This window comes from Xanthomonas theicola (assembly GCF_014236795.1).
Classification (GTDB): domain Bacteria; phylum Pseudomonadota; class Gammaproteobacteria; order Xanthomonadales; family Xanthomonadaceae; genus Xanthomonas_A; species Xanthomonas_A theicola.
In genome coordinates this window covers 2,431,728-2,487,292 of the sequence record NZ_CP049017.1, presented here as the reverse complement: position 1 = coordinate 2,487,292, position 55,565 = coordinate 2,431,728, and the positions used below count along the sequence as shown (strand labels likewise).

54 protein-coding genes and 4 pseudogenes (2 of these 58 cut by a window edge) are annotated in these 55,565 nt (G+C 64.9%); 46 read left to right on the top strand and 12 right to left on the bottom strand.

The window, feature by feature from the left end; genetic code table 11:
* A protein-coding gene (locus tag G4Q83_RS11600; protein WP_158255046.1) for a hypothetical protein crosses the window boundary here: on the top strand, nucleotides 1–57 show its end. The gene continues 87 nt to the left of window position 1, outside the view; 57 of the gene's 144 nt are visible here — the last part of the coding sequence; its start codon lies off the left edge, out of view; it ends in the stop codon at nucleotides 55–57.
* Nucleotides 58–93: 36 nt separating this feature from the next.
* Here the strand turns inward: G4Q83_RS11600 and G4Q83_RS11595 are convergent, their stop codons facing one another.
* Nucleotides 94–468 (bottom strand): Mth938-like domain-containing protein, encoded by a 375-nt coding sequence (locus G4Q83_RS11595; RefSeq protein ID WP_128421018.1) that lies wholly within the window; start codon nucleotides 466–468, stop codon nucleotides 94–96.
* Nucleotides 469–486: 18 nt separating this feature from the next.
* Nucleotides 487–792, bottom strand: a complete 306-nt coding sequence (gene yhbY, locus G4Q83_RS11590; RefSeq protein WP_128421017.1) for a ribosome assembly RNA-binding protein YhbY — start codon at nucleotides 790–792, stop codon at nucleotides 487–489.
* A 67-nt stretch (nucleotides 793–859) separates the two neighbouring features.
* On the opposite strand from yhbY, the gene rlmE reads away from it, so the two are divergent.
* Both rlmE and ftsH read left to right on the top strand, forming a co-directional pair.
* Nucleotides 860–1,498 carry a 23S rRNA (uridine(2552)-2'-O)-methyltransferase RlmE gene (gene rlmE, locus G4Q83_RS11585; protein ID WP_128421034.1) on the top strand — a complete coding sequence of 213 codons (639 nt, stop codon included), beginning with the start codon at nucleotides 860–862 and terminating at the stop codon, nucleotides 1,496–1,498.
* A gap of 54 nt (nucleotides 1,499–1,552) precedes the next feature.
* Nucleotides 1,553–3,487: an ATP-dependent zinc metalloprotease FtsH gene (gene ftsH / locus G4Q83_RS11580; protein WP_170069185.1), complete on the top strand. Its 1,935-nt coding sequence runs from the start codon at nucleotides 1,553–1,555 to the stop codon at nucleotides 3,485–3,487.
* Here the strand turns inward: ftsH and G4Q83_RS24635 are convergent.
* The 4 genes and pseudogenes from G4Q83_RS24635 to xopAD all read right to left on the bottom strand — a co-directional run.
* Nucleotides 3,449–4,671: pseudogene (locus tag G4Q83_RS24635) on the bottom strand (IS701 family transposase); the annotation flags it as partial. The gene ftsH and the pseudogene G4Q83_RS24635 overlap by 39 nt on opposite strands.
* Before the next feature lie 18 nt (nucleotides 4,672–4,689).
* A pseudogene (locus tag G4Q83_RS11560) lies at nucleotides 4,690–5,006 on the bottom strand (transposase); the annotation flags it as partial.
* 80 nt (nucleotides 5,007–5,086) lie between these two features.
* Nucleotides 5,087–5,885: pseudogene (locus G4Q83_RS11555) on the bottom strand (IS5 family transposase).
* A 107-nt stretch (nucleotides 5,886–5,992) separates the two neighbouring features.
* Nucleotides 5,993–13,927, bottom strand: a complete 7,935-nt coding sequence (xopAD, locus tag G4Q83_RS11550) for a XopAD/skwp family type III secretion system effector (protein WP_185817429.1) — start codon at nucleotides 13,925–13,927, stop codon at nucleotides 5,993–5,995.
* A gap of 214 nt (nucleotides 13,928–14,141) precedes the next feature.
* On the opposite strand from xopAD, the gene G4Q83_RS11545 reads away from it, so the two are divergent.
* Nucleotides 14,142–15,125 carry an IS5 family transposase gene (locus G4Q83_RS11545; protein WP_185817191.1) on the top strand — a complete coding sequence of 328 codons (984 nt, stop codon included), beginning with the start codon at nucleotides 14,142–14,144 and terminating at the stop codon, nucleotides 15,123–15,125.
* Between the two features lie 190 nt (nucleotides 15,126–15,315).
* Here G4Q83_RS11545 and G4Q83_RS11540 read toward each other — a convergent pair whose 3' ends face one another.
* The gene (locus G4Q83_RS11540) at nucleotides 15,316–15,585 is read right to left on the bottom strand and encodes a hypothetical protein (RefSeq protein WP_128420678.1); all 270 of its coding nucleotides are present in this window, start codon (nucleotides 15,583–15,585) and stop codon (nucleotides 15,316–15,318) included.
* A gap of 209 nt (nucleotides 15,586–15,794) precedes the next feature.
* On the opposite strand from G4Q83_RS11540, the gene G4Q83_RS22605 reads away from it, so the two are divergent.
* From G4Q83_RS22605 to G4Q83_RS11400, 28 genes are all read left to right on the top strand, one after another.
* Nucleotides 15,795–15,995, top strand: coding sequence for a hypothetical protein (locus G4Q83_RS22605; RefSeq protein ID WP_211288309.1), 201 nt, complete (start codon nucleotides 15,795–15,797; stop codon nucleotides 15,993–15,995).
* Nucleotides 15,996–16,304: 309 nt separating this feature from the next.
* The gene (locus G4Q83_RS11530) at nucleotides 16,305–16,931 is read left to right on the top strand and encodes a helix-turn-helix domain-containing protein (protein ID WP_146095447.1); all 627 of its coding nucleotides are present in this window, start codon (nucleotides 16,305–16,307) and stop codon (nucleotides 16,929–16,931) included.
* A gap of 50 nt (nucleotides 16,932–16,981) precedes the next feature.
* Entirely contained in the window at nucleotides 16,982–18,670 is a 1,689-nt protein-coding gene (gene sctC / locus G4Q83_RS11525; protein ID WP_158255028.1) for a type III secretion system outer membrane ring subunit SctC, read from the top strand.
* A gap of 164 nt (nucleotides 18,671–18,834) precedes the next feature.
* Nucleotides 18,835–19,827, top strand: a complete 993-nt coding sequence (gene sctW / locus G4Q83_RS11520; RefSeq protein ID WP_158255029.1) for a type III secretion system gatekeeper subunit SctW — start codon at nucleotides 18,835–18,837, stop codon at nucleotides 19,825–19,827.
* Between the two features lie 8 nt (nucleotides 19,828–19,835).
* The gene (locus tag G4Q83_RS11515) at nucleotides 19,836–21,905 is read left to right on the top strand and encodes an EscV/YscV/HrcV family type III secretion system export apparatus protein (protein ID WP_128420682.1); all 2,070 of its coding nucleotides are present in this window, start codon (nucleotides 19,836–19,838) and stop codon (nucleotides 21,903–21,905) included.
* A gap of 20 nt (nucleotides 21,906–21,925) precedes the next feature.
* Nucleotides 21,926–22,333: an InvB/SpaK family type III secretion system chaperone gene (locus G4Q83_RS11510; RefSeq protein ID WP_128420683.1), complete on the top strand. Its 408-nt coding sequence runs from the start codon at nucleotides 21,926–21,928 to the stop codon at nucleotides 22,331–22,333.
* 17 nt (nucleotides 22,334–22,350) lie between these two features.
* Nucleotides 22,351–23,631, top strand: a complete 1,281-nt coding sequence (gene sctN / locus G4Q83_RS11505) for a type III secretion system ATPase SctN (protein WP_281401951.1) — start codon at nucleotides 22,351–22,353, stop codon at nucleotides 23,629–23,631.
* A 4-nt stretch (nucleotides 23,632–23,635) separates the two neighbouring features.
* On the top strand, nucleotides 23,636–24,070 hold the full coding sequence (locus G4Q83_RS11500) for a hypothetical protein (RefSeq protein WP_185817197.1): 435 nt from the start codon (nucleotides 23,636–23,638) through the stop codon (nucleotides 24,068–24,070).
* A complete protein-coding gene (locus tag G4Q83_RS11495; RefSeq protein WP_185817196.1) occupies nucleotides 24,058–25,374 on the top strand; it encodes a SpaN/EivJ family type III secretion system needle length determinant in 1,317 nt (438 codons plus the stop codon). The genes G4Q83_RS11500 and G4Q83_RS11495 overlap by 13 nt, the downstream gene beginning before the upstream one ends.
* Nucleotides 25,371–26,369 (top strand): type III secretion system cytoplasmic ring protein SctQ, encoded by a 999-nt coding sequence (sctQ, locus tag G4Q83_RS11490; protein ID WP_185817195.1) that lies wholly within the window; start codon nucleotides 25,371–25,373, stop codon nucleotides 26,367–26,369. The genes G4Q83_RS11495 and sctQ overlap by 4 nt, the downstream gene beginning before the upstream one ends.
* Nucleotides 26,335–27,039, top strand: coding sequence for an EscR/YscR/HrcR family type III secretion system export apparatus protein (locus tag G4Q83_RS11485; RefSeq protein WP_281401950.1), 705 nt, complete (start codon nucleotides 26,335–26,337; stop codon nucleotides 27,037–27,039). Before sctQ ends, G4Q83_RS11485 begins: the two co-directional genes overlap by 35 nt.
* Nucleotides 27,032–27,286, top strand: coding sequence for an EscS/YscS/HrcS family type III secretion system export apparatus protein (locus G4Q83_RS11480; RefSeq protein WP_128420688.1), 255 nt, complete (start codon nucleotides 27,032–27,034; stop codon nucleotides 27,284–27,286). Before G4Q83_RS11485 ends, G4Q83_RS11480 begins: the two co-directional genes overlap by 8 nt.
* A gap of 19 nt (nucleotides 27,287–27,305) precedes the next feature.
* Nucleotides 27,306–28,079, top strand: a complete 774-nt coding sequence (gene sctT / locus G4Q83_RS11475) for a type III secretion system export apparatus subunit SctT (RefSeq protein WP_211288310.1) — start codon at nucleotides 27,306–27,308, stop codon at nucleotides 28,077–28,079.
* 2 nt (nucleotides 28,080–28,081) lie between these two features.
* The gene (locus tag G4Q83_RS11470; RefSeq protein ID WP_128420689.1) at nucleotides 28,082–29,158 is read left to right on the top strand and encodes an EscU/YscU/HrcU family type III secretion system export apparatus switch protein; all 1,077 of its coding nucleotides are present in this window, start codon (nucleotides 28,082–28,084) and stop codon (nucleotides 29,156–29,158) included.
* 78 nt (nucleotides 29,159–29,236) lie between these two features.
* Complete coding sequence (gene sicA / locus G4Q83_RS11465) at nucleotides 29,237–29,740, top strand: type III secretion system translocator chaperone SicA (protein WP_128420690.1); 504 nt, start codon at nucleotides 29,237–29,239, stop codon at nucleotides 29,738–29,740.
* Between the two features lie 385 nt (nucleotides 29,741–30,125).
* Nucleotides 30,126–31,562, top strand: coding sequence for a type III secretion system translocon subunit SseC family protein (gene sctE / locus G4Q83_RS11460; protein WP_185817194.1), 1,437 nt, complete (start codon nucleotides 30,126–30,128; stop codon nucleotides 31,560–31,562).
* A 32-nt stretch (nucleotides 31,563–31,594) separates the two neighbouring features.
* Nucleotides 31,595–32,704: an IpaC/SipC family type III secretion system effector gene (locus G4Q83_RS11455; RefSeq protein ID WP_128420692.1), complete on the top strand. Its 1,110-nt coding sequence runs from the start codon at nucleotides 31,595–31,597 to the stop codon at nucleotides 32,702–32,704.
* 16 nt (nucleotides 32,705–32,720) lie between these two features.
* Complete coding sequence (locus tag G4Q83_RS11450) at nucleotides 32,721–33,728, top strand: IpaD/SipD/SspD family type III secretion system needle tip protein (protein ID WP_128420693.1); 1,008 nt, start codon at nucleotides 32,721–32,723, stop codon at nucleotides 33,726–33,728.
* 23 nt (nucleotides 33,729–33,751) lie between these two features.
* The gene (locus G4Q83_RS11445) at nucleotides 33,752–35,935 is read left to right on the top strand and encodes a hypothetical protein (RefSeq protein ID WP_158255031.1); all 2,184 of its coding nucleotides are present in this window, start codon (nucleotides 33,752–33,754) and stop codon (nucleotides 35,933–35,935) included.
* Between the two features lie 34 nt (nucleotides 35,936–35,969).
* Nucleotides 35,970–36,275, top strand: a complete 306-nt coding sequence (locus G4Q83_RS11440) for an acyl carrier protein (protein ID WP_158255032.1) — start codon at nucleotides 35,970–35,972, stop codon at nucleotides 36,273–36,275.
* 515 nt (nucleotides 36,276–36,790) lie between these two features.
* Entirely contained in the window at nucleotides 36,791–38,062 is a 1,272-nt protein-coding gene (locus tag G4Q83_RS11435) for a PrgH/EprH family type III secretion apparatus protein (RefSeq protein WP_128420696.1), read from the top strand.
* A 16-nt stretch (nucleotides 38,063–38,078) separates the two neighbouring features.
* Nucleotides 38,079–38,351: a hypothetical protein gene (locus G4Q83_RS11430; protein WP_128420697.1), complete on the top strand. Its 273-nt coding sequence runs from the start codon at nucleotides 38,079–38,081 to the stop codon at nucleotides 38,349–38,351.
* Nucleotides 38,348–38,656: a type III secretion system inner rod subunit SctI gene (gene sctI / locus G4Q83_RS11425; protein WP_128420698.1), complete on the top strand. Its 309-nt coding sequence runs from the start codon at nucleotides 38,348–38,350 to the stop codon at nucleotides 38,654–38,656. The genes G4Q83_RS11430 and sctI overlap by 4 nt, the downstream gene beginning before the upstream one ends.
* Nucleotides 38,653–39,438: an EscJ/YscJ/HrcJ family type III secretion inner membrane ring protein gene (locus tag G4Q83_RS11420; protein ID WP_128420699.1), complete on the top strand. Its 786-nt coding sequence runs from the start codon at nucleotides 38,653–38,655 to the stop codon at nucleotides 39,436–39,438. The genes sctI and G4Q83_RS11420 overlap by 4 nt, the downstream gene beginning before the upstream one ends.
* Nucleotides 39,422–40,045: a protein OrgA gene (locus tag G4Q83_RS11415; protein ID WP_128420700.1), complete on the top strand. Its 624-nt coding sequence runs from the start codon at nucleotides 39,422–39,424 to the stop codon at nucleotides 40,043–40,045. The genes G4Q83_RS11420 and G4Q83_RS11415 overlap by 17 nt, the downstream gene beginning before the upstream one ends.
* The gene (locus G4Q83_RS11410) at nucleotides 40,017–40,721 is read left to right on the top strand and encodes a hypothetical protein (protein WP_128420701.1); all 705 of its coding nucleotides are present in this window, start codon (nucleotides 40,017–40,019) and stop codon (nucleotides 40,719–40,721) included. The genes G4Q83_RS11415 and G4Q83_RS11410 overlap by 29 nt, the downstream gene beginning before the upstream one ends.
* A complete protein-coding gene (locus tag G4Q83_RS11405) occupies nucleotides 40,718–41,149 on the top strand; it encodes a hypothetical protein (RefSeq protein WP_128420702.1) in 432 nt (143 codons plus the stop codon). The genes G4Q83_RS11410 and G4Q83_RS11405 overlap by 4 nt, the downstream gene beginning before the upstream one ends.
* An 82-nt stretch (nucleotides 41,150–41,231) precedes the next feature.
* Nucleotides 41,232–41,408: a hypothetical protein gene (locus G4Q83_RS11400; RefSeq protein ID WP_158255033.1), complete on the top strand. Its 177-nt coding sequence runs from the start codon at nucleotides 41,232–41,234 to the stop codon at nucleotides 41,406–41,408.
* A gap of 232 nt (nucleotides 41,409–41,640) precedes the next feature.
* Here the strand turns inward: G4Q83_RS11400 and G4Q83_RS11395 are convergent, their stop codons facing one another.
* Nucleotides 41,641–42,624, bottom strand: coding sequence for an IS5 family transposase (locus tag G4Q83_RS11395; RefSeq protein WP_185817191.1), 984 nt, complete (start codon nucleotides 42,622–42,624; stop codon nucleotides 41,641–41,643).
* 586 nt (nucleotides 42,625–43,210) lie between these two features.
* Between G4Q83_RS11395 and G4Q83_RS11390 the strand changes: the two genes are divergently transcribed.
* The 3 genes from G4Q83_RS11390 (at nucleotide 43,211) to G4Q83_RS11380 (ending at nucleotide 45,675) form a co-directional block, all read left to right on the top strand.
* Nucleotides 43,211–43,879 carry a response regulator gene (locus G4Q83_RS11390; protein ID WP_128421937.1) on the top strand — a complete coding sequence of 223 codons (669 nt, stop codon included), beginning with the start codon at nucleotides 43,211–43,213 and terminating at the stop codon, nucleotides 43,877–43,879.
* Nucleotides 43,880–44,140: 261 nt separating this feature from the next.
* Nucleotides 44,141–44,845 carry a hypothetical protein gene (locus G4Q83_RS11385; RefSeq protein ID WP_128421938.1) on the top strand — a complete coding sequence of 235 codons (705 nt, stop codon included), beginning with the start codon at nucleotides 44,141–44,143 and terminating at the stop codon, nucleotides 44,843–44,845.
* Nucleotides 44,846–44,868: 23 nt separating this feature from the next.
* Nucleotides 44,869–45,675, top strand: a complete 807-nt coding sequence (locus G4Q83_RS11380) for an IS5 family transposase (protein ID WP_185817193.1) — start codon at nucleotides 44,869–44,871, stop codon at nucleotides 45,673–45,675.
* Here G4Q83_RS11380 and G4Q83_RS11375 read toward each other — a convergent pair.
* Complete coding sequence (locus tag G4Q83_RS11375; RefSeq protein ID WP_170069141.1) at nucleotides 45,663–46,127, bottom strand: hypothetical protein; 465 nt, start codon at nucleotides 46,125–46,127, stop codon at nucleotides 45,663–45,665. The genes G4Q83_RS11380 and G4Q83_RS11375 overlap by 13 nt on opposite strands.
* On the opposite strand from G4Q83_RS11375, the pseudogene G4Q83_RS11370 reads away from it, so the two are divergent.
* From G4Q83_RS11370 to G4Q83_RS11350, 5 genes and pseudogenes are all read left to right on the top strand, one after another.
* A pseudogene (locus tag G4Q83_RS11370) lies at nucleotides 46,123–46,798 on the top strand (S8 family serine peptidase); the annotation flags it as partial. The gene G4Q83_RS11375 and the pseudogene G4Q83_RS11370 sit on opposite strands and share 5 nt — an antisense overlap.
* Before the next feature lie 101 nt (nucleotides 46,799–46,899).
* Entirely contained in the window at nucleotides 46,900–47,505 is a 606-nt protein-coding gene (locus G4Q83_RS11365) for a hypothetical protein (RefSeq protein ID WP_128419464.1), read from the top strand.
* Between the two features lie 350 nt (nucleotides 47,506–47,855).
* On the top strand, nucleotides 47,856–48,083 hold the full coding sequence (locus G4Q83_RS11360) for a hypothetical protein (protein ID WP_128419465.1): 228 nt from the start codon (nucleotides 47,856–47,858) through the stop codon (nucleotides 48,081–48,083).
* Between the two features lie 119 nt (nucleotides 48,084–48,202).
* Nucleotides 48,203–48,646 (top strand): hypothetical protein, encoded by a 444-nt coding sequence (locus tag G4Q83_RS11355; RefSeq protein WP_128419466.1) that lies wholly within the window; start codon nucleotides 48,203–48,205, stop codon nucleotides 48,644–48,646.
* On the top strand, nucleotides 48,592–48,999 hold the full coding sequence (locus G4Q83_RS11350) for a hypothetical protein (protein WP_185817192.1): 408 nt from the start codon (nucleotides 48,592–48,594) through the stop codon (nucleotides 48,997–48,999). The genes G4Q83_RS11355 and G4Q83_RS11350 overlap by 55 nt, the downstream gene beginning before the upstream one ends.
* A gap of 206 nt (nucleotides 49,000–49,205) precedes the next feature.
* Here the strand turns inward: G4Q83_RS11350 and smpB are convergent, their stop codons facing one another.
* Nucleotides 49,206–49,712 carry an SsrA-binding protein SmpB gene (gene smpB / locus G4Q83_RS11345; RefSeq protein ID WP_128419468.1) on the bottom strand — a complete coding sequence of 169 codons (507 nt, stop codon included), beginning with the start codon at nucleotides 49,710–49,712 and terminating at the stop codon, nucleotides 49,206–49,208.
* Between the two features lie 60 nt (nucleotides 49,713–49,772).
* Here smpB and G4Q83_RS11340 point away from each other — a divergent pair, with 60 nt between their 5' ends.
* Both G4Q83_RS11340 and G4Q83_RS11335 read left to right on the top strand, forming a co-directional pair.
* On the top strand, nucleotides 49,773–50,204 hold the full coding sequence (locus G4Q83_RS11340; RefSeq protein ID WP_128419469.1) for a type II toxin-antitoxin system RatA family toxin: 432 nt from the start codon (nucleotides 49,773–49,775) through the stop codon (nucleotides 50,202–50,204).
* 5 nt (nucleotides 50,205–50,209) lie between these two features.
* Nucleotides 50,210–50,467: an RnfH family protein gene (locus G4Q83_RS11335; protein ID WP_185817428.1), complete on the top strand. Its 258-nt coding sequence runs from the start codon at nucleotides 50,210–50,212 to the stop codon at nucleotides 50,465–50,467.
* 21 nt (nucleotides 50,468–50,488) lie between these two features.
* Here the strand turns inward: G4Q83_RS11335 and G4Q83_RS11330 are convergent, their stop codons facing one another.
* Nucleotides 50,489–50,887: an outer membrane protein assembly factor BamE gene (locus tag G4Q83_RS11330; RefSeq protein ID WP_128419471.1), complete on the bottom strand. Its 399-nt coding sequence runs from the start codon at nucleotides 50,885–50,887 to the stop codon at nucleotides 50,489–50,491.
* Between the two features lie 104 nt (nucleotides 50,888–50,991).
* Here G4Q83_RS11330 and fur point away from each other — a divergent pair, with 104 nt between their 5' ends.
* On the top strand, nucleotides 50,992–51,414 hold the full coding sequence (fur, locus tag G4Q83_RS11325; RefSeq protein ID WP_170069142.1) for a ferric iron uptake transcriptional regulator: 423 nt from the start codon (nucleotides 50,992–50,994) through the stop codon (nucleotides 51,412–51,414).
* 309 nt (nucleotides 51,415–51,723) lie between these two features.
* Here the strand turns inward: fur and recN are convergent, their stop codons facing one another.
* Complete coding sequence (gene recN / locus G4Q83_RS11320) at nucleotides 51,724–53,391, bottom strand: DNA repair protein RecN (protein WP_128419473.1); 1,668 nt, start codon at nucleotides 53,389–53,391, stop codon at nucleotides 51,724–51,726.
* Between the two features lie 112 nt (nucleotides 53,392–53,503).
* Here recN and hrcA point away from each other — a divergent pair, with 112 nt between their 5' ends.
* The 3 genes from hrcA to dnaK all read left to right on the top strand — a co-directional run.
* The gene (hrcA, locus tag G4Q83_RS11315) at nucleotides 53,504–54,562 is read left to right on the top strand and encodes a heat-inducible transcriptional repressor HrcA (RefSeq protein WP_128419474.1); all 1,059 of its coding nucleotides are present in this window, start codon (nucleotides 53,504–53,506) and stop codon (nucleotides 54,560–54,562) included.
* A 169-nt stretch (nucleotides 54,563–54,731) separates the two neighbouring features.
* The gene (gene grpE / locus G4Q83_RS11310; protein ID WP_128419475.1) at nucleotides 54,732–55,253 is read left to right on the top strand and encodes a nucleotide exchange factor GrpE; all 522 of its coding nucleotides are present in this window, start codon (nucleotides 54,732–54,734) and stop codon (nucleotides 55,251–55,253) included.
* Nucleotides 55,254–55,400: 147 nt separating this feature from the next.
* Nucleotides 55,401–55,565, top strand: the 5' end (the start) of a protein-coding gene (gene dnaK / locus G4Q83_RS11305) for a molecular chaperone DnaK (RefSeq protein WP_128419476.1). Its footprint extends 1,764 nt past the window's final position; the window shows 165 of its 1,929 coding nt (coding positions 1–165); it begins with the start codon at nucleotides 55,401–55,403; its stop codon lies off the right edge, out of view.

The window sequence follows — 55,565 nt, the reverse complement described above, 5'->3', positions numbered from 1 at the left end:
GTCGCCCGCTACAACGGCAAACCGGTGGACCCGCTGTCGTATCTGCCGAAGAAGTGACCGGCCCACCGCCGCAAAATGCGGCTGCGGCGCTGCTCAGCCTTCGAGCAGGAAACCCACCGCCACGCGCCGGCCCTCGGCGGCCAGCACGTTGTAGGTGCGCGCGGCGGCGGCGTTGTTCATGACCTCGATGCCGATGCCGCGGGTGAGGCAGGCGGCGAGGGCGGCCGCGGACGGGAACACCTGGCGCTCGCCGGTGCCCAGGATCACCAACGCCGGATTCAATTCCAGCAACGGCTGCAACTGCTGCGGCTGCAGGTCGGCCGCGGCCGATGCATCCCAGTGCTCGACCAGGGTGTCCGGCATCAGGATGAAGCTGCGGGTCAGCAGGCGGTCGTTCACCTTCGCCTGGCGGCCGTCGGCCATGCGCAGAGCATAGGCGTAATCGGGCAGGTCCTGGGTCAGCTGCATGGCGTCAGCGTGGGACGATCAGCCGCGTGGCAGCACGATCTGGCGGTCTTCCCTGGCCGGGCGGTACAGGATCGCGGTATGGCCGATCCGCTGTACCAGCACGCTGTGCGATTGCGTGACCACACTGGCGACGGTCGCGTCGCGGGCCTGGCGGTCGTCGCCGCCGACCTTCACCTTGACCAGTTCGTGGCGCTCCAGCACCTCGTCCAGTTCGGCCACGAACGCCGCGGTGATGCCCTTGCCGCCGATCTGCAACAGGGGTTTGAGGTCGTGCGCCAGGCCGCGCAGGAAGCGGTTCTGGGACGGGGTCAGGCTGATCGACATGCAGAAGGGAGCGGGGTTTGCCAAGGGCGATCAGGGTATCATGGCCGCCCACTCCGGCCGCGACCCCATGTCCACCCGCAGCAAAAGCAGCCAACGCTGGCTCCGCGAGCATTTCGCCGATCCCTTCGTGAAGAAGGCCCAGGCCGAAGGCATGCGCTCGCGCGCCGCCTACAAACTGGAGGAACTGCTGCAGCGCGACAGGCTGCTGAAGCCGGACATGCTGGTGGTCGACCTCGGCGCCGCGCCTGGTGGCTGGTCGCAGCAGGTTCGCAAGTCGATGGGCGAGCGCGGCCGGGTGCTGGCGCTGGACATCCTGGAGATGCCGCCGCTGGCCGGTGTGGAGTTCCTTCACGGCGATTTCAGGGAAGACGCGGTGCTATCGCGGTTGGAGGCGATGCTGGGCGGCATCCGGGTAGACCTTGTGCTGTCGGATATGGCCCCCAATAAAAGCGGCATGGATGCGGTGGACCAGCCGCGCATGATGCATCTGGCCGAATTGGCGATGGCCTTTGCCGATATCCACCTGAAACCGGGCGGGGCGTTCCTGATCAAACTGTTCCAAGGCGTCGGGTCGGACGATTACATCCGCCAGATGCGCCGCCGCTATGAAAAGGTGTCCATCCGCAAGCCGGCCGCGTCGCGCAAGCGCTCGTCGGAGGTCTATACCCTCGGACAGGGCAAGCGCGCCCAGATCAAGTTAAGCTGAACCCGTCGCATAACGCATCGAGAAAAGAGTGAAGGGACACCGGAGCCAATGAGGATGAACGACTTGACCAAGAATCTGTTGCTGTGGGTAGTCGTCGCCGTCGTGCTGATGGTGGTGTTCCAGAGCTTCTCGCCACGGCTGGCCGGCGGCGCCGGCAACACCACCGTCACCTACACCCAGTTCCTGAAGGAAGTGGACGCCGGGCGGGTGAAGTCGGTGGACTTCACCGACGACACCGGGCTGTCGGTCACCGCGATCCGCTTCAAGCGCAACGACGGCAGCGAGAGCACGGTCTACGGGCCCCGCGACGACAAGCTGGTCGACGTGCTGTACAGCAAGAACGTGGAGATGACCCGGCAGAAGCCGGCCAACGGTCCGAGCTTCTGGTCGCTGGTGCTGAATTTCCTGCCGGTCATCCTCATCATCGGCTTCTGGCTGTTCATCATGCGCCAGATGCAGGGCGGCGGCGGCGGCGCCAAGGGCGCGATGTCGTTCGGCAAGTCGCGGGCCAAGCTGCAGGGCGAGGACCAGATCAAGATCACCTTCGCCGACGTCGCCGGTTGCGACGAGGCCAAGGAAGAGGTCGGCGAACTGGTCGACTTCCTGCGCGACCCGACCAAATTCACCAAGCTCGGCGGCAAGATCCCGCGCGGCGTGCTGATGGTCGGCCCGCCCGGTACCGGCAAGACGCTGCTGGCCAAGGCCATCGCCGGCGAGGCCAAGGTGCCGTTCTTCAGCATTTCCGGTTCCGATTTCGTCGAGATGTTCGTCGGCGTCGGCGCCAGCCGTGTGCGCGACATGTTCGAGCAGGCCAAGAAGCACGCCCCGTGCATCATCTTCATCGACGAGATCGATGCGGTCGGCCGTCACCGCGGCGCCGGCCTGGGCGGCGGCCACGACGAGCGCGAGCAGACCCTGAACCAGTTGCTGGTGGAGATGGACGGGTTCGAAGGCGGCGAAGGCGTCATCGTGATCGCCGCGACCAACCGCCCGGACGTGCTCGACCCGGCGCTGCTGCGCCCGGGCCGCTTCGACCGCCAGGTGGTGGTCGGCCTGCCGGACGTACGCGGCCGCGAGCAGATCCTGAAGGTGCACATGCGCAAGCTGCCGCTGGCCGACGACGTCGAGCCGCTGGTGATCGCGCGCGGCACCCCCGGCTTCTCCGGCGCCGATCTGGCCAACTTGTGCAACGAGGCGGCGCTGTTCGCCGCGCGCGAGACGGTCAAGGAGGTCCGCATGGACCACTTCGACCGCGCCCGCGACAAGATCCTGATGGGGTCCGAGCGCCGCTCGATGGCGATGAGCGAGGAAGAGAAGACGCTGACCGCCTACCACGAAGCCGGCCATGCCATCGTCGGCCGCCTGGTGCCGGAGCACGATCCGGTCTACAAGGTCACCATCATCCCGCGCGGGCGTGCGCTGGGCGTGACCATGTACCTGCCGGAAGGCGACAAGTACTCGATCAACCGGGTCGCGATCCAGTCGCAGCTGTGTTCGCTGTACGGCGGCCGCGTCGCCGAAGAGCTGATCTTCGGCACCGACAAGGTCACCACCGGCGCGTCCAACGACATCGAGCGCGCGACCAAGATGGCGCGCAACATGGTCACCAAATGGGGCCTGTCCGACGAGCTGGGGCCGATCGCCTACGGCGAGGAAGACGACGAGGTATTTCTGGGCCGGTCGGTCACCCAGCACAAGAGCGTGTCCGACGATACCGCGCGCCGCATCGACGAAGTGGTGCGTTCGATCCTCGACAAGGCCTATGCGAAGACCACCCAGATCCTGACCGAGAACCTGGACAAGCTGCACGTGATGGCCAAGCTGCTGCTGGAGTACGAGACCATCGACGTGCCGCAGATCGACGCGATCATGGAAGGTCGCGATCCGCCGCCGCCGGCGGGGTGGAACAAGTCCGGCAAGGACGGCGGCAACGACAAGGGCAATTCGCGGCCGCTGCCGCCGATCGCCGGGCCGGCCGAGCAGCTGTAGGCGCCCTCTCGGGTCCGCCACAAAGTCAGGGAGCGATCCTTGATGCACTCCGCGCAAGCGTTCGGCAACCAGGAATCCATGAGCGGCAATGCACAGGGCCGTGTGATGGTGGAAGCCGCGCCAACCGCGGCCTTCGTCGTGATCCAAGCCGAACTCCTGCTTCAAATCCTGATCATCGCGTTCGATCGGCCAGCGGGTCTTGACCGTATTCGCCAATGCCTTGCGCGGCGTGCCTGCCGGCAGATTGGACAGGACGTCTCGGGTCGGCTTGACTTCTCCTTTGGGCCATTCGATCAACAACCCTTCTTCCTGGCGCACGCGATCGCCCTGCCCAGTGTGCACCCGCACGGCGGCCAATCGTCCTGACAGCGGCGTGTTGCTGCCTTCCCGCCACGTCACCGTCTTGAACACGCGTGAGGGCAACGGCAGCGCCAAGGCTTCTACCGACAGCGGCGGGCGATGGGCAGGGCGCAGATGACGCACCGGCGCCCGACCTTTCCCTGTCCACGGACTGGTGGCTTGGGCTTCATCTCCGGCGGCCAGACCTTCACGCGTGAGACGATGCCGACGGCGTAGTCCAGTCCCAACTGCGCAAGCACCTGGCGCCAGGCCGTGTTGCTGCCATCGGCCGCATCCGCCAGCACCGCGCCGCGCACAACGCCAGCGGCCGCCTTCATCTGCGCCAGCGCCCTCTCCGGTTGGGTGGCACATGCCACGCTCTCGGCAATCCCCGCCTTTTTCCTTCGCGCCGTATCGGCGGCCCCTGCTTCAGGCAGGGACAGGCCAAAGGCGATGGGGACGCTCGCCGTCGGCGTGGCAAGCGACACGCTCACCGCGACCTGGCAAGTGTCCTGCTTGCCGAGCTCACCCCACTATCGGCCAGCCACGCCCACCGAATGCCGGCGCTTCTTGCCAAACTCGGCGTCATCCACGATCCAGTACACCGCCCCTTTCCAGTCCATTGGCGAGGAGACGTAGCGGCGGACCCGTGCCAACACCGCATCGTCGGACCAGTCGGACTTGGCCGCGCAGTGATGCAATGTCTGAAGCCGGGCGTGCACCCGCAGCGGGTCCAGACGGGCGGCCAGCGGCTCCACGCTCTTGCGCGCCAAGGGCAGCATCCGTCCGCTGCAATCGCCGCGCAATCCCCCCTCGCGGTCGGCATGACCCAGCACAGTGCACAACGCATTCTGCCAGCGTCAGGCGATGCCCTGCATCTGGGCGTACTCGGCCAGACCAGCTTTCCACAGAACTTCGAAGAAGCCTGCCGCCTCCCAGTCGAGGAACCGCTTGTGGATGGCGCTTGCGCTGCCGAAGCGCTCCTTGGGGAGCGCCTTCCACTGGCAGCCCGTGCGCAGCACGTAGACGATGGCTTCCAACACCAGCGAGCTGGCTCGGGTGGTCGGCCAGCCCCAGGCTTGCGCATGTAGAGATTGTCCGCCGCCGAGCGCACAACCATCAGCGGCTCCACCGGTTGCCAGAACCCATCGGCGACGACCCACGACTCAACACGTGTCATCGAGATCTCGATCCAGCACCGCGCCAACCGCGGCTCGGATCGATCGTTCACCTATTGGCGGATAGGTTCTTAGAACCTGTTCACGATCTTTTGAGTAGTAGTGTCAGGCATGCCAGGTGGATGAACTGCAAGCTGGTGTTGAGCTTACGCTCGCAGTTCTTCCATAGCCTTCGGTTCTTTTCCAGCCACGCAAAGCTGCGTTCGACGCTCCAGCGCTTGGGCATGACCTTGAAGGTGTGCAGTTCGCTGCGTTCGGCGATCTGCACCGTGACTTGCTTGCCCAGGATCTCTCGTACGCCTTCGGCGAATGGTTCTCCGGTATAGCCGCTATCGCACAACAGGCTTTGCACGTGTCCCAGGTTCGGCTTGCAACGATCCAGGGATTGGAGCGCGCCTTTGCGGTCGGTCACTTCCGCCGTCGTCACCGCGACCGCATGCGGCAGGCCTTGGGTATCGACGGCGATGTGACGCTTGATCCCCAAGACCTTCTTGCCCGCGTCATAACCCTTCTGGCCGGCCGTGTCCGTGTTCTTCACGCTCTGTGCGTCCACGATCAAGAACGTGCTGCAAGCGTTGCGCCCCTGTCTCTGGCGGGCCGCGCCACCCTGATTTTTTGAGCGCCCGCTCCAGCAGGCTGACTCCTTCATCGTCTGTTTCGTTCCACTTGGCAAAGTAGCAGTGCACGGTGCGCCACTTCGGGAAGTCGCTGGGCAGCGCTCGCCACTGACAGCCGGTGCGCAGCAGGTACAGCACCGCGCACCACACGTCCTACAGATCCACGGTCCGTGGCTTGGTACGCTTGCGCGCCTGCTCCAGAATGGGGCGGATCTGCTCGAACCGCTCCCGGCTCATGGCACTCGGATACGTCTTTGTGCGCATCCGCAGAGTTTGCACTACCCGGGAAAGATCGTGAACAGGTTCTTATACCGGTTTTCTGTTCCACTGCGTCTCAAACCCCGCGTACTGCCGCGTGCGCCGCGTCAAAGTCAGGGCGCTTCCCAATCGTCGATCTCCTCGCAGCCTGGCGGCGCCTCCACGCGGCTGAAGGCCGCCTGCGCAGGCGCCTGCAGGTCGCGCTGATCGGCCTGTGAGGCGCCCTGAAGCTGCAGCGCAAATTTGCGCTTGTACAGGTCGTGGAATTCCTCCTTCAACTTGAAGGTGTCCGGCGTGTGGAACTGGATCTCCCAGAGCGCGCCTTCGGGGCTGCGCAGCGTGACATTGACGGCCTTGAATGCCTGCCGGTGCTTTGCGAACAGGTTGGTCAGCTTGACCCGCACATGGTTCTGATCGTCCAGCGAGGCCAGCACGCCGCGCAGGCCGTCGGTGAAGTCCTGCCGGTCCAGTACCACGCTGTAGCGCAGCATGTCGTTCACGCTGGCCGCCGCTTCTTCCAGGGTCTTGTGTTTCAAAGCCATCTGTTGCTTGAGCTTTTCCACCAGCGAACCGCGCGACTTCAGTTGATGGTGCGTTCCCTCCAGTCGCCCACGGTGGGGCTGGGCGGCGCGCGCCAGCATGTCGGTGACCGCCGGCTCCATCTCGCGGGCGCGTGTCAGCAGGGCCTGGGCCGTACGCGCGATGTCCTCGGGCCGCACGGCGCGCAGGCGCTCGGCCGGCGACGGCGGCGGGTCGATCAGGCCCGCCTGCTGCAGCGCGTGCAGCGCGTCTTGCATGACGCCCGCCGCCATCGTCGGCATGTTCTGCAGGAGCACCTTGGTCTGCTCGGCGTCGAAGCGGCCATCGTGCATGGCCCGGGCGGTCGCCTTGCCGTACGGCACGCTGAGCACCCGCTCGGCGAACGCCCGCTCGGATCGTTCGCAGGACTCCACGATCTGGGCGAACAGCGCCGTGCCGGTGTCGGATTTCAGCGCATCGGTCCCCACCTTGATCGCGATGGTGAAGAGGTTGCGCATGCTCAACTCCGGCTCGCCGGGGATGAGCCCTGGTTGCCCCTGCGGGTACTGCGTGTGCGACAACCGGCACACCGGGTAGTTGTCGAGGATGGCGTGCAGACGTGCTTCAGCATCAGGCGCGGCCACGTAGGCCTGGGCGAGCGTTGGAAACGCCTCGGCCAGCGTGTCGGGCAAGTGCGGCGCATCGGCTGAGCCAGCCGTCGCCGACTCGAGCCCAAGCAACTGCGCGTGCAACAGTTCAGCGGCTTCACGCGCCTCGGGCATGTGCGCGCGTCCGATCGCTTCGTGCGCCTGGGCGCGCAGTCCCGCCAACACCTGGGGATCCCTGAGCTGGCCTTCGAGCATCTGGCGCAATTCGTTGCGCAGGTCGCGCTCGATGCCGTCGTAAGTACCGAACATCATGTTGCGCGCCATCGCCTCGCGCAATGGGTCGGGCTGCGCCATGAAGCGCGCCGCCAGGGTGCTGGCCGCGCCCATGACTTGGCCGCCACGCTGCAGCGACATGATCTCCGACAGCCGCCCGGCCTGGTAGTGGCCGCTGTCCGGGTCGATGGCCGGCGTGGCCGTCTTCGGCGGCTTGAAGGAGCGTGGCTGGCCGCGCCGCACCTCGCGATCGGCCATCTCGCGCGCGATCAGCGCGGCCAGCCTGGGGTAGCCCGCATACACGAACGCGTCGTCGCCGTCGGTGTCCATGTTGCGCTTGCGCAGCTCCGGGATCGGCAGTGCCCCCAGACGCCCGGGCTCCACGATGTCCTTGAGCCGCAGGCTGCCGGTGCTGAGCATGTCCGGCGGCACGGCACCGCGGTCGCGCCCGGCCGTCCAGCGCGACAACGTCTTGAGATCCTCCTTGGAGCACGCCAGGTCCATGTCCGCGAACTGCGCCGGCCAGTTCTCCGGCGGCACCACGATGAGCATGCCCTTGCTGTGCAGCATCTCGGTAGCCTCGCCCGATCGGTCGTCGAAGCCGGTGTAGCTGTACTGAAGGCCGAAGCAGTGCGAGAGGAACTCGGCGGTGGCGTCGCCCTGCGCCACGGTCGCCACGCGCTCCTGCGCCACCGGCAGCAGGTTTTCCTTGTCGTAGGGCGGCTTGCCGATCAGCAAGGCGCCGCCGGCGGCGTCGAAGGCCTGGCTGCGCTCGCGCGGCAGGTGCACCTTGTCGTCGGCCGAGGGCACCGCCCGGACTCTCTGGCCCTCGTAGCCGCCGCTGGTGGCCAGCTCGTACAGCGCCAGTTGGCTCGGCTCGGGCGGCAGCGCCTGCAGCCGGCGCTGCATCGCCTCGTGCGCCTCCTGCAGCGCCGCCGCCTCGCGCGGGAAGTGCTGCAGCGCCTGCGGTGCCAGCCGCGTGGGGCCCTTGTCCTTGGCCAGAAGCTCGCGCTGCTCCTGGCTGGCCTGGCCGGCCTGCGCCGCTTCCCAGGCGCAGAAGTGCTCACGGAAGGCCGGGATGCGCAGGGCCACCTCCCGCTTCAGAAAGCCGCAGCCATCGTTGGGGCACAGCGCCAGGGGGCGCCCGTCCGCTGCGACGGGCTTGAACGGGTGCGCAGGGCCGTTGACGTCGTCGAAAAAGCCCAGGCGCAGCGTGCCCTCGACCACGTGGTCGCTCGGCACCATCTCCAGCAGCGCGCGCTGCATGCGCGACCAGTCCTCGCGCTGCGGGGCGAGCTTGGCGAGGAGCTCCATCAGGCTGCTGCCCGGCGCGGTGTCGGCATAGCGGATCGCCGGCAGCAGCGACGGCGATGCAGAGGCGCCGGCCAGCAGATGGGCCGGGCGGCTCGTGTTGCCGCGCGCGGCGCGGCTGCCGCCGAACGTGTCGAAGCGCCAGGGCTGGCCTTGGTAGGTGAGCGTGCGCGCGAGCATGAACGTTGAAATCGATCCCGGCAGCTGAACCTCCACCAGCGGCAGGCCCGTCAGCCGCGCAAACAGCGAGTAAGGCTTGTTCGTCTCGGCCGCGTTGGTCGACACTTCCTTGCCATGCAGATCGACCACGACGTGGGTCGTGCTGCCGGTGCCCGGTGCCGGCGCGACGGGCTGGCCGGGTGCCGAACGCATGCTCATGTGCCCGGCGCCCAGGTCGAAGCGGCTCGGTGGATGGGCCTGCGTGATCCTCGGCGCCTCCTTCGCCATGCGCCGGTCCAGGGCGTCGAACACCTGGTCGCCCGCCTCGATCTGCGCGATCAGATTCCAGCTCATCTCGCCGAGGTCCGCCTCGATGGCCTCGCGCGTGCGCTCCAGCGTCTGGTCGACCCATTGCGCCAGTTGCTCGCGGCGCTGGCGCAGTTCCTGGCGCGCGCCTTCGACGTGGCGCGGCTTCCATTGCCGGCTCACCATCGCGTAGGCCTTGAGCACCTGGAAGAACGTCAACGCCGGGCATCGCGTGGCGTGCTGTTCGGTCTCGGCCGATGCACGTGAGCCACCGACGGTGAGGTACAAGTCGATCTTGCGCTCTACGATCGGCTGCAACGTGTTGAACACGCGCAGGGCGTGACCCCGATGGCGAGGCGTCAGCTCAGGACTGCGGATCACCGGCAGCAGGCCCATGCACAGGTTGCCCAGCCCCTCCAGGTTCGTCTCGCGTAATCCATCCTCGCGCACGAGCGCCGCGACCCGCTCGAGCGCCGGTCGCGCCAGGGGGCGCATCTGGCGATGAAGCTGCGCCGATGAAAGGGCCTTGAAGAGCAGCGCGATTTCCGCGACCGAGGCGGACTCGAAGCGCTCGCGATGCAGCTCCAGGTGCCCGGCCAACGCCTGCAATTTGGCGCCACCCAAGGTCTGGAACTCGTCCTCGTCCACGCGCAGCAGGCGCGATATCGCGTTGCCCACCAGGGCGAGCCCGCGCATCTCGAACTGCTGCCATGGCAACTCGGCCGTGCCTGGGCGCTCGGCGAGCCGCAACGATGCCTGTCGACAGGCCGCCCCTCCGAGCAATTTGCTCAGCGCATTGAGCGACAAGGCCACGTGTGGCGCTCTCAGTGCTTGTCGCAAATCGTGGTCCGCCGCCAGCCGCCCGGCCAAGGCGTCCATGGCCTTCTCGCAGCTCGCGCGTCCGGGCCATTTGCTCAGGGCGTTCAATGCGTTGACCACGCCTTGCGGGTCGAGGGCGTGGCGCAAACCGCGATCGTCGGCCAACTGCGAGGCCAGCGCGCTGGCGGCCGCCTCGCAGACCGGCGTGTCGGGCCATTTGCTCAGGGCGTTCAACACGTTGGCCACGCCTTGCGGTTTGAGGGCGTGGCGCAAATCGCGATCGTCGGCCAGCCGCGAGGCCAGCGCGCGGGCGGCCGCCTCGCAGAGCGGCGTGTCGGGCCATTTGCTCAGGGCGTTCAACGCGTTGGCCACGCCTTGCGGGTTGAGGGCGTGGCACAAGTCGCGATCGTCGGCCAGCCGCGAGGCCAGCGCGCGGGCGGCCGCCTTGCAGAGCGGCGTGTCGGGCCATTTGCTCAGGGCGTTCAACGCGTTGGCCACGTGTTGCGGGTCGAGGGCCTGGCGCAAATCGGGATCGTCGGCCAGCCGCGAGGCCAGCGTGCTGGCGGCCGCCTTGCAGATCGGCGTGTCGGGCCATTTGCTCAGGGCGTTCAACGCGTTGACCACGCCTTGCGGGTTGAGGGCGTGGCGCAAACCGGGATCGTCGGCCAGCCGCGAGGCCAGCGTGCTGGCGGCCGCCTCGCAGATCGGCATGTCGGGCCATTTGCTCAGGGCGTTCAACGCGTTGGCCACGCCTTGCGGGTCGAGGGCATGGCACAAACCGGGATCGTCGGCCAGCCGCGAGGCCAGCGCGCGGGCGGCCGCCTCGCAGACCGGCGTGTCGGGCCATTTGCTCAGGGCGTTCAACGCGTTGGCCACGCCTTGCGGGTGGAGGGCGTGGCGCAAACCGGGATCGTCGGCCAGCCGCGAGGCCAGCGTGCTGGCGGCCGCCTCGCAGATCGGCGTGTCGGGCCATTTGCTCAGGGCGTTCAATGTGTTGGCCACGTGTTGCGGATCGAGGGCGTGGCACAAACCGGGATCGTCGGCCAGCCTCGAGGCCAGCACGCTGGCGGCCGCCTTGCAGAGCGGCGTGTCGGGCCATTTGCTCAGGGCGTTCAACGCGTTGGCCACGTGTTGCGGGTGGAGGGCGTGGCGCAAATCGCCATCGTCGGTCAGCCGCGAAGCCAGCCCGCGGGCGGCCGTCTTGCAGATCGGCGTGTCAGGCCATTTGCTCAGGGCGTTCAACGTGTTGGCCACGTGTTGCGGGTCGAGGGCGTGGCGCAAACCGGGATCGTCGGCCAGCCGCGAGGCCAGCGCGCTGGCGGCCGTCTTGCAGATCGGCGTGTCGGGCCATTTGCTCAGGGCGTTCAACGCGTTGGCCACGTGTTGCGGGTCGAGGGCGTGGCGCAAACCGGGATCGTCGGCCAGCCGCGAGGCCAGCGCGCGGGCGGCCGCCTCGCAGACCGGCGTGTCGGGCCATTTGCTCAGGGCGTTCAACGCGTTGGCCACGTGTTGCGGTTCGAGGGCGTGGCACAAACCGGGATCGTCGGCCAGCCGCGAGGCCAGCGCGCTGGCGGCCGCCTCGCAGACCGGCGTGTCGGGCCATTTGCTCAGGGCGTTCAACGCGTTGGCCACTTCTTGCGCGTTGAGGGCATGGCATAAACCGCGATCGTTGGCCAGCCGCGAGGCCAGCGCGTTGGCGGCCGCCTTGCAGATTGGCGTGTCGGGCCATTTGCTCAGGGCGTTCAACACGTTGCCCACTTCTTGCGGTTTGAGGGCGTGACGCAAACCGGGATCGTCGGCCAGCCGCGAGGCCAGCGCGCGGGCGGCCGCCTCGCAGATCGGCGTGTCGGGCCATTTGCTCAGGGCGTTCAACGCGTTGGCCACGCCTTGCGGGTCGAGGGTGTTGCGCAAACCGGGATCGTCGGCCAGCCGCGAGGCCAGCACGCGGGCGGCCGCCTCGCAGACCGGCGTGTCGGGCCATTTGCTCAGGGCGTTCAATGTGTTGGCCACGCTTAGCGGGTCGAGGGCGTGGCACAAACGGGGATCGTCGGCGAGCCGCAAGGCCAGCGCGTTGGCGGCCGCCTTGCAGATCGGCGTGTCGGGCCATTTGCTCAGGGCGTTCAACACGTTGCCCATTTCTTGCGGTTTGAGGGCGTGACGCAAACCGGGATCGTCGGCCAGTCGCGAGGCCAGCGCGCTGGCGGCCGCCTCGCAGACCGGCATGTCGGTCCATTTGCTCAGGGCGTTCAACGTGTTGGCCACGTGTTGCGGGTTGAGGGCGTGACGCAAACCGCGATCGTCGGTCAGCCGCGAGGCCAGCGCGCTGGCGGCCGCCTCGCAGACCGGCGTGTCGGTCCATTTGCTCAGGGCGTTCAGCGCATTGGCCACCCCTTGCGGGTCGAGGGTGTGGCGCAAACCGCGATCGTCGGCCAGCCGCGAGGCCAGCGCGCTGGCGGCCGTCTTGCAGACCGGCGTGTCGGGCCATTTGCTCAGGGCGTTCAACGTGTTGGCCACGTGTTGCGGGTTGAGGGCGTGGCGCAAATCGCGATCGTCGGCCAGCCGCGAGGCCAGCGCGCTGGCGGCCGCCTCGCAGACCGGCGTGTCGGGCCATTTGCTCAGGGCGTTCAACACGTTGGCCACCCCTAGCGGGTCGAGGGCGTGGCACAAACGGGGATCGTCGGCCAGCCGCGAGGCCAGCGCGCTGGCGGCCGTCTTGCAGATCGGCGTGTCGGGCCATTTGCTCAGGGCGTTCAACGTGTTGGCCACGTGTTGCGGGTTGAGGGCGCGGCGCAAACCGGGATCGTTGGCCAGCCGCAAGGCCAGCGCGCTGGCGGCCGTCTTGCAGATCGGCGTGTCGGGCCATTTGCACAAAGCGTTGAGCGTGTTCGCGATGTCCTGCCCATGCATCGTATGACGCAAGCGGCTGTTGCTGGCGAGCAGCGCGGCGAGCGAGTGCGCCATGGACTGGCAGTCCGGGTTATCGAACCACTTGCTGAAGGCATTGAGCGCTAGGTTGATGCCCTGCGCGTTCAGAGAATGCCGGGCCTGGCTGTCTTGCAGGTGACGTGCCAGGCGAGCCACCGCGCGTTCGCACCTGCCGCTGTCGGTGTTCTTGGCAAAGGCGTTCAGGAGTAGGGCTGGCAAGTGGCCATCCAGCCCCAACGGATCATCGGCCTGCTCCACCTGTCCGGCGATCCAGGCGATCGCCTGCATGCACGCGGGCTGGTTGGGGTGCTTGCTCAGCTTGTTGCCCACATAGGCCAGCTGTCTCAGCGAGGCACCGTCGAACCAGTCGGTCTTGTAGAGATACTGCGCCGCGAGGTCAGTGCAATGATCGAGATCGTATTGATTTACGCCTGCGGCCCGTCTTGCACTGGCAATCATCTGGAGATAGTTGTCGAGCCACTGCGCATTGGCTTGCGCGTTGGCGCCTCCATCCAGGAAAGGCAGGGCCAGCTTGCAGTCGATGCGCCGCGCCAGCTGGTTGTCCTGTGCCATGGAGATGCACAGGCGAGCATTGTGTGTCTGAGCTATCCGGCTGGGCGCACTCAACTGTCGCCGATACAGCTCTCGCTCTTCCTGCAGTCGTTTTTTTGCCGCCGGGTCAAGTTGTTGTTCGATCAGGCCAAGCGCCTCCGTCGTCAGCTCCAAGCCATGCCTTGGCCGCTGTGGCCGTCGATGCGACGACGAGGCGCTGGCGTAAGCGGGCATTCTGTCCGGGCGCCGCTCGGGCGCGGTACCGCGCCCGTCGGTGGGAATATTGCGCCGGTACGAGTGGGTCGCCGGCGGTTGCTGGGCGCGCCCGTCCCATGCGCCGCCACTTGCTCCGGTTTGCGCATTCACGGGCAAGGGCGCCCTGCACTGCGGCGCCGTCCCAGATTCATCCTGCTCTACCCGTCGCCGTTTGGGCGGCGGCCGTCGAAGCGGCGGCTCACTGCCGAGGGTGCGCGTGCTGGCCGCAACCTGCTCCCCGGCCTGCCTGAATGGCTGATCCTCTCGAGGGAGAGACCAGTTTGTGCCGGATGAGCCCGGATTGAAGTTGACGGGTGCCATCCCGCCAATTTGGTCGATCCACCTGCGAAGCGGCCTGCACGACGCGAAGTCTTCCCATCGTTGGCGAATGCGCTCGCTGCAGGTGGGCAGCCGGCACCCCGCCTGGAGCTCTTCACATGCTGCGAGTGATGTAGCGGTCGTTTTTGTTAAGGATGGTCTGAACAACTCCCTCTGATCCTGCGACAATCGTACAAAGCCCAACAGGACAACGACGATGCAATTGTCTTTCGGCGACGCGGAGTACAACGGCAAGCGCAAGCAGACGCGGCGCGAAAGGTTGCTGGCCGAGATGGATCAGGTGGTGCCGTGGAAAGACCTGCTGGCGCTGATCGCGCCGCACTATCCGAAGTCGGGCCATCCGGGCCGTCAGCCGTACCCGCTGGAGACAATGCTGCGCATCCACTTTCTGCAGCAGTGGTACGCACTGAGCGACCCGGGCGCGGAAGAAGCCTTGTACGACACGGCGTCGATGCGCCGTTTCGCCAGGATCGGCGGGTTGGATGAGGTGCCGGACGAGACCACGATCCTCAACTTCCGCCGGTTGCTGGAGACGCACGATCTGGCGCGCACGCTGTTCAACCGGGTCAACGCGCACCTATCGCGCAAGGGCCAGAGCCTGCGCGGCGGCACCATCGTGGACGCCACGATCATTGCCGCGCCCAGCTCGACCAAGAACAAGAACGGCGAGCGCGACCCGGAAATGCACCAGACCAAGAAGGGCAATCAGTACTACTTCGGGATGAAAGCGCACATCGGCGTGGACGATGAGTCCGGGCTGGTGCACCACTTGGAATGCACGGCGGCCAACGCCGCAGATATCACCCAGGCGCACAAGCTGCTGCACGGCAAGGAAGACACGGTATGCGGCGACAGCGGCTACACCGGGCTGGCCAAGCGCGAGGAGATGGCGAGCAAGCGCAAGCTGCGCTATCTGATCGCGGAGAAGCCCTCGAAGCTGAAGCAGATCAAGAGCAAGCGCGAATTGAAGTGGGCACAGCGCTGGGAGCACGCCAAGGCCAGCCTGAGGGCGAAGGTGGAGCATCCGTTCCGGGTGATCAAGCGCCAGTTTGGCTACGTCAAGGTGCGCTATCGCGGCCTGGCGAAGAACACGGCGCAAGTGCTGACGCTGTTTGCGCTGTCGAACCTGTGGCTGAAGCGAAAGCAGTTGCTGCCTGTCGTGGGGAGGGTGTGCCTGTAATCCGGGAAATACCCCGGAAATGCGCCGGAAACGGCGAAAAACCGAGGGTCTGAGCGCCGTGGGCGTGGTCGATATGGCTTGCCTCATCCTCCGACCGCGTTGATCAGACTATCCTTAAGTCCTGCTGAGTCATTAATTCGCAGGTACGGCTGCATCCCGTCGAGCAATCTCGCGCAAATGGCGGTGGCGATTATCCAACCAGCGTCGCGATCGAGTCGGCTGCATGACGCTGAGTCCGCGACGACCGCGCCGCGTGGACGGTCATCCTCGGATAAGGCAGGTTGCTCGCGTCGTGACGGTTTTTTCGATGCACTCCGCGCAAGCGTTCGGCAACCAGGAATCCATAAGCGGCAGTGCACAGGGCCGTGTGATGGTGGAAGCCGCGCCAACCGCGGCCTTGGTCGTGATCATTGGCTGCCTCCAGCGCCGCCCCGATAGCCAAGCAGATCACCACCACCATGCAGGTCAGTGGAAATCCCACTCCTGCGCCTGGGACTGGGGCTGCCGATAAACCGCTTGGTTCTCTTCGGTATCGGGCATCGACACGCCCGTGCCCTCGACCAGCTTGACCGCACGCCCGCGCCAGCGCCAGTGAGCTGGAGCCCTTTGACTGGGCAGCCGGCCGCTCTCTCGGGCCCGTCCCTTGAGCATCGATTGCGGCAGGCGCGGGTGATCGGGCTGTCGCACATCCACGCGCCGCAGGCGCCAGCGGTCGCCACCGGCCTGAACATCGCCGGCTTCAATGGCGGTATCGCGCTGGGTTCGCTGCCGGGCGGGGCCAGCCTGGAGGCGGCCAGTGCGGCTTCCCCGAGCGCATGCGCCGGGCCGAACCGGACCGATCGCGGCAAGCTCGACAGCAACCGGACCTGATCACGCGCCGCCGTTGGTTCGCGATCTGTGGCCGCACGCAACAAGGCTTGCTGCTCGAACTGCGTGTCGAACCGCTGCCGCTCTGCCTTCTCCTCGGCCTGCTTGGCCATCTTGCTCATTCCGGATGGCGATACCGAATGGATTACCCTTGAATATGCGCAACAGGGACAAGATCATGTCGCCCGCTGCACTCCTCTCCGGCGCAGGGCTGGCGGAAGTGAGTAAATCCCAACTTTCGTTCCGGTCTCATGGATCGGCCGCAAATTTAATTCCAGTCCTATTTTTAGAACGGGGGTGAAGGGGTAGTATTTGTTCGATGTTTTATCGAAAAATTATCGGCGGGCAGGCATGCCCCGCTTCTTGCCGGAAAGCCGCATCATGGATGCCCATGACGTTAAGATATTGACAAAGCTGCAAGCATTCATCGATCACGCTCTCGGTCCATCGCCGGTGAGCTGCACAATCGCAGGCTGTGAAGGCGGAAACGGCGCAGCCGTGGCAGCGCAGCCTGCATCGGATCCGACAGCCTTGGACGGCAATCGACTTGTCGCGCGTTTCCTGCGCATGGCGATTGACGATACGCCGGATTATCGGCGTATCGCTTCGTCGCTGCGGCGTACCGAAGCCTATTCGATGGTGTCGTTCCTGTTGCAGGAAGGACAGGGCGCAAAGATCGAGGCGCTGAGCGCCCGCTACGGGATTTCGGCGGGCCATTTCCGTAGGACGTTCCGGACTGTCCTGGGCGGCAGCCCCAAGTCCGTGCTCAATGATTGGCGCTTGGCGAAAGCGATTCTGGCATTCATAGAGCGGCAGCATTCGGTCACCGAAGTGGCCTTGGAGCATGGCTTCGCATCAGCGTCGCATTTTTCCAGCGAGGTCAAGAAATCGCTTGGCCTGAGCCTGACGCATCTGTTTGATGCGCAAAGAAGACAATAGAGGGCATCAGTGTGAAGAAGTGGGATATGTCGAGCTCCTCGAGTTGGCTCGTGGCGGCGACTTTTCTGTTCGCTTGTCAGATGGCGCTGGCGTCTGGAATCGACATCAGTAAGCAGAATTCCTCCGGTCAGGCGGCGGGCTATGTCGCGCGGCAGGAAAACATGCGAGCGTTTTTTGGCGGTGTCTCGGCATACCTGGGCAAGCCCATCATCGTCAGCAAACTGGCCGCAGGCAAGCAGATTTCCGGCGAATTCGATTTTTCCGCGGGCGACGTCGTCGGCAAGGTCAGTCGCCAGATGGGGTTGATCACCTATTACGACGGCAACGCCATTTATGTCTACGATGCCAGTGAAACCAAGAACAGTGTCATCAAGCTGATTAACGTTTCGTCGGCCACATTGAATGCGTTTCTCAAGAAATCCGGACTTATCGACCCTCGCTATCCCTTGCGCGGCGACGGCATCGACACTTTCTATCTGGCGGGGCCGCCTATCTACGTCGATCTGGTGAAGAAGGCCGCCGAGTTCATGGACAGCCAGGACGTCGGGATGGAAGACCAGCACGTCGAGGTGATCAGGCTGAACAATACTTTCGTCACCGACCGTTCTTATACGCGGCGCGACGAGAATATCGTCATTCCGGGCATCGCCACAGTCGTGGAAAATCTGCTGGAAGGGGATGTCGATCGGACCGCGGCAGACGTGAAAAAATCGATCGGCGCCTCGCTCTTGCCGGACAAGAAAATCGAACGCAAGGGCGTTCCCCCGGCGAGTTTCTTTGATACGCCAAGCGATCGTCCGGCGATCCCGGCGCCTGACGCGCCGGTCGCCGCGCTGGAGACCGCCAACGCGCCGGCGAACCCGCGGCCGGACGGAAAAATCCGCATCATCGCCTATCCGGAAACCAACAGCCTGCTGGTCAAGGGAACGGTTGAACAGATCCGTCTGATCCGCAACCTGGTGAAGGCGCTCGATGAAGAAAAACGTCATGTCGAGCTGGCCTTGTGGATCATCGATCTGCAGAAAGACGACCTCGACCAGCTTGGCGTCGACTGGCAGGGCTCGATCTCGAGTGGCAAGCATTTTTCGGCTGGTTTCAATAGCGGTAATTACCTGAATTCTTTCAGTGCTCTCGAGGGCGATCGGTTCATGGCATCCATCCTGGCGCTCGCACGCCAGGACAAGGCGCAGATCGTGTCGCGCCCGGTAGTGCTGACGCAGGAAAACACCCCGGCCATGTTCGACAACAGCCGTACCTTCTACACGCAGCTGATCGCCGAGCGCGCTGTGGATTTGCAAAGCGTCACTTACGGTACGCTGGTAAGCGTACTGCCACGCTTCACCGCCAAGGGCGAGATCGAACTATCGCTCAACATCGAAGATGGAAGCGAAGTACAGCGCAACGAAACCGACGACCAGAGCGTATTGCCCACCATCGGCCGGACCAAGATCAGCACCGTGGCACGCGTACCCAAGGGCAAGAGCCTGCTGGTAGGCGGCTACACCCGTGGCGAAAACGACGAACACATCGGCAAGATTCCCTTGCTGGGCGACTTGCCGCTGATCGGTGGCGCGTTTCGCTATCGGCGGACACTCAACAAGAACACCGTACGCATTTTCCTGATCCACCCCCGCGAGATCACCGAGGGTTTCGATATAAATACCGAGAATATCGATGAAGCGGTCAAGTTCGAGACGCTCATCAGACAAATGGACAAGACGCGCGAAACCGTCCAATAACAGCAGGGGAGCCATTTTCGATGGTAACTACCATTCATGGAAGCGGCGCGATCGTCGCCGCCCGCCTTCTGGCAGAGTCGCCCCAGCCGGAATCGGCCAAGGCCGCCAGCGACGACAGGGCGCAGCTGGCCGTCGAGATCGCCGACGACGGCACGCCGGCGGCGTTGCAGCAGAAGCTGGCCGACATGGCCGACGACATGGCCAGCGTCGCCACGCAGTTCCGCAATCGCCGCGAGTTCGAAAATAAAACCGCAGCGTCGGGCGAGGACTTCGCGCGCGTGCTCGACGAAGAGGCCGCGCCCAAGGCGCAAAAGCTGGTGCGGGCGCTCGCAGTACCGGACCTGTCGATGGATGCGCTGCTGAGGCAGGCGCGCAGCTTGTTTCCGGACGACAGCGATCTGTTCCTGGTGCTCAAGGAGCTGCTCAAGCGCAAGCAGCTGGCGAGTGTTCAGCGGAAACGGCTGGAAGGGTTGCTGGAAACGGTCAAACACCAGGCCGACCCGAAAATCCTCAAGGGCGGCATCAACTGTGCGCTCAAGGCGCGCTTTTCCGGCACCGCGCTGGGCTTGCAGGCATCGCTGCTGCGCCAGACCTACCGGCGTTTTCTCCAAAGCGAGGGCAAGCCGCTGCAGGATTACGAAGACTGGATCGCCAGCTACGGCTACAAGGTACGCCATCGGGTGTTCGAATTCGTCGAAGAGTCGCTCGTCTCGGATATCCTCGCGGAAGACCCGAGCTGCAGCTGCGTGGAGTTCGGCTACCTGCTGGCGCACATGCGCAAACTGCATCTGCTGCGCACGGCCGACCTCGAGTTCGTCAACTCGCTGTTGGCGAAGAAGCTGACGCCTCGCTACGTGGAAGAGGAAAAGGACTGGCTGTTGTTGATGTGCGCGCTGGTGGACCGCGGGGTGCCGGCCGCACAACTGCTGCCAGAAGCGCTCGACGCCTGCCTGCTGCCGACCGCCGCCGAGCGTTCGGTCTGGCTCAACGCCGTGCGCAGCGCCTACAAGCGTCTGCCCGCCGAACTGTTCGTACGGCCGGGCGAAGCGACCGAGCATGCCGATGCCGCTTCAGCGGAGGTGCTGGCCGTGCTCGACCAGTTGATTGACCAAAGCCATGCGGCGGAACTGCTCGAGCAGCGTCGCTCGCGGACCTGAACGACGCCATGATCGACCGACTCTTCGCCAACGTCCGCACGCGGCCGGAACTGATCATCGTGACGTTGATGGTGATGATCATCGCCATGCTGATCGTACCGCTGCCGACCTTCCTGGTCGACTTTTTGATTGCGCTGAACATCGTCATCGCCATCCTGTTGTTCATGGGTTCGTTCTATGTCGACAAGATTCTCAACTTTTCGACGTTCCCGACCATCCTGCTGATCACCACCCTGTTCCGCCTGGCGCTGTCGATCAGCACCAGCCGCCTGATCCTGACGCAGGCCGACGCCGGCGAGATCATCGCGACCTTCGGCCGATACGTCATCGGCGATACGCTGATCGTCGGCTTCGTGATCTTCTCGATCGTGACCATCGTTCAGTTCATCGTCATCACCAAGGGCTCGGAACGCGTGGCGGAAGTGGCGGCGCGCTTCTCTCTGGACGGTATGCCGGGCAAGCAGATGAGCATCGATGGCGACCTCAAGGCCGGAGTGATCGATGCCGACGGCGCCAGGGAGCGGCGCAACGTTCTGGAGCGGGAGAGCCAGCTGTACGGCTCCTTCGACGGCGCCATGAAGTTCATCAAGGGCGATGCCATCGCCGGCATCGTCATTATCCTGGTCAACCTGATCGGCGGTATCGCGGTCGGCGTGATCCGGCATCACATGGACATGTCGACCGCCTTGCAGACCTATACCATGCTGACCATCGGCGACGGCCTGGTGGCGCAGATTCCGGCGCTGCTGATTTCGATCAGTGCGGGTTTCATCGTCACGCGCATCAACGGGGACGACGCCAACCTGGGCCGCAACATCATGGGTCAGCTGCTCGGCATGCCGTTCGCGGTGGCCATCACCGCGCTGCTGGCGGTAGTGGTGGCGTTCCTGCCGGGCTTTCCGGCGATGGCGTTCCTCTGTCTGTCGCTGATGCTGGGATTGTTTCTCTATCACGGCCAGCGCCGACGCCGGCGCGAGTCGGAACAGGGCGAAAACATCGCCGGCGCCGCGCAATCGCAGCAAGCCGATGGCGACGGCAGCGATCGGCATCAGCTGGGGCTGATCGCCGATCTGGACAAGGTCGTCACCGAAACCGTGGCCTTCATCCTGCTGGTGCCGCAGGCGCAGCAGCAGTTGTTCGCCGACGAACTACTGGCACAGCGTCTGCGCAGCCAGTTCTTCATCGACTATGGCGTTCGCTTGCCGGAGTTGCTGGTTCGCGGCTCCGACAGCCAGGAGAAGGACTGCGTGACGTTGCTGATCAATGAAATCCGCACCGAGACGCTGCAGGTTCGCTTCGGCAAGCTGCGCATCGTCAATATGTCGGAACAGGTCGAACTGCTCGGCATCGAAGTCGACGTGCTGCAGGATGCCGCGCAGCAGCAGTGCCATTGGGTGGCGCCATCGCACCGGGATACCCTGGCAAGGCTCGGGTTCCAGCTGCGCAGCGCGCACGACGAGCTCTACCAGTGCCTGGTCGCCACGCTGGTCAAGCATGTGCCGGAATTCTTCGGCATCCAGGAGACCAAGAAGATGCTCGACCAGATGGAGGGCAGCGCGCCCGATCTGATCAGGGAAGTCTTGCGCAACGCGACCGTGCAAAAGATTTCCGAAGTGCTGCAGCGGCTGCTGTCGGAACGCATTTCCATCCGCAACTTCAAGCTGATCCTGGAATCTCTGGCGCAATGGGGAGGCCGCGAGAAGGACGTGATCGCGCTGGTCGAACACGTGCGCGGCGCCATGGCCCGCTACATATCGCATAAATTCGCGGTCGGCAACAAACTGCGTGTGGTGATGCTCTCCGTCGAGATGGAAGAGCAGGTGCGCAAGGGGATCCGGCAGAACTCCAGCGGCGCTTTCCTCAACATAGATCCGGCGGTGTCGGATGAGATCATCGACAAGTTCGCGTTGCTGTTCCAGGGCCTTCCGGTTGCGCAAAAGGATCTGATCGTGCTGACCGCCGTCGATGTGCGCCGCTTCGTGAAGAAGCTGCTGGAAGCACGCTTCCGCGAACTGGACGTGATCTCTTTCGGCGAGGTCGCCAACAACGTCGAAATCGACGTTCTCAAGGTCATCTAGAAACTTTAATTGGGACAATCATGCATCAACTAAGTTTCTCCGAAATCATCAAACAAGCGCTTCTCGGCGCCGGCTGCGATCCGGCGTTGATCCAGCAGCTGGACGACCATGCCACGGTGCAAATCGATCTTGACGGATGTCCGCCCATGTTCGTCGGCGACCTGGACGGGCGCACGATGATCTGGAGCGACCTGTGCGAATTCCACGACAGCATCGTGCGGCTGCGTTCGGAGGCGCTGCTGCGGGAAATCATGGCTGAATTCCGCTACAGCGCCAACCGACAATCGGCGTTGCGCGAGAGCGAAGGGCAATTGCAGGCCTATGCCGAGCTCGTTGGCGAATGCCTGGACAGCGCCGATGCCATGGGTGAAGCCATCAATGCCTTTTTTCTGCTCCAACAGCGCCTGCTGGAGATCGTCCGCCAATGACGCCGCAACCGTTGCGGATGCTGCGCCGTTTCGCGCATCCCCATTATCTGTCGGGGCCGATCATCGAGGCGCCGCTGCGCGATGTGGCGGTGGGCGAGGTATGCGACATGCGCCGTCATTGGCGCGATGACGAGGTCGTGGCGCGTGCCCAGGTGGTCGGGTTCCGGCGCGACATGGCCATACTGAGCCTGCTGGGCAACCCGCGCGGTCTGTCGCGCGAATCGGTGCTGGTGCCGACCGGCGGCGCGCTGACGGTGCGCGTGGACGACAGCATGCTGGGTGCGGTGCTGGATTCCAATGGCACGCACGTCGCTCGCCTGGCGCCGCCGCTGCCGTCGGTGAATCCGGCGCGCTGGTGCGCGCTTGACGCGGAACCGCCGTCGTTCGACCGCCGCGTGCCGATCAGCGAGGTCTTGCATAGCGGCATCCGCGTGGTGGATGCGCTGACCCCCTGCGGTGTCGGCCAGCGCTTGGGTATTTTCGCCGCGGCGGGCACCGGCAAGACCAGTCTGGTGACGATGCTCATGAAGCATGCGGCCGCCGACGTGTTCGTGGTCGGCCTGATCGGCGAGCGCGGTCGCGAAGTGACCGAGTTCGTCGAGGAGATGAAGAAATCTCCGCAGAGTCGACGTAGCGTGGTCGTGTACGCGACCTCGGATGCCTCCTCGATCGACCGCTGCAATGCGGCCCTGCTGGCGACCACGGTGGCCGAGTACTACCGCGACCACGGCTGCAAGGTGGTCCTGGTGCAGGACTCGCTGACGCGCTACGCGCGCGCTTTGCGCGATGTCGCGCTGGCCGCGGGCGCGGCGCCGGCGCGGCGCGGTTATCCGGCCTCGGTGTTCGAAGCCTTGCCACGCCTGCTGGAGCGTCCCGGCGCGACGGACCGCGGCAGCATCACCGCGTTCTATACGGTGCTGCTGGAAAGCGACGACGAAGCCGATCCCATCGCCGAGGAGATCCGCTCCATTCTGGACGGCCACATTTATCTTAGCCGCAAGCTGGCGGCGAAGAATCACTATCCCGCGGTCGATGTGCTGCGCAGTCTCAGTCGCGTGGCCAGCCAGATCTGTCCGCCGGCGCAATCCCGGGCCGCCGGCGCCATCCGCGAAAAGCTGAGCCGGCTCGACGAACTGCAGCTGATGCTCGATCTGGGCGAGTACCGCCCCGGAGAGAACGCCGCGAACGACCGCCTGCTGGAACGAAAGGACGCCCTGAACACCTGGTTGCAGCAAGCGCGCGACCGCGCCAGCGAGCCCGATGCCATTGTGGCGCAGATGGTGGAACTTGCTGCGTAAGTACATGGCATTGCTGCAGTACAGCGAACAACGCTTGCGCGTCGGCATGCAACGTCTGGCGCGCGAGCGCCAGCGCCTGATGGCGGTGCAGGAGCAGTGCAGTCGACTGCAGGCGGAAATCAGCATGCAGCAGCAGCTGGCCGGCAGCAGAGCGCTGGGCGGCGTTGCGCTCGATCGTCAGCAGCTGTTTGGTTGGCTGCGGAAAAGCGCAGCGGACCGGCGCCGCAGCCAGGCGCTGCGGCTGGAGCTGCGCCGTCAGCAGGAGCTTGGCCAGGAATGCCTGGAGCGGGTCGGCGCGCAGCGTGTGCTCTGCCTGCGCTTGGAAGCGCGGCGCGAACGGTACCGGAAACTGCTGGGCGGTGAACGCAGAACAGCGCGCTTGCGGCAGCTGGAGATCGAAGAATGCGAACTGGAGGAACGAGCGTCATGGTCGAAATGAGAAACGGAAATGCACCGGTCGGGTACAGCGCCGTGGCCCCGGAATCACCGGTGCAGGACATCCACGATCGCCTGCGGCGGATGGCCGAATCCAATCATCGCGACCACGGCCGCGACCATGCCGACGGCCTCGATCAGGGACTGCCGGCGGCGCAGCAAATCCCATCGCCGCCGCCGCTGGAACTGCGCGCCGATGCCAGCTTGGCGGTCGCAGGCGAGAAGGCAGGCAATGGCGATGCAGCGAAGATCTCCCAGCGTGCATCGAGGATGCGTTGCCCGGACATGGACGGTTTGCAGGAGAAAGCCGCGGTCGGCCGTTCGCACGCAGCGCACATGACGCGCATCGCGGGCGTGGGCCAATTGCCGTGGAGCGGCACGCCCGCTGCTACCGTCGCGGTGGGCAGGCAGGCAGCGGTCGCGGTGCCGGCCGCCTCGCAGCAGGCGCCGGGCGAAGCCGATGGGGGGGGGCTCGAGGCGTCGCGCCATGCCGATGCGGGGCGCGTGGACAAGAGCGCGGCGGTCGCCGACAGACGGTCGCCGACGGCGTCGCCTGCGAGCCGAACGCCGCACCACGACCGCAACGGCGCCGCCGCGGCCGCCGCGCCGGGGGCGGCGCAGCAGGCGCCGGGCGAAGCCGATGGGGGGGCGCTCGAGGCATCGCGCCATGTCGATGCGGGGTACGTGGACACGAGTGCGGCGGTCGCCGACAGACGGTCGCCGACGGCGCCGCCTACGAGCCGAACGCCGCACCACGACCGCAGCGGCGCCGCCGCGGTCGCCGCGCCGGCGGCGTCGCAGCAGGCGCCGGGCGAAGCCGATGGGGGGGCGCTCGAGGCGTCGCGCCATGCCGATGGAGGGCGCAAGGAGAGCGGCGCCGCGGGCGGCGACGACAGCCCGTTGCAGGCGACGCCGCCTGCAAGCCAGGCCCAGCAGCACGACCGCAAAGGCGCTGCCGCAAGCACGCCGGCGCCGGCCTCGCGCCGGCACGCCGATCCGGGCGCTGGCCCCGGTCCATCGAATGCCTCCCCCGCCCGCGGCGCAACGCAAGAGGGCTGGGTCTACCGCTTCCGTTCCTGGGGCACGGAGCATGCCGTCAGGGTGTCGCTGGTGGCAGCCCCGCATCGCCCGTGGCACTCCGCGTCCGCCTCGCTGGCCCTGCATCCGAGCAGCGCGCTGGTCGAGCAGCGTCTGAACGCGCACGGCGCCGCCGCGGGGGCGAGCGAGCAATGGATCCTGCGCGAACACGACGACCAGGGCCGGGAAGACCAGCATCCACGGCAACGGCAGGAGGACGACGAATCGTGAAGCTGCCTTCCCTGCGGCGAATTACGACAGCCCAAGCGAGGGCGCGCGCGGCATTGGCGCGCTGGCCGCAGCGCGACCCGGCGCTGGGCGGGCGCCTGGCCTATACGCCGGCGCCGCGCGCTGCCTCGCTGGTCGCGGTGCAGGCCTATCGCCATGGCCTTTGCTGGCGCGGCTATGTCGATCTGGCCGAATGGCTGGCTTGCACGGCGCCCGAACTGGCCGCCCTGGCCGCCACCGCGCAGCGCCGGACCGAACACGCGCGAAGCCTGTTCGAGGCCAGTGAGCGGCCGCTGGACATGCCGTTTCCCGAGCTGGACTACGACCTGCTGCGCATCGGGGAGGACCCCGGCCAGGATCGACAGGCGCAGGACCAATGCCTGCTGTCGCTGGCCACGCCGCAAGGCCGGGTCTGGTTCGGCGATTTTCCCGACGTGGCGGTGCCCTCGGCGCGGCCGCTCTCGGCGTCCATCGCGGTCTTGCCGCTGCAGATCGCATGGCAGATAGGCCGCAGTCATGCCAGCCGCCGGCTGATCGGCCGAATGCGCTGCGGCGACGTGCTGCTGATCGAGGCCGAAGCGTTCGAACTGACCAGCGCCGGCATGGCCATCGGGGGCTTTTCAATCAACGAAGATGGAGAAATATCGATGCACCCTGCAATCATGAAAGAACACAACGGCGCCGCGAAAGAGGAGCGAGGGGATGGGTGCGCTGCGCCGCCGGCGATGCCGACAGCGGCCGTCGCGGCGTCCCTGGCGGATGTTCCGCTGCGTCTGGACTTCATCCTGCAGCGCCGCACGGTGACGGTGGCCGAGCTGGACGCCTTGTACCAAGGACAGTTCCTGCAGCTGGATCCAGAGGCAGAAAAAAAGGTGGAAATCGCCGTCAACGGCATGCGCCTGGCCACGGGCGAACTGGTCGAACTGAATGGCCGCCTGGGCGTGGAACTGCACGACATCGGGGGTGGCAAAGCGCTTGCCCAAGCACGTCGTGTCTAACAATATTTCGCTCATCGGGCTGCTCGCCTTGGCCGCGTTGCTGCCATACCTGGTGGCGGCCGGAACCTGCTATCTGAAGTTTTCCATCGTCTTCGTGATGGTGCGCAACGCGATGGGGCTGCAACAGGTGCCGTCCAACCTGGTGCTCAACGCGGTGGCGTTGATGATGTCGCTGTTCGTGATGCTGCCCGTGGCGCAGAAGGTGTACGACTACCAACGCGAGAATCCCGTCGACTTCTCCAGCCTGGCCTCGGTCGAATCCTTCGTCGACAACGGCCTGGACGCGTATCGCGGCTATCTGCGCAGATACAGCGACCCGGAGCTGGTCGCCTTCTTCGAAAAAATCCAGACCGCCCGCATGGAGCAGCAGGACGCGCCGCAGCTGGAAGGCGAAGGCCGCGTCTCGATCTTCTCGCTGTTGCCGGCCTATGCGCTGAGCGAAATCAAGCATGCCTTCAGGATCGCCTTCTACCTGTATCTGCCGTTCGTGGTGATCGATCTGGTGATTTCCAGCATCCTGCTCGCCCTGGGCATGATGATGATGAGCCCGGTGGTCATTTCGGTGCCGGTCAAGCTGATTCTGTTCGTGGCCCTTGACGGATGGTCGATCCTGAGCCAGGACCTGATCCTGCAGTACATCGATCTCGGCAAAGGGGTAAGCGGTGGGTGACATCGTTTATGCAGGCAACAAGACCCTGTACCTGGTGCTGATACTGGTGCTGTGGCCGGTCGTGGTCGCCACGGTGGTCGGCTTGCTGGTGGGCTTGTTCCAGACGGTGACGCAGTTGCAGGAGCAGACGCTGCCGTTCGGCATCAAGCTGCTGGCGGTGAGTTTCTGCCTGTTCCTGCTGTCGGGCTGGTACGGGGAAGTGCTGGTCAACTTCGGGCGCGAGGTCATGCGCATGGCGCTGGGATGAGCGACGTGCAGCGCGCGAGATGATGGATATCACGCTGTTTTTCGACGTCAATACCTGGCTGCTCGGCGCGGCGCTGGGTTTCGCGCGGCTGGCACCGGTGTTCTTCATGCTGCCGTTCTTCAACGACGGCGTGCTGAGCGCGGCCACGCGCAGCGCCGTGATCATGATCGTGTCCATGGGCTTTTGGGACGTGCCGATGAACACCATGCAGACGGTGGAGACCTCCGTTTATCTGGCGGCCATCGCACAGGAACTGGTGATCGGCGTCGTCCTGGGGTGTTTGCTGGCCTGGCCGTCGTGGATCTTCCATGCGGTCGGCAATTTCATCGACAACCAGCGCGGCGCCACCCTGAGCAGCACCATCGATCCGGTCAATGGCGTGGACACGTCGGAAATGTCCAAATTCTTCAACGTGTTTGCCGCGGCGGTCTATCTGCAGGGAGGGGGCATGACGCTGTTCGTCGAAACGGTCGGCGACAGCTACCGTCTGTGCGATCCGTTGCAGGGATGCGCGTTCTCCAGTGCGCCTGTGCTGTCGATGCTGACCGCCCTGTGCACGCGCATGATCGTGATCGCCAGTCCGGTGGTCGCCGCGATGCTGCTGTCGGAATTCATCCTGGGCCTGCTTTCGCGCTTCGCGCCGCAGCTCAACGCGTTCTCGGTGTCGCTGACGGTGAAAAGCCTGGTGGCGGTGCTGGTCCTGCTGATCTACTTCGGGCCGGTTTTTCCGCATGAGATCGCGCGCCTGGGCGGCATGGCGCGGACGCTGCCGTCTTGGTTCGAGGGGCACTAGCCGTGGCCGCCAGCAAGACCGAAAAGGCCACCCCGAAGAAGCGCCGCGACGCCGCCAAGCGCGGACAGTCGTTCAAGGCGCGCGATCTGGTGGTGGCGTGCCTGATCCTTTGCGGCGTGCTGTTCGTCGTCTGGCGGGGATCGCTGGCCGAGATCGGCGCGGCCTTCGTCGGCGCGGCACGCAGCGGATTCGACCTGGACCTGCACCGCTACGCGGCCGACGTGCTGCTGCTCGGGTTGAAAGTGGTGGCGCCCATCGCCTTGCTGAGCATCGTCGCCACGGCCTTGCCGTCGCTGTTGCAGAGCCGTTTCGCGCTGGCCGGGGAGGCGATCCGGATCAACTTGAGCGCGGTCAATCCGATCAATGGCTTCAAGAAGATGTTCAGCTTGCGCACGGTCAAGGATTTCTTCAAGACCCTGCTGTACCTGCTCAGCTTCGGCGCGGTGATCGTGCTGACGTGGTGGTGGAGCCGGGACCTGATCTTCGCCCAGGTGCATGCGTCGATCCCGCAAATCATCGGCATCTGGGACAAGCTGATCGTCAGGCTGGTACTGGTCTGCCTCGGCTGCGTCTCCTCGGTCCTGGTGCTGGATGCGCTCGCGGAATTGTTCCTCTACCTGAAGGACCTGCGCATGGACAAGCATGAGATCAAGCGCGAATACAAGGAAACCGAAGGCGATCCATTGATCAGGAGCAAGCGCAGGCAAATCCACCTGGAATTCCTCAGCTCGCAGGACAAGCACAATATCGAGAATTCGCGGATGGTGATCGCCAATCCGACGCACGTGGCCATCGGCATCTACTTCAAGCCCGAACTCTCGCCGATTCCGTACGTGTCGATCCACGCGCGCAACCAGCACGCACTGGCGGTGCGCCGGTACGCCGAGAAGGTCGGGGTACCGGTGATCGTCGATGTTCCGTTGGCGCGCCGGCTGTACCGCTCGCACCGGCTCTACGACATGGTCAGCCTGAAGGAGATCCACGCCGTCGTGCGACTGCTGTCGTGGCTGCAGCAGGTCGAACTGGCCGGGGCCGCCGATGCGGGCGCGCAGGCCGGTGCGAAGGGCGCCGCCGACTGATCCCGCACGGCGGGCACGTGCGTTTTCTTAAAGCGTGCGCGAGTCCTTCATTCGATACTGGCGTCAGGAGCTGGCAGCATGAATCAGCAGCATGGAAATACAGACGAACAAAATCTCGAGATCATTCTGGATGCCGTCGCGCAAGGCGTCACGCTCAAGGAAATCCATGGAATTTCCGATGAGCAGATGGACGGAATGTACAGCCTGGCCTACGACTTCTACAATCGCGGCAGGCTCGACGAGGCGGAAAAGCTGTTTCGCTTCCTGTGCATCTACGATTTCTACTGCGTCGACTTCCTGATGGGGTTGGCGGCGGTCTATCAGCTCAAGCAGATGCACCAGAAAGCCGCCGACCTCTACGCTGTCGCGTACGCCCAGGGCGATGCCGACTACCGGCCAATGCTGTACGCGGGCCAGTGCCAGTTGGCCATGGGCAAGTCGGGAAAGGCGCGGCAATGCTTCAAGGTGGTGCTGGAGAAGTCCGGCGACGAGACGTTGAAGGCCACTGCGCAGGCTTATCTGACGGCGTTGCAACAGTGCCGGACGTCGGGTCCGGTCCAAGAAAAATGCAAAAAGGAATAATGCGGGAATGACAAGTGTAGTCCTACATGGCGGGCAAATCGGCTCGCTATCGAATCGTCCGATGGCGCGGCGCGCGGAGCAGTTGACGAGAATGCCGCCTTCCATCCTCAAGGAAGCCGAGCGCGCAGCGCAGGAACTGGCTGGGCTGATCGTCGATACGGCCGCAGAGGATCTGGCCTCGGGTGGTCGGGGGCGCGACAGCGATCCAGCGCGACCGCGGTTGACGCCGCCGCGCCAGTTCGCCGCGGGTGGCACGGCGCCGCACGACGCCGTCGTGGACGCGCGACAGTCCGGACGGCTGTTGGCATCGATGATGGCGGCGCTGCAGGACGGCAGTCTCAGCAAGCTGGCGTTCAACGCGCAGTCGGCCGCGGTCCGCGATGCCGTGCGCGCCGCCGGCGATACCAGGCTCGCCGATGAGTATGAAGCGGCGAGTAACGCCGTCTCCGCCGCGATGGACCGGCTTGCGGCGCTGAAAGACACGTTGGCCGGTGCGACCGAGGAGGCCGCCGCGCTGGAGCGGCAGCTTGCCGAGGCCGAGTCGGCGCTGGCGGCGCTGGAGCCCGACTCGCCGCAATACCAGGCCGCCATGCAGAGCCGAGACGCATTGCGCGATGCGCTGACGGCGGCGAAGACCAAGCTGGACGGCATCAAGAACAGCGTTCGGCAACAGCAGGATCATGTGCTCGCGTTGCAGAAAAAGGCCGATGGCCTGCTGGAGCGCGCCAACTTGCAGGGGACGGACTTGCCGAATGCCGCGGTGAAGAAGGACACCAGCAACATCGCTCGCCTGCTGACCCTGATGATGCAGCTCGGCGAACTGATGCTCAACACCGGGGAGACGCGCTCGGAGACGCAGCAAAAATTGCTCGAAGTGCAGCAAGACGTACGCGTCAAAAAGCTGGCCAAGGACGCCGCCAAGGCCGAAACGGAGTTGGCCAAGATCGAAGCGATGAACAAGGCCATGGGCTGCATCGGCAAGATCCTCGGCGCCGTGGTCACGGCCGTCGTGGTGGTCGGCGCGGCCTTCACCGGCGGCGCCAGCCTGGCGCTGGCGGGAATCGGCCTGGCGCTGATGGTGGCCGATGAAATCCACCAGGCCGTGACCGGCAATTCGTTCATGGAGCAAGCCATGAAGCCGCTGATGAACTTGCTGCAGCCGCTGCTGCAGTTCGTGATGGACAAGGTCGCAGGCGCGATGGAGAGCCTGGGCGTCGATGCGCAGACGGCCAAGATGGTGGCCATGATCGCGGTCTCGGTCGCCATGGCGGCGGCGGTGGTCGCGCTCGCCGTGACCGGTGCCGGCAGCGCGATCGCCAGCGCAGTGTCCAACGTCGTCGGCAAATTGAGCTCGGTGTTGACCAAGGTGCTGGAAAAGACCATCGCCAAGCTGATTCCCGAGGCGCTGAAGAAATCGATCTCGCAGATGGCCAAGCAGATGTCCAGCGCTGCGACCAGGATGTTCGATTCCGCCATCGAGCGCCTGGGCCTGTTCTCGGACCTGAGCAGCAAGCAGGTATATGCGAGCAACCTCGGACGCGTGTCGGCCGGCGTCAACTTCGGCAAGACCGTCATCGACGGCGGACTGGAAGTCGGCGTGCAGGCAGCAAACCAGCAGGTCGCCCGCACCATGGCCGACGTGAAATTCACCATGAGCGAACTGGATCTGCTCAACGACATGTTCGCCAGCCTGCTGGATCAATTCAAGAAAACATTGAACGTGTCCCAGGAATTCTTCCGCCACGCCAGCGATGCCATCGATCAGCGTACCAGCACCGGCGCCGCCATCACACGTGCGGTCCGCGGCGCGCGCGCGGCGTGATCTACACCCTGTTCATTCTGAAAGGATAAGCAATGGAAATTCTCTCCACCCCCCCACTTTGGCAAACGGCAGCGGCGCGCGACGCAGACGGCGCCGGCGGAACCAGGAACGAGAAACTGCTCCCCATGTCGGCCTTCTGTTCCGAGTTGAAGCTCGACGGCCGCGACGGCCCGGATGACGCACGCAGTGCGCTCCGCGACGCGCTCGCTTCCATGACGCCAGCGTCTCGAAAGGAAACCGTCGAGAGGCTCAAGGACCTGGCGCGCAGCGAAGACGGCACCGAGATCGGCTCCCTGCTCGACAGCCAGCTGCCGGGTGTCGAGAAAGAGGCGAGCCGGGAAACCGGCGTCGATCGCCTGCTGGACCTGCTGTTCATGCTGATGCTGCTGCTGGGGCAGGCCAATACCTTGCGCAACGGCAACGCCGCCAAGTTCGGCGAGATCTCCGTCAAGCAGGCGGAAGCCGCCGGCGCGAAGGGCATCAGCGCCGCCAACGCCGGTCTGGCCGGCGCGGCGACCGGCATGCTGCTGGGAACGGCCGTCGCGGGAGTGGGCTTCGGCAAGTACTCCAAGGCAAACAAGGGGCAGATAAAGAACATCAGGACCAACGCCCGCGACTTCCGCCAGTCGCGCCAGGAGAATGCCCGGCTCGGCAATGCGCTCAACCGTTCCACGTCGCCCCTGAACGGATCCAGTCCGCAGGAGCGTTTGCGCACGCTCGACGCGCAACGGCGTGCGGTGCAGGTGCAGAACAACCAGCCGCATCTGAGCGCCGACGAGCATGCCGTACTGAGCCAGCCCATGTTGAGGACCCAGGTGCGCGCCGACGCCCAGGATCTGGCGAACCAGGAGAATTACCATCGATACGCCGGGAAGCAATATGCAGGCCAGATCGTCGGCTCGTTCGCGCCGCAACTGTCCAGCCTGGCGCAGTCCGGTGCGGGAACCGCGGCGGCGGGACAAAACGCCGCTGCCAAGGTCAACGATGCGGAAGGCGCGGTGGCATCGACCGTGCAGCACAGCGAAGAGCAGGCGGCGCAACGTTCGGTCGACTTGCTGATGAAGATCTTTTCGCTGGTCGAGGGCACGTCGCAGCAACATCGCGGCACGCTGGACTACCTGGCGCAAGGGATCAAGGTCTGATCGGGGACAATGGCTCATGGAAATCATCCAGAAGTATTCTTCGTTGGCGGCGCCGGCGATGGACGACGCCGGCAAGGCCGGTCGCAACGCAGCGGCCGCGCCGCTGGATGCGGCCGGCGAGGGCATGGGGGCAGCCGGAAAGACCCGGTTCGAAGCCACGCGCGACTGGCATGACGCGCTGGCCAAGCGGCGCGACGCCCACCTGGCAGTCCGCAACCAGGTCGAGAAGGCGCTGGGCAGGGCTGCAGGCGGCGTCGACGACCGGCATCTGGGCGCCTTGTGCGAGTCCTTGGCCGGCGCAGCGCTGAGCCAGAGGCTGGACCAGCCGCGCGAGCAGGCCGCCCGCGGCGAGCTGGCCAATCTGTCGAGCCGAAACATCAGGTCCGGCGAGAATCCCGCCGACGATCTCGCCGACGCCTGGAAGATACTGGCGGACGCGATCGAGGCATCGGAAAACGGCGATCTCAACGACCAAGCCACCGCACTCGATAGATACACCAAACTGTATCAATCTCTCTCCGATATTCTCGCCAAGCTGGGCACGTGGGTCCGTGCCGACGACGATAACTACATGCGGGTGGATTTCGGTTCGCTGAAATCCGCGCTGCAAAACTTGCTGAACGAATACAGGAATCCGACGCAGGATCAGGTCATCGCCGGAGCGCCAAGCGGCGGCATCACCGAGAAGGAAGCGAAGGCCATCTGCGATCGCTTGAAACTGGATCCGGGGCAGTGCTGCCACAGGAACACGGACGGCACCTATTGCGTCATCCCCGACATGAGCCAGGTCGAGAAGATGATCGAGGCTCTGCCGAGCGGCGGCAACAACGAAAAAATTTCCATCGCCTCCTACAACGCCTGGAAAGCCGGCTTCGATTCGCAGATGAGCCGGGTCGAGGACGCGTTGCAGACGCGGGGACAGCGATACAGCAACTGCTACAGCCGGTTCGAGAATTTCTACAAGACCGTCAGCGCGATCATCGACTCGATGGCCAACATGGCGCGGCAGTGCCTGCAATTCTAATCAATGGGTGAAGGAGTCTTATCGTGGTGCCTGTGAATAATGCGATGAACCCGGCGTCTTTGGGCTTGCAACCAAATCCGAGCATGCTGTGCCACATGCCGTTCGCTGCGCAGATGAGCGGTGCTGGCAGCACCGGGCGCATGTTTTCCGACAATAATTCCAACGGATTTCGGTTGCCAGGAAATTCCGTTTCTGCTGAAGAAAAGGCACTGTACGATGCTGCTGTAGACGCGCGCGATTCCATGCTCCGGCATGCCAAGGAGTTCATGCAGCCGGAACAGCCAGAGGTTGCTCCGCGGGGCGGGTTGCGCCTGATCGACAGCGCTCAGGAAGAAGCGATGGATGCGCTTTTCCGGTGTGCCGATGACCCTGGTCGGGCGAAAACTGTATATGCCGACGGCAGCGCTGCAGCGCGTATCTGCGTGGAAGACCTGGCGGTGGCGCTGGTGGTGCTGCGCGGCAATGGTGGCGATGCGGTGGACTGCACGGATATGGGAAAGCGACTGTGCGCCATGCTGATCGAGGATGGCCTCGTTGAACATTCTGGATTCAGTGCCTGTCACCGAGGCAATTGCTACGAAAAAGTGAAAGAACTGTCGGATAATATCAATGAAAAGTTGAATGCTCGTAAAAATAATCTTGATATTTTCCAGGCGGCGATACAACGCGACGTCATGCCGGCCGTCCGCGTCCACCTCGAAGCCACATTAGGCTATCTCAGCCATGCGACGTGGCAGAGGATCGACGCTGCCGGCGGCCTGATTTCCACGGCGGCGGCGCAGGCCGCCGAGCGGATGAAGCAGAGCTTGCTCAGCGTCGAACAGGGGGAACCCACCAGCGCCTTGCGTGCCAAGGTCAACCAATGGCGGGTCGCCCAGCACTGCGCGGAACTCATGCGTTCCATGTCTATGTCGCGCGTGCCCGCGGATCAAGCGGTGTCGGCGTCGCCGGCGGTGGAAGCGACTGCGACGCCGAGGTCATCGTCGTCCACCGCGACCCATACCGGCGCAGCAGAGGGTCCTGCGTACAGGATGAGCCAGGAGGTGGGTGATGTCACCGTCTACGTGAACGGTGCAATGACGCACGGGCTGGAGAATGCCAGCGGAGCGCGCCAATCGCTCCCCGTCGGGTCCGGCGAAGGCTTGGGCATGGCGTCCCGAGACGACGCAGAAGACCGCGCCAGGCAGGATCGTCCGGCCGACCAAAACATGGACCTTGGCTGGACGAGAATAGACCTCGGGCAGGAGCAATCTCCAGGTCGTCGACGGCAGTTGATGTCCCCGTCTGGCGGCGCCGGCGCCAGTCAACAAAACAATACTGGCGACTTAGGCGATCACAGAGACCAGGGCCTTGGTGGGCCAGAGCCGGAGGGTATGACCGTCCTGCATAGTAGAGAAGGCCATGGCGTGGCGCATAACGACGCGCTTGGTCCGCCCACAGAAGACATTCCGTGCGGGCAAAACGAGACAACGCTTCCAGCGACGGGCCCAACGCCGTCCAACGGTCTCGCCGACGCTGGCTCGAATGATGGTCGCGCACGCAGGGAAGATGTCCGTTTGATGTCGCCGAATGAGATGAGTGATGAGGACCGCGAATATGTAGAAAGGGATAATGTTTCCGAACGATATGATTTAAATCAGCCGCCGCAAGGCCCTGACATCCAAGTGGTTCAAACGCGGCTCGGCACGCTCGGACCTGGCGCCGGCGGTGGCCCTGCTAACAAAAACACTGCACCTGCTGACGGAAACGATCAGCAGGCCGGGCCTCAGGCAGAGGCGGCTCGATCACCGACGGCCGTGAGCCCGCGGCCAGTCGTTGCGAATCTGGCGGGCGGAGCCCAGACTAGCCGGAATTCGTCCTTGACCCGGCCTGTGCGACTGGGTCAGAGGTCCGGAGGCCGTCAAAGCGGCATATCGGCGGCACCATCAGGACAGACGGTACTGACCTTGCCGATATCGAAAATCAAGGACCATTGGTCTAGACTAACCGGGGTCGATGGCGACGCTGGCTCGTCCGACTCCAGTGGCTCGGGGCGTCTTGGCAGCGTTTCATCATCGGGCAGCGAAGCCAGCCCGGCGCCATCGGCCAGCCGTTCGTCATTGCCTTCGGGTCCGGATCACCGCTCCGGTCCTGCCAGCGGTACGGTTCCGTATCGACCGCTGTCAACAGCGAGCCGTCCGGATCAGCGCGGACCGGGACACTATTAGTGCATTGGCGACGCGAGTGATGACGGATTCGTCCATGGCCCGGGACTGCGGCGCGCCGCAGTGGAGCGATCTGCGCGCGCAGGTACGCCGTTCTCTTGCGGATTACTTCATGACCGGCGGTATGCCGGACGAAGCGGCGCTGCTGGTCGACGACCTCGGCGCCGATTCGCTGGACCTGCTGCAGGTGGTGGACAACTTGAACGACATGTTCGATGTCGACATCGGTGTGGATCTGCTGCCGCAGATGCTGACGGTGGGCGGCGCCTGCGATGTCGTGCAGCGGCTGCGCCAAGGCGGCCGCACCTGCCACCATGACGCGATCCCCGGCGCGGCCGGATGAGGCATGTGACTGCGGCAATCACGGTCGCGCCCGGCAGCCCAGCCGTCGTTGCCGCAACACGCTCCCGGTGCGCGCGTGCGGCCGCATCCGGCCGACGAGCAACATGCGGGTGTGGTACCGAAGGCGAGCAGTCCAGCATTCCCGGCTGCATCCTCCATTCCCAAATGGTGTGGCCGGCAAGAATCCGCCCGGCGGCGCGCGCGTTCGCTCCAGGCGGGTAAAACCCGCGCCTGTGCCCTGCCGGCTTGCGCGCGGACGCAGGATTGCGCACGTGCTTGATCCGGCGCGTGCGCCAAAGCCGCCAATCCCCCGCGTTTTCAGACGAGTCATGGTGAATAGTCGCGCTTTTTTGGTTCCGGTCAGATTTTCGCACTCGGGAAAACTTCCTAGACTACGTTCCATGTCCTCCAAATCCGCCGGATGCGCCTGCCGCACCAGGCGGGCAGGCGGCATGAGGTGCGCGCCATCGCTTGCGGCGCGCGCCGCATGCATGAAAGGCGGCCCGTGCCGGGCCCATGGCCGACGAGCCGGGGCGACAGACGAATAATGAACAAGGCTATCAGTGGAACTCCATCGTGACATCGTCCTCTGAATTGGAACATCAGCATGTCAAGGCCGTCCTGCGGCTATTGAATGGGCCGCTGTGCGGCTGCGAATACCGCCTGGGCGACGGCGCCACGTTGGTGGTGGCCGCTGCGGCCAGCGCGCTGCTCGGTTCGTCCGGTACGCAAGGCGGCGGGGCCCCGGCGCAGATGCCGGACTTTCCCGAAAACGCCATCGTGGTGGCAATGGAGGGTGGCCGCAATTTCGAAATCGTCATCGACGACAATGCGCGCGATGGGTTTTGGCTGCGCGTACTGGAGCCGCGGCTGGAAGAGCGCGCGCAGGCCTATCAGAAAGTCTGTCGCGTCGGCGCGCTGGCGTTCGCCGTGCGTCCTGCCCAGGCCGACTGGGCGCCCGGTATCTCGAGCGGGATGCCAGCGTCCTGCGCGGAGGGCCGCAGGCCGCCCCGTCGCGGCACCCGGCTCGCAAAGACGCAGTTCGGCGCGATCGCGGCGCTCGCGCTCCTCGCATTGGGACTGGCGCTATGGATGATGCTCAAGGACGATACGCGCGTGGCCAGTGTGGCGGCGACCGTGGCAGGTTCCAGCGACCAATACCGTCTGCTCAAGGGCCGCGACGGCGCCATCCATCTCTTTGCGCGGAGCGAACGCGATGCGTCCTGGGCCAGGCAAGCGCTGGCCCGCGAGGGCCTGGCCGGCTCGGCGCGCGTTTCCACTGCGCGCGCCGAAGAAGCACGGCTGACCAAGCTGTTGGTGGAGACCTATCCGGTCGTCGCCTTCCTGCGCCTGAAGCTGGACGATCCGCGCAAGCCGGTGCTGGTGCTCAGTCGGCAGCGCGGATGGATCGACGGCCGCACGCGGCAGGCGTTGACGGCCAGCCTGAAGGCATGGATGCCCTACGCACAGGACATCGGCATCGCCAGCTGGTCCGACGCCATGCTCGACGAGCGGGCCAGGACGGGACTGGACCTGCTCGGCATCAGGTACGAGCGCGTCGGCAACGCCGGTAGCGTGACCTATACCGTGCAGAGCGGCCTGGACGATATCGAGCTGGCACGCCTGCAGGAATTCACCGAGAACTTCTATCGCGATTTCGGGGCGCGATATGTCTATTTCTCCGTGTCGCTCAAGGATGACTGGCTCAAGGGCAAGTCGTTCAAGTACGGCGCTGCGGGCTACGTCAAGCTGACCCCTCAACATTGGTTTTTTCCACAACCTTTCTGACCAACAGGAGCTACAGATGGCAACAATTCCATATCAAGGCGGCGGCGACATCGTCAATGCGGTGAAGGCCATGGAAGACGGCGGCAGGGCGCTGCTGGAGCGCCAGAACGAACTGCTCGATGAATTGGCCAATAAAAAGGGCGGCAGCGGCAGCGGCACCGCCACCACGAGCCTGCTGGTCGAGTACCAGGCCGTGGTTTCCGAGACGACCATCCTGCGCCAGACCGAGACCTCGGTGGCGAAGGCGATCAAGGACGTCGATACCTTCATCGACAACAGGCTGTCGTGAATACTCAGGCCATCGCCGGTGTCCAACGGGGCGCCGAAATCAGGGCGGCGGACCTCACGCCGCAGGAATCGGCATCGTCGTCCATCGACGACCGCCTGCGCGATGCGTTCGCCTCCACGTCGGTGGAGGCGCAGAACGAGTACGCCGACATCATGGCCAAAGCCAGCGACGCCGCATACCGGTCCTCGCCGGGCGCCTTGGTCTTGGTGCAGGCGCGCATGGCCGAACGCACGCTGAAGGTGCAGCACATCTGTGGACTCGTGCACCAGGGCGTCGTCACCGTCCAAACCCTGTTGAAGACATGAACAAGCTGGCAGGCATGGTCATGCTTTGCCTGGCGCTGGCCGGCTGCAAGCAGGAAAGCCTGCTGCAGGGGTTGGATCAGGGGCAGGCCAACGAAGTGGTGGCGGTCCTGCACCGGCACAATATCGACGCCGGCAAGCGCGACAACGGCAAGAACGGCTATAGCGTCGATGTCGGCGAGCCGGACTTCGCCGCGGCCGTCGACATCCTCAGGTCCTACGATCTGCCGTCGCGCAAGTCGGTGCAGATCGCCGACTTGTTCCCGTCCGACAGCCTGGTCGCATCGCCGCGCGCGGAGAAAGCGCGCCTGTATTCCGGCATCGAACAACGCCTGGAGCAGTCGCTGCGCACCATCGCCGGGGTGGTGTCGGCGCGCGTGCACGTCAGCTACGACCTCGACGCCGGCGAAGGCGGGCGCAAGATGCCGCCGGTACATTTGTCGGCGCTGGCCAGTTACGAAGGCGATGTCGACTCGGCGGTGCTGATCAACGATATCAAGCGCTTCCTCAAGAACAGCTTTGCCGAGGTGGAATACGACAATATCTCGGTCGTCGTTTCGCGCCGCAGCGCCTTGCAGCACGAGACGCCGCGGCAGATCGGCAAGTCCGACGACGGCATGCCGGCGGCCGGCATCCTGGTCGTGCTCGCCGCCGCCGTCGGCGCATTGGCCTGGTTCTGGTACCGGCGTGGCGAAGGCAGGGGGGCATTGGAGAGCGTGGGCGAGCGCGTACGCGGGAAAGTGCAGGAGGAGCGGGGTGGAGCACGCGATGGCAAGACCGATTGAGGCGGCCGTGCATGGGCTGCCGCCGGCGCAGATCCTGTTCGACCCGCTGAGCTACGTGCATCCGCAGCGGCTGCGTCTGCCGCGCGGTTTCGACACGCCACGTCAGCGTGCGGTCGTCAATCGCATGCTGCTCGGCGATGCGCCGGATGCGCGGCAGACCATGGAGGTGCGGGGTCATCGCCTGCTGCCGCACTGGAGGCGCCTGCCGTACGTCTGTTCGCTGGTCGGCGCGCAGTTGCTGAAGCCGCAGCTCGCCCGGGGCGGCAGGTTCCTGTGCTTGCCGGCGCCGGTGCGGTTCTTCATGGAATTGCCGTTGCAGCGGACGCCTGCGCGAGCCCCAGCGGCGGCGAACCCTCGGCAATGGGGAGCGCACGCCGATCCGCTTCCCGAGGCCGAGCCGTTGCCGATGGTCCAGCACGTCGGCTTGCTGCGGTTGCTGGACTGGCAGCGGCAAGCGCCGGCGGCGGTGCTGGAGCGCCTGCGCTTGTTGTTTCCTCCGCAGCTGGACGCGTGTTTCGAGGCTTGCCGGAGGCCATTGCAGGCGGCCGATCTGTTTTTGATTTTACAGGCGATCCAATATGCCAAGAATCATCCATACCATATGTGAGATCGTGCCGGAGGAGGCGTTGCTGGTGCGCAGCGCCTATCTGCGCAACCACCTCAGGGCGTCGGCACTGGTTGCCGAGGCGAGGCGCCGCGCCGGCGCGCTGGCGGTGCATGCGCAAGACGAGGCCGCACGCCTGTACCGCGAGGCGAAGAGCGAGGGCTATGCGGCCGGCATGCTGCAGGCCGCCGGCGCGCTGGCTGCCTATCTGGCCGACCATGCCGCGCTGGCGGCGCAGTTGCAGCAGCAGCTGCAGCGCGAGGTCGCCGCACTCCTGCAACGCTGCGTCAACGATCCGGAGGTGGTGGCGGCGGCCTTCGAAGAATGCCTGCGTGAGCAGGACCTCTCCGCCGCTACGGGGCTGGACCTGCTGCTGCCGGAAGGCATGCGCGCCAACCACCGCAGTCTGGTGGCGCGCTTGCAACGGCATTTCGGCGGACAGGTCAATATCGAGTACCGACAGGACCCGCGGTTCTTGTTGCGCCTAGGCGACCAGGTGGCGGAATTCGCGCCCGACGATTTTGTGATGCGTGCCGGCGCGCGCGCCATGAGCGGCTTGCCGTCCATCCATGCGGCGAGCAGCGCCGCCGCCGACAAGTGCCGCGCAACGCTCGCCGCCTTGTTGCAACCGCCGCAACCTCGATCCACCGCGATCCCGTCGCCGGAGCAGCAGCCATGATTCGACCGCTTGCGGAGAACTCCCTGAGCGTCCGCCCCATCGACACGGCGTCCTCGTCGTCCGCTGCGTTCAGTCTGGATCAGCGGCTGCTGCCGAAAACGGACGGCGGCAAGGAAGATGGCGGCATCGACCGCCTGTACGAGCAGCTGAAGCAGTTGTGGCAAGCCGATCCCGGTATCGGCGGCGGCGACATCATCGAGTTCCTGAACAGATTCGTCGCTGAAGACGGCGACATGCCGTACCAGGATGTTCTGAACCAGACGCCGGCGCTGGGGCAAGTGCTGAACAAGCTCAGCGAAGAAGGCAACGAGGGATCGGGCTTGTATACCGCGGTATACGAGGGTTTCGGCGTGGCCGCGGTGTCCAGTGCCGTCCTGAATCAATTCATATCGGAAGCGATCCTATCGCCGCCAAGTTACGATTTCTAGGCAGTCAAGAGCAATAAACTATATATTTATGGGAAGGGAAAATATAGTAAATGCTGCGAAGCTTCTGATTGGTTTCGCCAAATTGTCCAAGACCGAGGTCCGGAAGTTCATGATCGGCATGAATCAATATTTGTTCGCGTCGCCGCCGGCGCGGCGGCAGATGATCAAGGCATGGGAAGAGGACTTCCATTCCTCGATGACGAAAAGGATGGGAAAAAAGCACTCGAACACGGCGAGCCCGCCGGAGCGTGATTGCTAGAGCATTTTCGATCCCGATATGTGCAGCCAGCGCAGTGTTGTGGGAGCGACTCCGGGCGGCCTCAGGCCGCCCGGAGTCGCTCCCACAAGTGGCATCACTTGGATAGAAAGTGCTCTAGGGATAGTCTGATCAACGCGGTCGGAGGATGAGGCAAGCCATATCGACCACGCCCACGGCGCTCAGACCCTCGGTTTTTCGCCGTTTCCGGCGCATTTCCGGGGTATTTCCCGGATTACAGGCACACCCTCCCCACGACAGGCAGCAACTGCTTTCGCTTCAGCCACAGGTTCGACAGCGCAAACAGCGTCAGCACTTGCGCCGTGTTCTTCGCCAGGCCGCGATAGCGCACCTTGACGTAGCCAAACTGGCGCTTGATCACCCGGAACGGATGCTCCACCTTCGCCCTCAGGCTGGCCTTGGCGTGCTCCCAGCGCTGTGCCCACTTCAATTCGCGCTTGCTCTTGATCTGCTTCAGCTTCGAGGGCTTCTCCGCGATCAGATAGCGCAGCTTGCGCTTGCTCGCCATCTCCTCGCGCTTGGCCAGCCCGGTGTAGCCGCTGTCGCCGCATACCGTGTCTTCCTTGCCGTGCAGCAGCTTGTGCGCCTGGGTGATATCTGCGGCGTTGGCCGCCGTGCATTCCAAGTGGTGCACCAGCCCGGACTCATCGTCCACGCCGATGTGCGCTTTCATCCCGAAGTAGTACTGATTGCCCTTCTTGGTCTGGTGCATTTCCGGGTCGCGCTCGCCGTTCTTGTTCTTGGTCGAGCTGGGCGCGGCAATGATCGTGGCGTCCACGATGGTGCCGCCGCGCAGGCTCTGGCCCTTGCGCGATAGGTGCGCGTTGACCCGGTTGAACAGCGTGCGCGCCAGATCGTGCGTCTCCAGCAACCGGCGGAAGTTGAGGATCGTGGTCTCGTCCGGCACCTCATCCAACCCGCCGATCCTGGCGAAACGGCGCATCGACGCCGTGTCGTACAAGGCTTCTTCCGCGCCCGGGTCGCTCAGTGCGTACCACTGCTGCAGAAAGTGGATGCGCAGCATTGTCTCCAGCGGGTACGGCTGACGGCCCGGATGGCCCGACTTCGGATAGTGCGGCGCGATCAGCGCCAGCAGGTCTTTCCACGGCACCACCTGATCCATCTCGGCCAGCAACCTTTCGCGCCGCGTCTGCTTGCGCTTGCCGTTGTACTCCGCGTCGCCGAAAGACAATTGCATCGTCGTTGTCCTGTTGGGCTTTGTACGATTGTCGCAGGATCAGAGGGAGTTGTTCAGACCATCCCTAGTATCCAAGCACCGACTTCGGACGCCATCGGCGCCCGCGGGTCGAGGCCGGCCCGACTGCTGGGCGAGGGATCGTCTTCGGATGGTCGAGCGTCGCCGCCGGCGCCTGGCCGCCGACTCTGGCTGGCGCAAGCCTTGACCTGGAGCGCGCGAGATCGGTGCACGCAGCTGCGAGGTAACCGCCTGCTGCATGGGCCAGCGGCAGGCCAAGGGCCATGCGGCAGCTTGAAGCCGTGCGGGAAATGCGTGATGATCCACAAGCACGCGGGCTGGCCGGGCGCGGCCACAGCAATGGCATCGTGGACTTCCGGGGCCACGCCAAGAACCGGCCGCCCCCTGTGGTGGCGCATCCCGCCAATACGTCCATCCTCTGTACCCGGCACAGGCCCGCTATCGTTACGATCGTCGCATCGAAATTCAAAACCTCTAATTTTCAGGCTTCCGAGCCAGATTTCGACTCAGGAACCATGTTGCGCCTTGGTCGGGAAAAGTTAGGAACTACCCGCCAGAAAGGTGAAGCATGCCCTATAAGATCAAAGTCGTCATTGCCGATGATCATCCTGCGATCATCGAAGGCGTCAAGCACTCGATCGCCGTCAGCACCATCGAACTCATGGGCACGGCGCACGATTCGACGCAAGTCATCGAACTCCTCGACCAAGGCGTCGCCGACGTCCTGGTGACCGATTACGCAATGCCCGGCGGCGAATTCGGCGACGGCCTTCCGCTGTTCGAATTCATCTTGCGTCGCTATCCGGACATCAAGATCGTGGTCGTGACCATGATAGAAAACCCCGGCGTGCTGCGCTCCCTGATCGCCATGGGCGTACGCTGCATCGTCGGCAAGTCCGACGATCTCAGTCACCTGATTCCGGCGATCCACATCGCCAGTTCGGGAGCGCAGTATTTTTCGCCGACGGTAAGCGCCATCGTGCAGGCGCTGGAAAAACTGCCTGCCGGAGACAACAGGAGCGTGCGTCTCTCCAAGCGCGAGTCGGAGGTCATCCGCCTGTATGTGTCCGGCACCAAGATCAACGACATTGCAGCGCAGCTCCACCGCAGCAAGCAGACCATCAGTTCGCAGAAAAACAGCGCGATGAAGAAGATCGGCGTCGCCAGCGATGCCGATCTCTTCAAGTACGCGCTGGAGGTCGGCCTGGTGCCGTCTTCGTCTACGCCGAAGGGCTGATCGTGTTCAACGCTTCATGCGCGCGGCGCCCTCTTGGGCATGCGCGGGGGCGGTCTGGCGAGCCCGAAAACGCCGATGACGCCGCGGCGCGTAAGCACCCTTCATGGTCGTTTTTATGAAAGCGCCGGCACGTGCTGAAAAGCATAATTCGTTTCTATTGGGGCTGCAGTCGCGCTAGGTTTTACCAATGTCTGCTGGTTCCTGCGAAAAACCGCGGCTGCCACCAGGGAAGCGCTAAATCCATATCCGAAAGGTGGCGGAATGCATAGCATCAGAATCAGTAGGTTCGATCCGCAAGAGATCGTCGGCCGGATCAACGCTCTTTCCGCTTCGAATCGGGTGCGCAAGAGGCAACTGGCGCTCGCAGTGAAGGACGTAAAGCGCGCCCAGCGTAGGCCGGTGGAATTTAGCGACGAGCAGGCGGAACAGATTGTCGCGGACATGAAAAAATCCTTCCACGTCCTGTCGGCGCAAAACTCTGGTATGGAAGACGAGAAGTTAGCCAACCTTTGCACGCTGGCTAGCCTGCTGTGCGGATGTTTCTCCAGTCGTATGGCCCAGGTGAGCGCTTCGATCGATGGACGTTCGCGAATGCATAACGATACGCTCAAAATTCCTTTTAAAAAGAAGGAGCGCATCATGAACAGCTACAAGAGAAGGATCGATGCACTCAATGATGATTCGAAGAAGGTAATCCGTGATCTGGATTCGTGGTTCCAGCTGCTTCTGGGAAAAATGGATTTCAGCGTAAGAGAAAAGCAGATCGCCCGCAAGCATTACTACGCGCCGACCGTGAGGAACAGGAAAGGCATCGAATGCTTCTCCAGCGACGACGTGTTCAGCGCCAAAGAAGCGAGGCGGCGTTTTGGCGGCATCGCCATCAAGCAGTGGGATTGCGGCCGCCACACGCATTTCTTCACCGCCAAGAAAGTGGACATGCCGACTAGAGCGTGTTATGAACTTTGAGTCGATCCGGCTATCGTAGCGGGATGCAGAGCAAACGCCCATATCCGACCGACATTTCCGACGAAGAGTGGGCGTTCGCAGCGCCTTACCTGAGCCTGATGACCGAGCACGCTCCGCAGCGCAAGTACGAGCTGCGGGCAATGTTCAATGCGCTGCGCTGGATGGCACGTGCTGGAGCGCCATGGCGCCTTTTGCCCAAGGACTTCCCGCCATGGGAAGCGGTCTACCAACAGACACAACGCTGGCTGCAGGCGGGCTGCTTTGAAGCCATGGTCAACGACCTGCGTTCCATCCTGCGTGTTGCCCAAGGCAGACATGGCCAACCCAGTGCTGTCATCCTGGACGGGCGGACGCTGCAATCCACCTGCGAGAGCGGCACACGTGCAGGCTACGACGGCTATAAGCGCAAGAAGGGCAGCAAGGTGCATATGGCGGTGGACACGCTCGGATATTTGCTTGCAGTGCAAGTCACACCTGCCGACGAGCAAGAACGCGCTCAGGTGCGCTCGCTGGCGCAAGAGGTGCAACATGTCACGGGCGATACGGTAAAACTGGCGTTCGTGGATCAAGGCTACACCGGGCAGGAGCCGGCGCAAGCCGCGCAGGCAGAAGGAATCGAACTGCACGTGGTGAAACTTCCCGAAGCCAAGAAAGGATTCGTCTTGCTTCCTCGGCGCTGGGTCGTCGAACGCAGCTTCGGCTGGGTCAACCGATTCCGACGATTGGCACGCGACTATGAGCGCTTGCCGGAAACCTTGGCTGGCTTGCACTTCGTCGTCTTCACCGTGCTCATGCTCAGCAACGCCGCTACCATCCTTCAAAGTTCATAACACGCTCTAGCGAAAAAGGCATTGTCTGGGCGGAGTTCAGCGTTCTGGCCCGAGAGCGTCGCATCGCCAATCAGCGACCGGCGTATTCGAATTCGCACAAAGCGGAATTGGAAAGGCAGGAAGAGACGGCGCGCGCTGTCGTGCCCATCCTGGAATTCAGCCGCGACCAGCGCTTGAAAAAGTTCGACATTCAAATCGACCAGGCCATCGAATGTTTCTTCCAGCAAAGAGCGGATCGCCGAATTGCACGAGGCGCTCGCTGGTCTTGACGCCGTGATCGGCGCTGCAGCTTCCCCCGCACGGAGGTGATGCCGGCATCCGTGAACGATACCACCGTGTTCGACGTGATCCTGGACGAAACGCATACGTGCCGGGATGTGCATGGCGATCGGCCCGTGCGTTGGCTCTGTGCGAGCAGGGCGGATCGCGACCGCATCCAGCGCATGGGGCAACGGCCGCGGTTCCTGGATCGTCGAAGGCGTACAGCAAGTCGCCGCGAACGATGAGCGCGCCGGCGAACTGCTCGTCCATGGATCGACCCGAGCTTGGGCGGCGATTGCGATGCGGAAGGCTACGACTGCAGCTGCATCCCGCTGTGCAACGTGCTGTCCCGGCTATGGCGGCAAGGAGTGGTGGTGGCGATCGCGGCCGGCAACGGCGGCCTGGCCTGGCTGATGATGCAAGGCGACGGTGCGCCCTGTCCGTTGGAACTGTATCTGAGCATCGGCGATCCGGCCAATCTGGAGGAGGCGCTGGCGATGGGCTCGGTGCACAAAAGCGGTCCGCACAGCGACGGCGTGTCGTATTTGGCTTCGCGCGTCCCGACCGCTGGCGGCCGGCGCAGGCCCGATCCGGTGGCGCCGGGCGAGAAGATCGTCTCGGCGCATCGTTGCTACGACCTCGGCAACCCGAGGACCTGGATGGCGGCGATGAGCGGCACCCGCATGGCCGCCGCGCATGTGTCCGGGCAGATCGCCGCATTCCTGTCGGTGCGCCGCGAGTTCATCGGCTTTCCCGACCGGGTCGAGCAACTGCGACTGGCGCAGTGCCTGGACTTACAGCGCGATTCCTGCATGCAGGCCGCGGCTTGCCTAGCCCGATGCGCATGCTGGAGCCGACATGAATGGGGCGGAACCCGAGATCGGTATTTCGTAAGTCCGCCGCATTTCGTGGTCGTTTTATGCAAGCGCCGGCGCGCGCTGAAGAACATAATTCGTTTCTATTGTGGCTGCAGCGGCGCTAGGTTTTGCCAATGCCTGCCGGTTCCTGCGGAAAGCCGCGGCCGCCGCCGCGGAAATACTGAATCCATATGCGAAAGGTGGTGAAATGCATAATATAAGCGCAGTCGATCCGCAAGAGATCGTCGACCAGATCGATGCTCTTTCTGCTTCGAAGCGGGTGCACAAGACGCCACTGGCGCTCGCGTTGAAGGACGTGAAGCGCGCTCATCGGAGTCAGGTCGAGTTTAGCCCGGAGCAGGCGTATAATATCGCCGATGGCATGGGCAGGGCCTTCGGCGTTCTGTCCGAACAAAATTCCAATATGGAAGAGAATAAATTGGACGGACTTTTAGAGATGGCCGTCTGGTTGCAATACTGTTTTACGCATTCCATCGACAAGGCGAGTGGACCAATCACCGCAGCAGTTCAAATTTCCAAGGCGCGCGACAACTTGCTGCCGCCTGATTTAGGGCCGTTACTAACAAAACTGCCCGGCTGCCAGGCGCGCGTGGCCGATGCTTTGAATCTTCGCTTGATACAAGTTCACGTACATTCCGGCTTCCCCTCGCCGTCCGCACCCGCGCAGGGACAGTCCGATACGTCTTGTTAGCCGATCTTATCGATGAAGTTTTGACGAAGCCGGGTCAGACGCCGCATAGTCTCTGCCGATAGCCGTGCTGTGCCTGCCGATGCAGTTTGGATCTTTAGAATTTCCGGCTGCGCAGCGCCGGCGTGGCAATAATTTTCCATATCTGGGTTGGCTGTTCCGAGAACGCCAGGCCAGCACATATCGCAACGCATCGAAGGCCGAAGTCGTTGCCGAGGCCATGCCGAATCCATATAGGAGAGGTGATGGATGTACCCGGTCAGTCCAGTCCGCTCGCAAGATATCGTCGACAAGATTAGCGATCTTTCTGCGTCGGGGCGTGTGCACACAGGCACGCTTGCCAGTGCGCTGAAATGCGTGAAGCGCGCTCAGTGGGGCCGTTGGGATTTACTGTCGTGCAGGCGGAAAAGATTGCCACGGACATGAAAAACGCCGTCGACGTCCTGTTAGTGCAAAGATCCGGTATGAAAGGCAAGAAATTAGGCGGCCTGCGCGACCTGGCCAGCCTGCTGTGCGGATGTTTCTCCAAGTGCAGAGACGATGCGATCCGTTCGAGCAACGAACTTTCATCGATTCGTTGATATAATAGAAATATTTTCTATGATTATAGAAACATTATAAGATCTGGCCCGGGAGCGTCGCATCGCCGAGCGGCGGCCGCCGTATTCGGAGGCGGGCAAGCGAAGCCTGGAACAGGCGCATGCCTGTCCATGCGCAAGGGGGCGATGCAGTGCAGGCAAGGTCCGACAGTGAAATCGCCAAGACGGATGCGTGGCGCGACGCATTGTCCGACGCGCTCGCTGGCCTTGACGCCGTGATCAGCGCTACGGCTTCCCCCCGCACGGAGGCGATGCCGGCATCCGTCCACGACACCACGGTGTTCGACGCGATCCTGGACGAAACGCATACGCGCCAGGACGTGCGTGCCGATCGGGGCGAGGTCAAGGCGGCCCGTGCGTTGGCTCTGCGTGAGCAGGACGATCGCGACCGCATCCAGGGCAAGGGACGCAAGCGGCGGGCCCGGACCATGGAGAGAGGGCCGGCGAGGTGGTCGTGGTCGCTCCATTGTGCGCTGAGTCGCCGCAACGTTTGCTGGAGTCGTCTCGGCATCGCTGGCAGATCGAACTGGCGTTCAAACGACTGAAGTGGCTCCTGCCGTTGGGGCATCCGAAGAAGACCGACCCGGAGGGTGCCAAGGCCTGGCTGCAGGGCGAGGCGTTCGTCTCGACCCTGATCGAAAGCGTGCTCGCGGTAGGCGAGCGTTCTCCCCCCTGGGGCCGCTTCCTGCCCCGTGCCGAAGACGCCACGACGATGCCGCCGGCGCGGGACCGCGCGGATGCGCCGCCTGCTGCTGCAGGTCATCGATCCGGTCCTGTCGCGACCGCATGGCCTGCGTGGCTGGAATGGGATTGCCGCCGATCTGCGCGAACGACCTGGACGCAGACAGTATCGGCAGCACGCGCTGTTCGATATTTTCAGTTGGCGCTTATGGGATGAAGCCCCTCCTACAGTAAGCGGTAGGAGCGCCGCTGTAGGAAAAGCCGCTTTCTTTGCAAAAAAGCACTTTTTCGTCAAATCGCTTGACAGCGATTTGTGCCGGGACATCATCCTGCCGTCCCGAGTCCCGAGTCCCGAGTCCCGAGTCCCGAGTCCCGAGTCCCGAGTCCCGAGTCCCGAGTCCCGAGTCCCGAGTCCCGAGTCCTTCACGCATTCTTGTTATGCCGCCGCATGATCCGCTGCTTGTCGCGGGCCCAGTCGCGGTCCTTGGCGGCGTTGCGCTTGTCGTGGTCCTGCTTGCCCTTGGCCAGCGCGATCTCGAGCTTGATCTTGTTCTTGTTGCTCCAGTACATCGCGGTGGGCACCAGGGTGTAGCCGTCGCGCTCGACGCGGCCGATCAGCTTGTCGATCTCGCTGCGGTGCAGCAGCAGCTTGCGTGTGCGCCGGTCGTCGGCCACCACGTGGGTGGAGGCCTGGATCAGCGGGGTGAACTGCGCGCCGAACAGGAACAGCTCGCCCTGGCGCACGAACGCGTAGCTCTCGCCGATGTTGGCGCGGCCGGCGCGGATCGACTTGACCTCCCAGCCCTGCAGGGCCAGGCCGGCTTCGTAGCGGTCCTCCAGGTGGTATTCGTGGCGCGCACGCTTGTTGAGGGCGATGGTCTTGTTGGCGGTCGCGCCGTTTGCTTTATCCTTGGCGGGTTTCTTGCTCATGTTGCTATTGTCTCCGATTCGGGGCCTCCCGAGTGTCTTGGTCTACTTCCCCCGCACCGAATGCCTATCATCCGCCGCAGCGCCCTGGTCGAACACCCCGCAACGCGCATGTTCGACCTGGTCAATGATGTCGCCTCCTACCCGCGCCGCTTCGCCTGGTGCGACGCGGCCCACGTGCTCGAGCACAGCGACCGGCGCCTGGTGGCGCGGCTGGACCTGGGCCTGGGCTCGTTCCGCACCTGGTTCACCACCGAAAACCGGCTGCAGCGCCCCGGTCGCATCGATATGCTGCTGCGCGACGGCCCGTTCAAGCGGCTGCAGGGCCAGTGGCAGTTCCAGGGCTTCAACGACCACGCCAGCAAGGTCGACCTGATGCTGGACTTCGAGCCGGCCTCGCGGCTGCTGGGGCCGGGGCTGGCGCTGGGCTTCCAGAGCCTGGCCGACCGCATGGTCAACGACTTCGTCCGCGTCGCCGACCGCGAGGACGCGTGAGCGGGCTGCTGCGGGTCCAGGTGCTGCTGGCGTGGCCGGAGCGCGTCGTCGCGCGCACGCTGCAGTTGCACGACGGCGCCACCGTCGCCGATGCGCTGGCGGCGGCGGATCTGGCCGAGGCGACGCCGGACATGCCCTGCGCGATCCACGGCCTGGTGGCCGCGCCGACCCAACTGCTGCACGACGGCGACCGGGTGGCGCTGCTCAGGCCGTTGCAGGCCGATCCGAAGGACGCGCGACGCAGGCGCGCGCGACCCCGCTAGCGCCGCTCGCCGCGCGCCGGTTCATTCGCCGCGGCGCTGCTTCTTTTTGTCCTTGGCCAGGTTGCGGCCGAACTGGCGCACGCTGTTCTTGGCCAACTCCGAGTCGCGGTCCGGAAAATAGTCGCCTTCCCAGCGGGTCACCGCATCGTTCTGGAAATAGACGACGAAGTTCTTGATCTCGGTCCTGCCGACCCGGTCGACGCGCTCGCTGGACGTGTAGTCCCAGCGCTGGGCATGGAACGGGTCCGGGATCGACGGGGTGCCAAGCAGGGCGCTGACCTGCTGCTTGCTCTGCCCGACCTTCAGCTGATCGACGGCCGTCTGCTTGATCAGGTTGCCTTGATAGATGGGCTGCTTGTAGATGATCCCGCAGCCAGCGGTGGACAGGGCAACAGCGGCGACCAGCAGGAGATTGCGCATCGGGGACAGTACTGAGGGAAATGGCGCCGATGATACACTCCCGGCGGCCGCCACGACCCTCCTTAGAGGCAACTGGCGCTAAACCCGCTATGAATGGAGACGCCATGGAATCCCACGATCTGCGCAAAGTCGGCCTCAAGGTCACGCATCCGCGGATGCGCATCCTGGAGCTGCTCGAGCAGAAGTCGGCGCGCCACCATATGACCGCGGAAGAGATCTACCGGCAGTTGCTCGATCATGGCGACGAGATCGGCCTGGCCACGGTGTACCGGGTCCTGACCCAGTTCGAGGCGGCCGGGCTGGTGCTCAAGCACAATTTCGAGGGCGGCCAGGCGGTATACGAACTGGACCGCGGCGGCCACCACGACCACATGGTGGACGTGGACACCGGCAGCGTCATCGAGTTCGAGAGCGCCGAGATCGAGGAACTGCAGCGCAAGATCGCCGCCGCTCACGGCTACGAGCTGGAAGAGCACTCGCTGGTGCTGTACGTGCGCAGCAAGCGTCCGCTCGGCAAGAAGGGCTGAGCGCGCGCTGGGCCGTGCGCAGGGCCGGCACGCAGGCATCGCGACCTGCCTGGCGCTGCGCACCGGCCGGCCGTGCAGGCGGGGCTCGCACCCCCGGCGGGTCCGCCGGCCGCAATGTTCGTCGCTGTGCCGGTGGCGGTTGAAACCGCTCCTACAGGGGCGCCGGATCGATTGGCTTGCGCCCGGCCCGATCCGATTCGGCGCCCGCATGCGTCCTGCCGCGTTCGCCGCGGCTGGCGGTGCGCGCCCAGCCGGCCGGACGCGGCGCGGCAGCCGGTCCGGGCCTGGCCCGGTGCGCCTGCAGCGTCCTCAGCGGGCGCTCTGCAGCAGCCGCTTGGCGGCGGCGCGGGCTTCCCTGCTGACCTCGACCCCGCCCAGCATCCGCGCCAGTTCTTCCTCGCGCTGGCGCGGCGCCAGCAGTTCGACCGCGCTCTGGGTCATGCCCTCGACCGGCGCCTTGCTGACCCGGTAGTGCGCATGACCCTGCGCGGCGACCTGCGGCAGGTGGGTCACGCACAGCACCTGGCGCTGCTCGCCGAGTGCGCGCAGCTTCTTGCCGACGATGTCGGCGACCGCGCCGCCGATGCCCGAGTCCACTTCGTCGAACACCATGGTCGGCACCGCGTCCAGGCCCAGCGCGGCGACTTCGATCGCCAGCGAAATGCGCGACAGCTCGCCGCCGGAGGCGACCTTGCGCAGCGCGCGCGGCGGCTGCCCGGCGTTGGCCGCGACCAGGAACTCGACGCGCTCGGCGCCGGCCGGGTCGGGGCGCGCGGCCTCGTGCGGTTCCAGCTGGATCTCGAAGCGCCCGCCGCCCATGCCCAGTTCGCCGATCAGCGCGGTGGTGGCCTGCGACAACGCCCGCGCCGCGCGCGCGCGGGTGCCGCTGAGCGCGGCCGCGGCGTCGCGCCAGGCCTGCGTGGCACGGACGACCTCCGCATCGAGCGCGTCCAGCCGTTCGCCGGCGCCGCGCAGGCCCTCGACCTCGGCCAGCAGCGCGTCGCGGTGCTGGCCCAGCGTGTCCGCGGTGACCCGATGCTTGCGCGCCAGGTCGTGCAGCCGGCCGAGCTTGCGTTCCATGTCCTCGAATTGCGCAGGGTCCGCTTCCAGGTCGTCGCGGACCCGGTCGACCAGCGCCAGCGCCTCCTCCAGCTGGATCGTGGCGCTGTCGAGCAGCGCCTGGACCTCGGCCAGGCGCGGGTCGTACTCGCCGACCTTGCCGAGTTCGTGGCGGGTCTGCTGCAGCAGTTCCAGCACCGCCGGCGCCTCGTCGCCGTTGAGCCGCTGCGCCGCGCCCTCGCAGGCGCCGATCAGCGCCGAGGCGTGGGCCTGGCGGCGGTGGTTGGCGTCCAGCGCGGCGATCGCGGCCGGAGCGAGGTCCTCGCGCTGCAGTTCGGCCAGCTGGTGTTCGAGGAAGCCGATCCGGTCGGAGACGTCGCCCTGCGCCAGCAGCGTCTCGCGCTCGCCCAGCAGCGCCTGCCAGCGCGCGGCGGCGGCGCGCACCGCGGCGCGTTCGGTCTCGTTGCGGGCGTAGGCGTCGAGCAGGCCGAGCTGGCTGCCGCGCGACAGCAGCGCCTGGTGTTCGTGCTGGCCGTGGATCTCAACCAGGTGTCCGGCCAGTTCGGCCAGCTGTGACAAGGTCACCGGTCGGCCGTTGATCCAGGCGCGCGAACCGCCGTCGGCGCGGATCACCCGGCGCAGCTGGCATTGCGCCTCGTCGTCGAGCTCGTTCTCGCGCAGCCAGGCGCGCGCCGGGGCGGCGTCGGGCACGGCGAACTCGGCCGACAGTTCGGCGCGGTCGGCGCCGTGGCGGACCACCCCGCTGTCGGCGCGCAGCCCGGACAGGAAGCCGAGCGCGTCCACCATCAGCGACTTGCCGGCGCCGGTTTCGCCGGACACCACGGTCATGCCAGGGCCGAATTCCAGTTCGGTACCGCGCACGACGGCGAAATCCTTGATCGAGAGATGTCTGAGCATGGGGGTCGGAATCCGAGGCCGCGCAACGCTAGCACGCGCGGGCAGGTGGGCCAATGGCTTGCCAAGCCGGCATGCAGCCATTATCTAGTGTCCAGTCTCACGGGTTGATTCCATGCGCGCCTCTCCGGTCCATTCCTCGCTCGACCCGCGTGCCCGGCAGCTGCTGCGCACGCTGATCTCGCGCTATATCCGCGACGGCGAACCGGTCGGCTCGCAGACCCTGGCCCGCCACGCCGGGCTGGACGTGAGCCCGGCGACGATCCGCAACATCCTCGCCGACCTGGAGGACGCCGGCCTGCTCAGTTCGCCGCATACCTCGGCCGGGCGCATTCCCACCGCCACCGGCTACCGGGTGTTCGTCGACAGCCTGGTACAGATGCGCCCGCCGGGCGAGGGCGAGGTGGCGCGGCTGCGCGCGGAGATGGCCAGCGCCGCCGGCACCCAGGCGCTGCTCGGCAGCGCCTCGGAGCTGCTGTCGGCGATGACCCATTTCGTCGGCGTGGTCAGCGCGCCCAAGCGCGAGCAGTTCGCGTTCCGGCACATCGACTTCGTGCCGCTGGACGCGCGCCGCGTGCTGGCGATCCTGGTGTTCGCCGACAACGAGGTGCAGAACCGGGTCATCGAGCCGCGCAAGGCCTACGAGCCGGCCGAGCTGGAGCGCGTGGCCAATTACCTGAACGCGCATTTCGCCGGCCGTGCGCTGGCCGACATCCGCGCCAGCCTGGTGCGCGAGCTGCGCCACGCGCGCGACGAGATGGAGCTGCTGCTGGCGCACAGCGTGGAACTGGCCGAGCAGGCGCTGGCGCCGGCCGGCGACGACATGGTGCTGGCCGGGCAGACCAAGCTGATGGGTGTGCAGGACCTCTCGGACCTGGAGCGGCTGCGCGAGCTGTTCGAGATCTTCGCCAGCAAGCGCGAGATCCTGCAGCTGCTCGAGCGCACCATCCGCGCGCCGGGGGTGCGCATCTTCATCGGGGAGGAGACCGGGGTGGTGCCGCTGGAGAGCGTGTCGCTGGTCACCGCGCCCTACCTGGCCGGCGGCCGAGTGCTGGGCGTGCTGGGGGTGATCGGGCCCAAGCGCATGGACTACGACCGGGTGATCCCGCTGGTGCAGATCGCCGCCGACGTGCTGGGCGCGGCGCTGGACCCGACCCCGCCGGCGGAACGCTAGCCGGGCCTGGGGCAGGACGGGCATGGAGCCGCCGGCGCGCACCGTGCCGCCGCTGTGGCCAATCCCCAATCCCCAATCCCGAAGATGCAACACAGCATCTTGAATCCCCCCCGGACGCCCACATAGGTGGTGCGGTAGGGCGGGCGCACCTCCCGCCAGGGAACCGGAAATGAACCAAGACCACCCCGAATTCGATTCTGAACACCTGACCGAGGCCCAGCAACCGTCGACCGATCCGCTGCAGGCGCAGCTCGAGACGCTGCGCAGTGAACTGGCGCTGGTCAAGGCCGATGCGCTGCGCGAGCGCGCCGACCTGGAAAATCAGCGCAAGCGCATCGCCCGCGACGTCGAGCAGGCGCGCAGGTTCGCCAACGAGCGCCTGCTCGGCGACTTGCTGCCGGTGTTCGACAGCCTGGATGCCGGCCTGACCGCCGCCGGCAGTGCGCCCAGCCCGCTGCGCGACGGCCTGGAACTGACCTACAAGCAGTTGCTCAAGGTCGCCGCCGACAACGGCCTGACCCTGCTCGATCCGACCGGGCAGCCGTTCAATCCGGATCATCACCAGGCGATCAGCCAGGCCGAGGCCGAGGGCGTGGCCCCCGGGCACGTGGTGCAGGTGTTCCAGAAGGGGTACCTGCTCAACGAGCGTTTGCTGCGGCCGGCCCTGGTGGTAGTGGCCAAGCACGACTGAGCGCGCCGTGCGATCTGCGCCTGAATCGGGCGCGGCTGCAGCGGAACGCCAATTTGCGGCGATGGCTTGAATGAACTGCGGCCATCCCTATATCCGAACCAGACCCCCGGCAGCGGCCGGACACCAGAAATTTCAGGAGTCATTCCAATGGGCAAGATCATCGGCATCGACCTGGGCACGACCAACTCGTGCGTGGCGATCATGGACGGCGGCAAGGCCCGCGTCATCGAGAATTCCGAGGGCGACCGCACCACGCCTTCGATCGTCGCCTACACCAAGGACGGTGAAGTGCTGGTGGGCGCCTCGGCCAAG

What these genes read in the sequence shown, in the direction of transcription:
- yhbY (WP_128421017.1), bottom strand. Translation starts at nt 792, where the DNA reads ATGTCGATCAGCCTGACCCCGTCCCAGAACCGCTTCCTGCGCGGCCTG.
- grpE (WP_128419475.1), top strand. Translation starts at nt 54,732, where the DNA reads ATGAACCAAGACCACCCCGAATTCGATTCTGAACACCTGACCGAGGCC.
- smpB (WP_128419468.1), bottom strand. Translation starts at nt 49,712, where the DNA reads ATGAGCAAGAAACCCGCCAAGGATAAAGCAAACGGCGCGACCGCCAAC.
- G4Q83_RS11410 (WP_128420701.1), top strand. Translation starts at nt 40,017, where the DNA reads ATGCCAAGAATCATCCATACCATATGTGAGATCGTGCCGGAGGAGGCG.
- recN (WP_128419473.1), bottom strand. Translation starts at nt 53,391, where the DNA reads ATGCTCAGACATCTCTCGATCAAGGATTTCGCCGTCGTGCGCGGTACC.
- G4Q83_RS11595 (WP_128421018.1), bottom strand. Translation starts at nt 468, where the DNA reads ATGCAGCTGACCCAGGACCTGCCCGATTACGCCTATGCTCTGCGCATG.
- G4Q83_RS11510 (WP_128420683.1), top strand. Translation starts at nt 21,926, where the DNA reads ATGCATCAACTAAGTTTCTCCGAAATCATCAAACAAGCGCTTCTCGGC.
- G4Q83_RS11405 (WP_128420702.1), top strand. Translation starts at nt 40,718, where the DNA reads ATGATTCGACCGCTTGCGGAGAACTCCCTGAGCGTCCGCCCCATCGAC.
- rlmE (WP_128421034.1), top strand. Translation starts at nt 860, where the DNA reads ATGTCCACCCGCAGCAAAAGCAGCCAACGCTGGCTCCGCGAGCATTTC.
- sctN (WP_281401951.1), top strand. Translation starts at nt 22,351, where the DNA reads ATGCTGCGCCGTTTCGCGCATCCCCATTATCTGTCGGGGCCGATCATC.
- G4Q83_RS11435 (WP_128420696.1), top strand. Translation starts at nt 36,791, where the DNA reads ATGGCCGACGAGCCGGGGCGACAGACGAATAATGAACAAGGCTATCAG.
- sicA (WP_128420690.1), top strand. Translation starts at nt 29,237, where the DNA reads ATGAATCAGCAGCATGGAAATACAGACGAACAAAATCTCGAGATCATT.
- G4Q83_RS11540 (WP_128420678.1), bottom strand. Translation starts at nt 15,585, where the DNA reads ATGGTGGTGGTGATCTGCTTGGCTATCGGGGCGGCGCTGGAGGCAGCC.
- G4Q83_RS11355 (WP_128419466.1), top strand. Translation starts at nt 48,203, where the DNA reads ATGCCTGTCCATGCGCAAGGGGGCGATGCAGTGCAGGCAAGGTCCGAC.
- G4Q83_RS11450 (WP_128420693.1), top strand. Translation starts at nt 32,721, where the DNA reads ATGGAAATCATCCAGAAGTATTCTTCGTTGGCGGCGCCGGCGATGGAC.
- G4Q83_RS11395 (WP_185817191.1), bottom strand. Translation starts at nt 42,624, where the DNA reads ATGCAATTGTCTTTCGGCGACGCGGAGTACAACGGCAAGCGCAAGCAG.
- G4Q83_RS11420 (WP_128420699.1), top strand. Translation starts at nt 38,653, where the DNA reads ATGAACAAGCTGGCAGGCATGGTCATGCTTTGCCTGGCGCTGGCCGGC.
- xopAD (WP_185817429.1), bottom strand. Translation starts at nt 13,927, where the DNA reads ATGGCACCCGTCAACTTCAATCCGGGCTCATCCGGCACAAACTGGTCT.
- G4Q83_RS11440 (WP_158255032.1), top strand. Translation starts at nt 35,970, where the DNA reads ATGGCCCGGGACTGCGGCGCGCCGCAGTGGAGCGATCTGCGCGCGCAG.
- G4Q83_RS11495 (WP_185817196.1), top strand. Translation starts at nt 24,058, where the DNA reads ATGGTCGAAATGAGAAACGGAAATGCACCGGTCGGGTACAGCGCCGTG.
- ftsH (WP_170069185.1), top strand. Translation starts at nt 1,553, where the DNA reads ATGAACGACTTGACCAAGAATCTGTTGCTGTGGGTAGTCGTCGCCGTC.
- G4Q83_RS11380 (WP_185817193.1), top strand. Translation starts at nt 44,869, where the DNA reads ATGCAGAGCAAACGCCCATATCCGACCGACATTTCCGACGAAGAGTGG.
- G4Q83_RS11515 (WP_128420682.1), top strand. Translation starts at nt 19,836, where the DNA reads ATGATCGACCGACTCTTCGCCAACGTCCGCACGCGGCCGGAACTGATC.
- G4Q83_RS11360 (WP_128419465.1), top strand. Translation starts at nt 47,856, where the DNA reads ATGCGTGAAGCGCGCTCAGTGGGGCCGTTGGGATTTACTGTCGTGCAG.
- G4Q83_RS11500 (WP_185817197.1), top strand. Translation starts at nt 23,636, where the DNA reads ATGGCATTGCTGCAGTACAGCGAACAACGCTTGCGCGTCGGCATGCAA.
- G4Q83_RS11330 (WP_128419471.1), bottom strand. Translation starts at nt 50,887, where the DNA reads ATGCGCAATCTCCTGCTGGTCGCCGCTGTTGCCCTGTCCACCGCTGGC.
- G4Q83_RS11385 (WP_128421938.1), top strand. Translation starts at nt 44,141, where the DNA reads ATGCATAGCATCAGAATCAGTAGGTTCGATCCGCAAGAGATCGTCGGC.
- G4Q83_RS11545 (WP_185817191.1), top strand. Translation starts at nt 14,142, where the DNA reads ATGCAATTGTCTTTCGGCGACGCGGAGTACAACGGCAAGCGCAAGCAG.
- G4Q83_RS11340 (WP_128419469.1), top strand. Translation starts at nt 49,773, where the DNA reads ATGCCTATCATCCGCCGCAGCGCCCTGGTCGAACACCCCGCAACGCGC.
- G4Q83_RS11430 (WP_128420697.1), top strand. Translation starts at nt 38,079, where the DNA reads ATGGCAACAATTCCATATCAAGGCGGCGGCGACATCGTCAATGCGGTG.
- G4Q83_RS11390 (WP_128421937.1), top strand. Translation starts at nt 43,211, where the DNA reads ATGCCCTATAAGATCAAAGTCGTCATTGCCGATGATCATCCTGCGATC.
- G4Q83_RS11415 (WP_128420700.1), top strand. Translation starts at nt 39,422, where the DNA reads ATGGCAAGACCGATTGAGGCGGCCGTGCATGGGCTGCCGCCGGCGCAG.
- G4Q83_RS11455 (WP_128420692.1), top strand. Translation starts at nt 31,595, where the DNA reads ATGGAAATTCTCTCCACCCCCCCACTTTGGCAAACGGCAGCGGCGCGC.
- hrcA (WP_128419474.1), top strand. Translation starts at nt 53,504, where the DNA reads ATGCGCGCCTCTCCGGTCCATTCCTCGCTCGACCCGCGTGCCCGGCAG.
- fur (WP_170069142.1), top strand. Translation starts at nt 50,992, where the DNA reads ATGGAATCCCACGATCTGCGCAAAGTCGGCCTCAAGGTCACGCATCCG.
- sctT (WP_211288310.1), top strand. Translation starts at nt 27,306, where the DNA reads ATGATGGATATCACGCTGTTTTTCGACGTCAATACCTGGCTGCTCGGC.